Origin of the sequence: Xanthomonas sp. A1809 (assembly GCF_017746015.1) — a bacterium.
Lineage (GTDB): Bacteria > Pseudomonadota > Gammaproteobacteria > Xanthomonadales > Xanthomonadaceae > Xanthomonas > Xanthomonas euvesicatoria.
In genome coordinates this window covers 344643-402016 of record NZ_JAGHWZ010000005.1, presented here as the reverse complement: position 1 = coordinate 402016, position 57374 = coordinate 344643, and the positions used below count along the sequence as shown (strand labels likewise).

Here is a 57374-nt window from a genome sequence, read left to right as displayed (position 1 = left end):
CGATGGCATCGTGGTGTTCGATCCGGCCACGATGCGTCCGAATCTGCGCCGACCGCAGCTGTTGATCGAACGTGTCAGCCTGCGACGCGGCGAGCGCGAACTGGATGTCACCGGCAAGGCGCCGCTGCAGGTGCAGGACGGCGATCGCGACCTGCATATCGTGGCGCGGATGCCCACGTTCACCAATCCCGAATCCACCAGTTACCGCTTCCGCCTCAGTGGCTACGATCCGGACTGGGTCGACGTGGGCTCCACCGGCGAACGCCTGTTTTCGCGCCTGCCTTCCGGGCATTACACGCTGGAAGTGCAGGGGCGCACGGCAGATGGCATCTGGTCGGCCAGCCAGATCGTCCGTTTCCAGGTATTGCCGCCGTGGTGGCTGTCACCGTGGGGTCTGGGCCTGTTGGCGGTGCTGAGCGTGTGCGTGATCGCCGCGGCCATCTTGTTGTATCGCCGTCGGCTGCGGCGCCTGAATGCCTGGCAGCTGGCGGTGCACAAACAGGAGCTGGCCGAACAGGCGTCCTTGGCCAAGACCCGGTTTCTGGCGACGCTGGGCCATGAAGTGCGCACGCCGATGACGGGTGTGTTGGGCATGAGCGAATTGCTGCTCAAGACCACGCAGGACGCCACGCAGCGCAGCTACACCGAGTCGATCCGTCGTGCGGGTGCGCATCTGTTGCGGCTGGTCAACGATGCGCTGGATCTGGCGCGCATCGAATCGGGCCGGCTTGAGCTGGATTTCCAGCCATTTTCGGTGCGTCAGCTCGTGGCCGAAGTCGAAGCGCTGATGGCGCCATTGGCGCAAGAGCGCGGGTTGCGTTTCAGCCTGGACATCGGGCTGCTGGGCGACATCACCGCCAGCGGCGATTCAACCCGTATCCGGCAGATCCTGCTCAACCTGCTCAATAACGCGATCAAATTCACCGAGCGCGGCGTGGTCGCGCTGAAGCTGACCACGCTCGGTTCCTATCAAGGCCTGCGCTTCGAAGTGGCCGACACGGGCCCGGGCATCAATGCCGAACAGAAGGCGCGATTGTTCCAGCGCTTCGAGCAGGGCGACGGTGCCAAGACCACCTCACGTTATGGCGGCAGTGGCCTGGGCCTGGCCATCTGTCAGGAGCTGGCGATGGCGATGGGCGGGCATATCGAGGTGATCAGCCGGCTCGGCGCCGGGACGCGCTTTGTGGTGGATCTGCCGCTGCGCTGGGTGGCGTCGGATGCAACGCTGGACGGCGAGGTGGCGCATGCCGCCAGCCCCGTCGAGCCGCAGCGCATCCTGCTGGTGGAAGACGACCCGACCATCGCCGAGGTCATCATCGGCCTGCTGCGCGCGCAGGGGCACTCGGTCGTGCATGCGCCGCATGGGCTAGCGGCGTTGACCGAAGCGGCCGACAACACGTTCGATCTGGCATTGCTGGATCTGGACCTGCCCGGGCTGGATGGTTTTGCGTTGGCGCGGCAGTTGCGCGTCTTCGGCTACGAGATGCCGTTGATCGCGGTGACCGCACGCTCCGATGAAGCCGCTGAACCGAACGCGCAGGAAGCGGGCTTCGACCGTTTCCTGCGCAAGCCGCTCACCGGCGAGATGTTGGCCAATACCATCGCCGAGGCATTGCGGCATGCCCGCGCGCGCGATGGGGCGTAGCCGCGGCGGAAGTGACAGTGCCCCAGCGCAGCACCTACTCGGCAACCGCTTCCACTTCCTTGGGGTGGGGGCGCGTCTCGGCCAGCTGCCAGAAGATCAACGTCGACGACAAGGTGATGCCGCCCACACACAGGAAGGTGGCATGCAAGGCGGCGGTAGCGCCATGCGTATCGCCCAGATGGGTATTGAATGCCGCCAACAGACTGCCCGCTGCCGCAGCGCCGAAACCGGTGGCCAGCATCATCACCATCGACAGCAGACTGTTGCCGGGGCTGGCCTGGTCGCGGTCCAGATCGCGCAGGGTCACGGTGTTCATGACCGTAAACTGCAGTGAGTTCACCGCGCCGAAGCAGGCCAGTTGCACCAGGCGCAGCCACAGCGGCTGGCCGATATCGATGAGCGCAAAGCTGGCCATGGCCACGCCGACCAACACGGTGTTGAGCATCAGCACGCGCCGGTAGCCGAAGCGCCCCACCAGCTTGACCGCCGCGCGTTTGGCGGCCATGCCGGCCAGTGCCACCGGCACCATCATCAGCCCGGCATTCATCGGGCTCATGCCCAGGCCCACCTGCAACAGCAACGGGATCAAGAATGGCATCGAGCCGCTGCCCACGCGCGCGAACAAGTTGCCCAAAATGCCGATGCGGTAGCTCGCCACCTTGAACAGCGCCAGCGGAAACAGCGCGTTGGCGGTGTTGCCCGCATGCAGCCAGTAGCCGGCCAGTGCAGCCAGTCCGCCGATGGCCAGCAACATCACGAACGCATGGCGCAGGCCGAGTTCCGAGATGCCATCCAGCGCCAGCGACAAGGCCACCATGCCGAACGCCAGCATCAGGTAGCCGACCAGATCGAAGCGCCTGCGTGCATCGCCATAGTGGTCGGGCATGATCTTCAGCGCGGCAATAAACCCGAGGACCCCGATCGGCAGGTTGATCAGGAACACCCAATGCCACGAGGCGACTTCGACCAGCCAGCCGCCCAGGGTCGGGCCGATCAGCGGGCCGATCAGGGCGGGAATGGCGATAAAGCTCATCGCGCGCAGGAAGTCTGCGCGTGCCACCGTCTTGAGCACCGCCAGCCGCCCCACCGGCAGCAGCATCGCGCCGCCGATGCCTTGCACCACGCGTGCGGCCACCAACTGCGGCAGGTGCTGGGCTGCCGCGCACAGCAGCGAGCCCAAGGTGAACACGATGATCGCGGCGAGGAAGGTGCGCCGCGTACCGAAGCGGTCAGCGATCCAGCCCGAGGCAGGGATGAACATCGCCACTGCCAGCGCATAACTGAAGACCACTGACTGCATCTGCAGCGGGCTTTCGCGCAGGCTGCGCGCCATCGACGGCAACGCCGTGTTGACGATGGTCGCATCCAGCATCTGCATGAAGATGGCCAGCGACACCAGCCACAGCAGCGGCTTGATGGTGGCGTAGGCGCGCAAGGTGGGGACGGGCTGAGACATGGGGGCTTGGCCGGGGGAACGCTGCATTATCGTCTCCCTGCTGTGCACGGCACGGAACGCTGTGTGCGACGCCCGGGAATGCCTGCGTTGGCAGCCTGCGCCGCGTGCGGGCGCAAGGCCGACGCTGCACGCTCAGGCAGATCGCGTCATCGCATTGGCGGCTTGGGTGCGGTGTGAATCGCGCGACGCGTTTCATGACACAACGCGTCCGGCACATATATATATCTGGCGGCGGGGTGAACGCGCAGAGCCAGTGGGTCGGTTCAGTTGCGAAATAGCTGGCTCGGCAGTGCCTACATGCACGCGGGAACTGGCACTGGCACGGGCCGGGTCCGTGCGACCCGGTCCGCTCGCCGCGGCGGCTTAGCGCTTGCTCAGGCTCTGCACCGCGTCCACCAGCACACCCACGTGCTCGGGATTCATATCCGGCGACATGCCATGGCCGAGGTTGAAGACGTGCCCTTCGCGTGAGCCGCCATTGCCTTGGGCGTAGCTGTCCAGGGTCTTGGCGACTTCGCTACGGATCGCGTCGGGCGAGCCGTACAGCGTGGCCGGGTCGAGATTGCCCTGCAGGGCAACGCGGCCGCCCGCCCGTTGAGCGGCGTCAGCCAGCGAGATGGTCCAGTCCACGCCCACGGCTTCGGCGCCGCTGGCGGCCAGATCCGCCACGTAGGCGCCGTTGCCCTTGCCGAACAGCACCAGCGGGGTGCGCTCGGCCCCGGTGCCGCGCTCCAGTTCACGCGCGATGCGGGTCAGGTAGGGCAGCGAGAATTCGCGGTACATCGCCGGCGAGAGCACGCCGCCCCAGGTGTCGAATACCTGCAGCGCCTGCGCGCCTGCCGCGCGCTGGGCGGCCAGGTAGGCGATCACCGCGTCGGTGACGGTGCCGAGCAGGTTATGCAGCAGCTCTGGCGCGTTGAAGGCCATGGCCTTGATGCGTGCGTATTCCTTGCTGCCGCCGCCTTCGATCATGTAGCAGGCCAGCGTCCACGGGCTGCCGGAGAAACCGATCAAGGGTACCGAACCATCCAGTTCGCGGCGGATCACCCGCACCGCATCCATCACGTAGCGCAGCTCGGTTTCCATGTCCGGCACGCCCAGGCGGTGGATTGCGGCGGCATCGCGCACCGGGTGGCGGAACTTGGGGCCTTCGCCTTCGACAAAGTACAGCTCCAGGCCCATCGCATCGGGGATGGTGAGGATGTCGGAGAACAGGATTGCCGCATCAAGCGGGAAGCGCTGCAGCGGCTGTAGGGTCACTTCGCAGGCGATGTCCGGATTCTTGGCCATGCCCAGGAAACTGCCGGCACGCGCGCGGGTGGCGCGGTACTCCGGCAAATAGCGGCCGGCCTGGCGCATCAACCACACAGGGGTGCGGTCCACGGGCTGACGGTTGAGCGCGCGCAGCAGGCGATCGTTCTTGAGCATGGGAAAGTATGTCCTCAGCGCGGCGCGTCGTCGGCGCCGCCGGTGATGAGTTGGAAACCGCGTTTAAGTTGGGTGTCGCGCGCCTTGTCGAAGGCGCGGTCCGCTTCCTCCTGTTGCAGGTACTGGTCGCGTCGCAGTTGCGTGCGTCCGCCGATCTCCCCGGTTTCGCGCAGCAATTCCCAACCACCGAACAGATCCGGTTGCAGGGTCAGCTGGACGTAGCGGAGCGGCGCGTTACCGCCGGGATCGTGTTGTAGAAGGATGCGCATGCGGCCGATTGTAGCCGGGCGCTGCTGAAGGCTGAGAGCAGTGGCGCGTCCGGGTGTTCTGGTTGCGCCGGGAGCGTCGTTGGGCGTCCACGCTTGCCGGTGCGCTCCTGCGCGAGGTTCCGACCGCCGTGCAGACGGCGGCAGGCAGTGCGTAGGAGCGCACCTGGGCGCGATAGGGATTGTCGGGAAGGCCCCATCGCGCCGGGGACGCTCCTACAAAGAGTGAGCGTCGTGGCGATCGACGGCAGCTGGGTGCCGGCGTCCAGCGTTCCGTGCCTTCGGCCGGCTGGCCTTATCCCGCCAGGATCTCCAGCACCGCTGCCTCTTCCACATCCGGCACGATCTCGGCCTTGCCGATGCCGCGCCACAACACCAGGCGCAGGCGGCCGGCGATGTTTTTCTTGTCCAGGCGCATGCGTGCGAGCAGGGCCTGAGGGGTCAGGCCGGGCGGGATCTCGGTGGGCAGATCGAAGTCGTGCAGCAGCGTGCGCAAGGCCTCGGTGTCCTGTGTATCGCTCATGCCCAGCGCGGCCGACAGGCGCGCCGCCAGCACCATGCCCACTGCGACGGCCTCGCCATGGTTGAGGTTGTCGTTGCCGGGCGCGCCGTAGCCTTGCTCGGTTTCGATGGCGTGACCAAAGGTGTGGCCCAGGTTGAGCAGGGCGCGCTCGCCTTTTTCCAGCGGGTCGCGCGCCACGATCTCGGCCTTGTGCTCGCAGCTGCGGGCGATGGCCTGCGCCAGCGCCGCTGCATCGCCATCGAGCAGGGCGCGGCGCTCGGCGTGCAGCCACTGGAAGAACAGCGGGTCGCGGATGGCGCCGTACTTGATCACCTCGGCCAGGCCGGCGCGCAGTTCGCGCGGCGGTAGCGTGCGCAAGGTGTCGGTGTCGGCGATCACCGCACGCGGCGGATGGAAGGCGCCGACCAGGTTCTTGCCCTGCGGGATGTCCACTGCGGTCTTGCCGCCGACCGATGAATCCACCATCGCCAGCAGGCTGGTGGGCAGCTGCACGCAGTCCACGCCGCGCATCCAGCACGCTGCCGCAAAGCCGGCCAGGTCGCCGACCACGCCGCCGCCCAGCGCGAACACGCAGGCGTCGCGGGTGGCGCCGAGTTCGGCCAGCGCGGTGATTGCAGAGCCAAAGGTCTCCAAGGTTTTGGAGGCTTCGCCGGCGGCAATGACCAACTCGCCGACCTGCAGGTCCGGCCGCGCGTTCAACAAGGCGGTGCGTACGCCGGCCGCGTAATGCGGAGCCACCTGCGAGTCGCTGAGCAGCAGCGCGTGGCGGCCACGCACGTGGCCGGCCAGGCGCGCGCCGTCGGCCAGCAGGCCCGGGGCGATGGTGATGGTGTAAGGCTGCACACCGTCGACATCGACGCTGCGCGAGGAACGGGGAAGTGTCATGCGGGGTTACTCGACATGCGCCATTGCGCGGCCAGGCGCAGCACCAGCTGCGCGGTGGCCTCGGCGGGGGAAAGATGATCGGTTTCCAGGCTGAGATCGGCGACCTGGCGGTAGAGCGGCGTGCGGTGCGCGGCCATCGCATGCAGCACCTGCTCGCGGTCGGCGCGTTGCAGCAGCGGGCGATTGCGATCGCGCGCCAGCCGCGTCAGTTGCGCCGGCACGCTGACATGCAGGTACACCACGAAGCCACGCGCGCAGATGCGCTCGCGGTTGCGCGGATCCAGCACGGCGCCGCCGCCGGTGGAAATCAGTTTGTTGTCCTGTTCCAGCAGCGCCTGCAGGGTCTGGGCCTCGTACTGCCGAAACCTGGCTTCGCCATGCTGCTCGAAGATGGCCGGGATGCTGCTGCCCACCTGGTCGACGATGGCCTGGTCCACATCGACGAATTCCAGCCCGAAGCGCTCGGCCAGGCGACGGCCGATGCAGCTTTTTCCGGCGCCCATCGGGCCGACCATCACGAGATTGGGTGCGGGGTTCATGCGCAGGGATCGTAGCATTCACGCCATCGGGCCGGGCCGATGGCACGGCGCAATTGCCGTCTCCAATCCCGCCAACCCCGCGTCGTTTCGGCGATTGGATCGCGGTGCATAGGCGAAGCGCGGGCGATGCGCCCACAATAGGCGTCCATCTGGCTGCCACGCACCGTCATGACCGATCTGTACGCAGAAGCTCTTGCCACCTTCGCCGCGCTGTATGCCGAGGCGCAGAACAGCGCCGAACCCGAAGCCAGCGCGATGACCGTGGCCACCGCCAACGTGGATGGCCGGCCGAGCGCGCGCACCGTGTTGCTCAAGGCCTTCGACGCGCGCGGGTTCGTGTTCTACACCCATCTGGACAGCGCAAAGGGCCGCGACCTGCAGACCCACCCGCAGGCGGCGCTGCTGTTCCTGTGGCGCAGCCTGCGCGAGGCCGGCATCCAGGTGCGCATCGAAGGCGGCGTGCAGCTGGTGAGCGCGGACGAATCCGATGCGTACTTCGCCTCGCGCCCGCGCATGAGCCAGATCGGCGCGTGGGCCTCGCGGCAGTCGCAGACGCTGGGTTCGCGCGAAGAGTTCGATGCGGCCATTGCCAAGGTCGAAGCGACGTTCGAAGGGCGCGAGGTGCCGCGCCCGGATGGTTGGGGCGGGTTCCGGGTGGTGCCGCAGGCGTTCGAGTTTTGGTACGGCGCCAAGTTCCGCCTGCACGAGCGCTGGCGCTACGAGGCCGACGCGGCCAGCCATTGGAGCAAGCGGATGCTGTATCCGTGAGGCAGCCGCCCGGCAGGGGGCGACAAGCCAGCTGAACGGGCGGTTTGCTCGCCTGCCGCGCGCCTGACCAGCTGACTTCCGGCCCTTTCTGCCGGTCACGGGCAGTCTGTAGTATGTCCGGTCGCTGCAGGACATTCGCTGCATCACCACCACGGCATGACCAAAGGACAGGACATCGTATGACGCAGTACACCACCGTCGAATTGCACGGCCTGCTGGCCGAGCGCTACCGTGGCCAGCCAATCCAGGTCGAACTGATCGACGGCCTGGAGCCGGCCATCAATCTCACCCTGGCCGACCACGGCGACATGCAGATCCAGGTTGCCGCTTCCGGCTCGCAGGTTTTCGTGTCCACGCTGCTGGCCCATGCCGAGCACGTCAACGACCGCGCCGCCTTCAACGACGCCTGCCTGCGCCTGAATCCGCTCAACCCCTTGTCCAACCTGGGCCTGGTCCAGGTCGACGGCAAGGACCGTTACGTGGTGTTTGGCGAACTGTCGGCCTCCTCGACGCTCGACCAGATCGACGAAGAAATCCAGACCCTGGCGGCCAATACGTTGGATGCCGCCGAATCTCTCAAGCCGTTCTTTTCCTAAAGGCGTGTTGTCATGAGTATCTTTTCCAAGCTGATCACGCTGCTGCGTGGTACCGCACACGAAACCGGCCAGAAGGCCGTCGACGCCAATGCGCTGCGCATCCTGGATCAGGAAATGCGCGATGCCGGCGCCCAGCTCACGCGCTCGCGCGAAGAGCTCACCAAGCTGATGGCGCAGAGCAAGCTGGCCCAGCAGAAGATCGACGCACGCGCCGGCAAGATGGCCGAATACACGCGCTACATCGAAGGCGCGCTGGCCAAGAACGATGAAGCGCTGGCACACGATGTGGCGGTCAAGCTGGCCGCCCTGGAAAGCGAGGATGCCGGCGACAAGGCCTCCAAGACCGCGCTGGACCAGTCGGTGGTGACGCTCAAGGCCACCATCCAGAAGACCGAGAACCAGCTGCGCGGCATGCGCCAGCAGATCGATACGGTCAAGGCCACCGACGCGGTGCAGAAGGCGCAGGCCGCCATTGCCGCGCGCCACTCCGGCGCCAGCAGCAAGATGGGCTCGGCGCTGGAATCGCTGGAGCGCATCAAGGCGCGCCAGGCCGAAACCTCGGCGCGCATCGAATCGGCCGAAGAACTCGAAGCGTCCACCGGCGATGGCGATCTCAATCGGCGCCTGGCGGCGGCCGGCCTGATGGAAGGCGAATCCAACGCCGCTGCGGTGCTGGCACGCTTCAAGAAGCCGGCCGCGCAGTTGGGTCACGAGAACGCCGGCGGCACCGCGCCGCTGATTGGCCAGGTGCGCGACGTGCAGCAGGTTCCGCGCAGCGACAGCTGATCCATCGCACGGCACAGGATGCGCCATGATCATCGTTGGACGGCTGTTGCGGGTCCTGCGGCGCCACGTGCGCCGCGTCAGCTGGGGCATGGTGGCGCTGGCACTGCTGGCGCACATGGGGCTGAGCTGGTTGCTGCTGCTGTGGGCCGGCGAGCACAAGCTCGTCGGCCTGGACGCATTTCCGTACTACTACATGACCACTGCCACCACCATCGGCTACGGCGACCTGTCGCCGGGTTCGGTGGCCGGGCGCTATATCGCCGCGTTCGTGTTGATGCCGGGCGCGGTGGCGTTGTTCGCCACGGTGCTGGCCAAGACCAGCGGCGTGCTCATCACTTTCTGGAGGCGCCACCACATGGGCAAGATGGCCTATGCAGACCTGCGCGGGCACACCATTCTGATCGGCTGGCAGGGCGCCGCCTCCACGCGCCTGCTGGAATTGCTGCTGTCCGACACCGCCACCGATGACGAAGGCGTGGTGCTGATCGCCGAGGGCGTGGTGGAAAATCCGATGCCCGACCACATGCGCTTCATCGCCGCCGAGTCGTACACGCACACCGAGGTGTACCTGCGTGCCGGCATTGCCGGCGCGGCGCGGGTGATCGTCAACCCGCCCTCCGACGACCAGACCCTGGCGGCGGTGTTCGCGTTGATGGCGCATGCGCCGGCCGCGCATGTCGTGGCGCACTTCGATTCGGCCAGCGCGGCCCGATTGGTCAACTGCCATTACCCGGCCATCGAGTGCACGCGGCCGATGACCGCCGAGATCCTGGCACGTGCGGCGCAGGATCCGGGCAGTGCGGCGCTCACCGCCGAGCTGCTGTCGGTGGACGATGGTCCCACCCAGTTCAGTCTTGTTGTGCCTGCGAATGTGCAACCGCTGGATTACAGCCGGCTTGCGGCCGATTTTGGCCAGCGTGGCGCATTGCTGCTGGGCCTGCGCGCGCCCGACGGCGCGTTGCGCTTGAACCCGCCAGCACGCACCGCCGTCGCCGCCGGTGCCATGCTGTATTACCTGTCCGAGCAGCGCGTGCCGGCGCACGCCATCGCCTGGCAGGCCATGCGCAGCGAGGCAGCTTCCCTTCCCCCATCGCCACAAGGTGTCTGACGATGAGTTTTTTCAGCAAGTTGTTCGGTCAACCGCAACCGCCGCCGCTGCCCACTTCCGGAAGTGGCGCGATCGGTCACGCGCTGCCCCTGGGGCTGCGTGTCGGTGGTCAGGTGGAGATCGACACCACCCTGTACCGCATGGCGCCGGAGGCCATGACCGCCGAGTTGCCGGGCGGGCACCAGGGCATTCCCTGCTACGGTCACGTCAATCTGGGCGATGGCTATGCGCTGCATCGCTTCTACCTGGACGACGATGCGTTCCTGCAGGTCACCACCGTGGGGGGCGATCTGGAAGCGATGAAGGCCTTCGTGTATTGCGAAACGGTGAACCCGCCCAGCAAGCAGGCGTTTCAGGAGTTCGTGATGCAGCACCCGCACCTGGGCGCGGCGCAGATCGAGTACGCCGGCAGACAGTGGCAGCGCGCAACGCAATCCACCGATGACGCGTCACGGATTCCGCCGATCGCCTACGACGAAGTGCTGTACCGCTACCAGCCGCCGCGCCGCGATGGCGATCTGACCCATTACGCCATGCTCTACAGCCGCGATGTGCCGGAGCTGCAGCGCGAAGAATTCCTGCTGGTGACCGGCGAAGATTCCGGCCCCAACGAATTCTGCGTCACCTATGCGGTCGGTATCGATGTCACCGTTGCCGATCTGGATATCACCTGAGCGCGCCCGCGCGTCTTCCACCCACCTTGGTCCTGTCATGAATCCGATCAATCTGCAGAGTTTTCTCGCGTTTCTTTCCTATTTCGGTACCGGCCTGGGTGTGCTGATCGTCTCGGTGGTGCTGGTGACCCTGGTCACCCCGCATAAGGATTTCACCTTGCTGCGGCAGGGCAATGTGGCAGCGGCCACCGCGCTGGCCGGCAACCTGATCGGCGTGGCGCTGCCGCTGCATTCGGCCATCACCCACTCGGTGAGCCTGATCGACGCCCTGATCTGGGGCCTGGTGGCCTGCGGCATCCAGGTGGTGGCCTACCTGCTGGCCAATCTGGTGGCTGGGCGCATCTCGCGGCAGATCACCGACAACATCACCGCCGCCGGTATCTTTTCGGCCGGCGTGTCGATCGCGGTGGGGCTGATCAATGCCGCCGCGATCACGCCGTAACGGAGCGCGGGCATGAAGCGATCACGCAATCTCAAACTCACCCTGATGGCTGCGCTGCCGGCCGCCTTCGTCACCGGCTGCGGCTCGGAGCCGGAGACCGGTGTGGTGCTGCAATCGGCGTCGGACTGTTACCAGATCAAGCAGGAACAGTCCGATATCCAGCAATGCCTCAAGGCCTACGACGAGGCGGTGGCCAAGCATCAGCAGGCCGCGCCGCGCTTCACCACGCGCTACGAGTGCGATGAACAGTTCGGCAGCTGCACGGCGATCACCAATCCGCAGGGGCAGCAGAGCTGGATCCCGCCGATGGGCGGTTTTTTGCTGGGTTATGCGCTGGGCAACATGAGCGGCGGCGGTTACCGCTATGGCGGCTCGATTCCGCTGTACCGCGATTACCGCAGCGGCGGTTACTACAAGCCCAACGGCGATCTGGCCAGCAACCGCATTGGCACGGTGCGTGGGCGCAGCGGCGCCATCGACATGCCCACGCGCGCCATCACCGTGTCGCGTTCGGGCTTCGGTTCCAGCGCGGCGGCGCGCAGTTCGTTCGGCAGCGGCGGGCGCAGCTCGGGCTTCGGCGGCTGACATGCAACGCATCCTGATCCCCGAACGCGCGGACTGGCGCACGCAGGCCGAATCGCTGGGCTTTCACTTCCACACCATCGACGGCGAACCGTATTGGGACGAAAGCGCCTACTACGCGTTTTCGCTGCGTCAGATCGAAGATGACATCGAAGCGCCCACGCAAGAGTTGCACGACATGGCGATGCAGCTGGTGGACGAGGTGGTGGGCTCGGAAGCGCTGATGACCCAGCTGGCCATCCCGCCGTTCTACTGGGACTGGATCGCCAACTCCTGGAAAGGGCGCGACCCGCATCTGTATGGCCGCATGGACCTGGCGTATTCGGGCGATGGCCCGGCCAAGCTGTACGAACTCAATTACGACACGCCAACATCGCTTTACGAATCGGCCTACTTCCAGTGGCTGTGGCTGGAACAGCAGATCGCCAGCGGTGCGCTGCCCAAGGGAACCGATCAGTACAACCTGATCCAGGACCTGCTGTGCGAAACCCTAGGCGCGCTGGCCGTGGATGGCGCGATCGGCGCGCAGATGCATTTTGCGGCGGTGCGCGATTCGCTGGAGGATCGCGCCACCGTGCGTTACCTGCGCGACTGTGCGCACCAGGTGGGCATCAGCACCGAGGAAGTGGCCATCGAAGACATCGGCCTGAGTGCCGAGGGCTGGTTCACCGACGAACAGGACCGGGTGATCCACACGCTGTTCAAGCTGTATCCGCTGGAATTCATGATGGAAGAACGCTTCGGGCCGGCATTGATCGCCGACCGGGTGCGCCTGATCGAGCCGGCATGGAAGTCGGTGTTGAGCAACAAGGGCATCCTGCCGCTGCTGTGGGACCGCCATCGGGGTCATCCGAATCTGCTGCCTGCCCGCTTTGCGCAGGCCGGTGAGGCACCAACCGCAGGCTGGGTGCGCAAGCCGCTGCTGTCGCGCGAGGGCGCCAACATCGCGCTGGTGACGGCGCAAGGCGAGGCCGCGCACACCGATGGCCCGTACGTGGACGGCCCGGCGATTCTGCAGGCGCATCACCCGCTGCCGGTGTTCGACGGGCGCCATGCGTTGGTGGGCAGCTGGGTTGTGGCGGATCGTCCTGCCGGATTGGGCATGCGCGACGACGCTGGCCCGATCACCCGCGACACCTCGCACTTCGTGCCGCACGTCATCACCGATTGATGTGTATCGGCGGGTGCATCGCCAGTGCGAAGTAGCGGTGCCGCTAATTGGAGCAGGCCGTCCTTTGCGGCACACCTGCAGACGGGTGTGGGGAGCCATGCCCAGGGGGGCGGCGGCGACAACGCCACCGCGCCGGCTCCGCCGGTCGCGCATGACAGATGCGCCAGCGCCGCGCAAGGCCTCAGGCGCATGCAAGGCGACGCATCTTTTCCACATCCCCTGTGGATGGAAGTTGCACAAGGCTGTGGACAAGTGCGTGCAGGCCCCGGCCTGCAACGCTGTCAAGATGGGTGGCGAAAAAATGACCAGCGGTTCGAGGGGGGCTTTTTTCGTGTGCGGGTCCATGCGATCCCGGCAGGATCGGCAAAGTGGTCGGCGCTGGTAACGCTGTGGTCTCGGGCCGGCATCGAGCGACCCTCTCCATGTGGTGAACCTGGAGATCACGTCGGTCGTTGCGACCCGCCAAGCCTTGGGGCTCATTCGCGTGCTGCCATCGACCGGCCACGTTGCCTCGGCAATGTGGTATGGCGTCACGTCGATGCCGCGTAGTCGCCGCGGACGCCATTACACCCGCCGCGCCACAAGAAAACTCGCCACCGCCAGCAACCACGCCAATGCGAACACGCTCAGGTAGGCGGCGCGCGTGGCCGATGTCAGCAGCGCGGCGAACACTGCGCCCGCCAGCGCCAGCATGGCCGCCACCGCGATGGCTTCGCTCAGTTGCAAGGCAGAGCTGTTGGCGCCTTGCTGGGCCGGTGGCGACAGCGACAGCATCACCACCGACAGGCTGGGATACAGCAGGCCCATGCCCAGGCCGGTCAGCGCCCAGCCGGCAATTGCCAACGGCACAGGAATCGGCGGCCACACCGCACCCGCGCTGATCGCAATGCCCAGCGTCATCAACAGCGCGCCGCTCTTGAGCAGGCGAGGGCGCGACCAACCGGCGCGGCTGTGGCCCTGGTACCACGAACCACCAAACCAGCCCAACGCACCCACGCTCAGTGCCACGCCGGCCAGCAGCGGCGAAAGTCCGCGTTCGCGCGACAGCAGCAGCGGCAAAAAGGCTTCAAAGCCGAAGAAGGCGGCCGCCGCAATGCCACGCAGCGCGATCACGCTCGGCAAGCCGCGCGCAAGCCGCAACGTGCCAGCCGGCAGCAGGCGCCAGGCGCAATACGCGGTGAGCAACACGGCCGGCAGCATTGCGCCCGGCGCCAGCATGCCGTGCAGTTGTCCGCCCAGATACACGCCAAGCACGCCCATCGCCGCTCCGATAGCCCACCCCATCGAGGCGGTTGGCGCCTCGGACCCGTCGCGTGTCCAGGCCTGTCCGCGCAGCGCCGGCCACAGCAGTAATCCAGCCGGAATCGCCAACAGCGGCACCGACAAAAATACCCAGCGCCAGCCCAGGTGCTGCACGATCAATCCGCTGATGCCCGGCCCGATCAACGAGGGCACCACCCACCCGGCCGAAAACGCGGCAAACACGCGTGGGCGCAAGACCTCCGGGTACAGCCGCCCGACGACGACGTACAGCGCCACCGAATACGCGCCGGCACCCAGCCCCTGCAGCAATCGCCCGGCGATCAGCAGCGGCATGCTCGGCGCCAGCCCGGCCACCAGCAGGCCGACCACAAAGCACAACAGGCCGGCAGCCAATGCACCGCCAGGACCGGCACGGTCGCTCCAGCGTCCGGCGGCCGTCATCCCGATCACGCTGGTGGCCAGCGCGCCGCCGAACGCCAACGCATACAGCGGCAGCCCGTTCAACTCGCGCGCCACCGTCGGCATGGCGGCGGCAACCGCCAGCGACTCGAACGCGTTGAGCGACACCAGCGCGACCATGCCCAGCGTCGCCGCGCGGTAAGGCGCGGCCAGGATGGAGGTGGGCTGCGTTTGGATGGACAGCACTGCGGCAGGGATCGGTCTTTCGGTAGGCATCGAACATCCAGGAAGGAAACGTGTATCGAGCCTTCGCCGGTACTTGCACCGGTGAAGGCCGCGCAGCATCCTGCCTCAACCTAAGTTGAGGTCAAGGCAATGCAACGTGAGTTGTCCGTGGGCGAGGTCGCCAAGCGCAGTGGTGTTGCGGTGTCGGCGCTGCACTTCTACGAGCGCAAAGGCTTGATCAGCAGCCTGCGCACCGCCGGCAATCAGCGTCGTTATGCGCGCGATGTGCTGCGGCGTATCGCGGTGATTCGCGTGGCCCAGCGACTGGGCGTGCCGTTGCAGCAGGTGCTCGATGCCTTCTCGGTGTTGCCGGATCAACGCACACCGACGCGTGCGGAGTGGGCGCGCATGTCGGCGCGTTGGCGGAGCCAGCTGGACGCGCGCATCAATGAACTGCAGGCCTTGCGCGACCAGCTCACCGACTGCATCGGCTGCGGCTGCCTGTCGCTGCGCCGCTGCCGCCTGAGCAATCCGGACGATGCCATGGGCCGCAGTGGTGAGGGGGCGTTGCGATTGGGTGGCCTGATGGCGGAGTAAGTCGGCCTGGCCAGCCGGCCCGTCGCACCGGGCCGAGCGGGGAGGGCCGGCGTCGCGCGGGCGCTCTGCGCGTGCGGTGCGTGACTGGGCCTCCACCAGAGCAGCCATCGGCGGCCACCTCCCAAACCTCAGGCAGCCGCAACCGGGACCAATGGCATTCCCGCGCGCGGCAAACTGCGCCGTAGGATGGGAATTCCCTCCGCCGCAGGATTTCGCATGACCCCCACCGTGCGCCGATCACTCACCGTTGCATTGTCGCTGGCCTGCGTCGCTGCGCCGGCGCTTGCCGCTGCCGCGCCAGCCCGCGCCGCTCTCGCTGCCACGCCTGCGCCGGCAAGCGTGTTCGATCCGCTGGCCCTGTTCGCGCCCCTGCAATTGCCCGACGCTCCGAATAGCTACCGCAGCGGCAGCGGCGTACCTGGCCCGGCGTTCTGGCAGAACCGCGCCGATTACGACCTCAACGCGAGCATCGACCCGGCAACGCATTCCCTCAGCGGCGAGGCCGCCATCACCTACACCAACCACAGCCCCGACACGCTGGACGTGCTGTGGCTGCAACTGGACCAGAACATCTACCGCGCCGATGCGCGCGCTGCCGCCAGCCGGCCGCTCAAGCGCAAGGAGTTCACCGATGGCATGCAGATCGCCAGCGTCGAGATCGATCAAGGCGGGCGCCGCCAGCCGGCGCGCTTCATCGTCGACGACACCCGCATGCGGGTGGATCTGCCGCAACCGCTGGCCGGGCAGGGCAAGGCGCTCACCGTGCACATCCGTTACCGCTACACGATTCCCGGCACCTGGGGCGGACGCACGGCGGTCAGTGCCAGCAAGCAAGGCGAGATCTACGAGATTGCGCAGTGGTATCCGCGCATGGCGGTGTACGACGATCTGCGTGGCTGGGACACGCAACCGTATCTGGGATCGGAGTTCTACCTGGAGTACGGCAATTTCGACTATGCCGTGACCGTGCCGGTGGGCTTTCTGGTCGCCGGCTCCGGCGCGCTGACCAATCCGCAGGACGTACTCAGCCGCACCGAACAGCAACGCCTGGAACACGCCCGCAGCAGCGACCGCACCGTGCTGATCCGCACGCCTGCCGAGGTGACCGCAGGTACGGCCAAGCCGGCGGGCAAGGGCACGCAAACCTGGCGCTTCCACATGGATCACACCCGCGACGTCGCATTTGCCGCATCGCCGGCGTTCGTCTGGGATGCGGCGCGCATCAATTTGCCGGGCGGCAAGCACGCGCTTGCGATGTCGGTGTACCCGCTGGAAGGCGTGGGCGCAGACAAGTGGAACCGCTCTACCGAATACGTCAAAGGCGCGATCGAGCATTTTTCGCAGTGGTATCCGTATCCGTGGCCGGCAGCCATCAACCTGGGCGGCTATGGGGCCGGCATGGAATATCCGGGCATCGTCTTCGATGGTTTCGAAGACGGCGGCAAGGACCTGTTCTGGATCACCGCACACGAAATCGGCCACACCTGGTTCCCGATGATCGTCGGCTCCAACGAGCGCCGGCATGCGTTCATGGATGAAGGTTTCAATACCTTCATCGACGTGTATGCATCGGATGCGTTCAACAAGGGCGAATACGCGCCCAAGCGCGATTCGGAATATGCGCCCAAAGGCGGCAACCCGGTCGACGAAATCCTGCCGTTACTGGCCGACACCCACGCGCCGACCTTGATGGACAACGCAGATTCCACCAGCGAGACCTATCGCCATCCGCTGACCTACTTCAAGGGTGCTCTCGGCCTGGTGCTGTTGCGCGAGCAGATCCTGGGACCGGCGCGTTTCGATCCTGCATTTCGCAAATACATCGCCACCTGGGCGTACAAGCATCCCACGCCCTCGGACTTCTTCCGGCTGATGGAAAGCGAAAGCGGTGAGGACCTGTCCTGGTGGTGGCGCGGCTGGTATCTCAACAATTGGCAGCTGGACATGGGCATCGCCGACGCGCATTACGTCGACCACGACCCGGCCAAGGGAGTGCAAGTCACATTGCGCAGCCGGCAGAAGTTGGTGATGCCGGCGACCCTGCGTGCGGACCTGGCCGATGGCAGCCACCTTGACCGACGCATTCCGGTGGAAACATGGCTGCAGACCACTACCCCCACAGTCACCGTGCCGACCACCCAGAGGGTGCTGCACGTCACCTTGGACCCGGACCATGTGCTGCCAGATGCCGACCGCAGCGACGCGCGTGTGGACATCACCGGCTGAGCATTACGCGAGCGGGGGTGCCGACGTGGCCGCAGCGCGGTCGCGTCGGTGGCTGCGTGCGGCAACCGCCGACGAAAACGGAAACAAGCGCCTGCGTTGATCACCGGGCGAGCGCAGCAGTTGCCCGGCATCGCTCGGCAGCAGACGACGTGGCTCCTGTGCGATGAGGATGGGTTCGCCCGACGACAAATTAGTGCGCCCGTTGTCTGCCCGGACGCGGCGCAATCGATTGCGAAGCGTGCACCGTCTTCTTCGCGCGCAATGCGTGTCGCTGCACTGACACACAGGCGACGTGCAATCGGCAGGCGCATGCAATGCGTTGCCGCGTCCTGTGCAGCGCCGACTTCGACATGCGCAATCCAGACGCGCGGCACTGGTCGTGAACCCAGGTTTGCGCAATCGCCGCATTCGACTCCATTGCGACACGTTCATTGTGCAAATTTCGCCGTTCGACCCGACGGTTTTTGCGTAATGCCGTGATAACGCTTACAGCCCCGCCAGCATTGAAAACCGCATGCGGGCTCAAGCGACTGCGGTATCGGCTGTAACAGTGCACAGCCATCACTATGCTGCAACGCACGGTGACAAGCCCTTTATGCCCTGACTAGGCTGCGCGGCATGTTAGCGCTATCACTGGCTGACACGTCGTGCAAAGAACCTGCAACAAACGCAACAATGGCGTGGCAACGCCTTTGCTGCGGCGGGTAGACGTGCACGCACATCGCAGGTCGACGGTCGAAGGGGCGATCGGCAGCCTGCGTGCTAGGGGACAGATCGAGGGCAACTGAGACAACGTCAAGCGGTTGTTGCGTGGTGCGTGGTGCGTGTGGCGCGGTGCAAGGATGGAGATGCCATCAGGACATGTCCGATCCAGGCGCCGGCTGCGCCCGCACGACAAATGCATGGCGTTGGATTGGTGGCTCCAGCAGTTGCAGCAGCGTTGGCCACGGCCTGTCGGGCAGTGGCCACGATTCCGCCGTATCGCATGCCGCGATACCGGCCGTTGGCGGTTGGACTCCACTCCCGAGGACACATCGATGCGTCGTACGTTGAACAGCTTCAAGTCGAAGGCCATGTTCACCTTCGTTGGTGGCCTGTTGGTCATCAATCCCGCTTTTGCGCAGGATGTCGCTCCGCCGCCTGCACCGGCGCCGCAATCCAGCAGTGATTCCGCCACCACCCTGGATGCCGTCAACGTGACCGGTATCCGCAACAGTCTCAACCAATCGATGGGCATCAAGCGCGATGCCGCCGGCGTGGTGGATGCGATCAGCGCCGAAGACATCGGCAAGTTTCCGGACACCAACCTGGCCGAATCGCTCCAGCGCATCACTGGCATTTCCATCGAGCGCCGTGATGGCGAGGGCGCGCAGGTCACCGCACGCGGCTTCGGCCCGCAGTTCAACACCGTCACCCTCAACGGCCGCCTGATCCCCGGTGCCGATGCGTTCGGTGCGCCCGGCCAGACGCCGATCGGCGGCGTGGATGTCGGCACGCGCGCGTTCAACTTCGCCCAGCTCGCCTCCGAAGCCATTACCGGCATCGAGGTGTTCAAGACCAGCCGCGCAACGGCGCCCAGCGGCGGTATCGGTGCGACGATCAATATTCAGACCGACAAGCCGTTCAATCACGATGGCGTGGTGGCCAACGCCGGTGCCAAGATGGTGTCCGACCGCTCCGAGCCCTTCGGCGATTCGCTCACCCCGGAAGTGTCGGGCATCTTCAGCTATACCAACCCGGACAAGACCTTCGGTATCGGCTTGAGCGCCAGCTACCAGAAGCGCCATGGCGGTTCGGTCCAAGCCACCGAAAACACCTGGAACATCCAGCGTTGGACCGGTACCGACCCGGCACTGCGCCCGGACGCGGTGGTGACCAATGCCCCGGCGATCGGCCAGTTGTATGGCATGCCCAACGATCTGCGCTACGCATTCGCCGATTTCCAGCGCGAACGCATGAACGGCCAGGCGGTGATGCAGTTCGCACCGACCGACAGCCTGACCCTGACCCTGGATTACACCTACTCGGCCAACGAAATTCGCGAAGAGCGCGGCGAGCAGGGCATCTGGCTGCAGCGCGCCAACAGCTTTACCGATCTGACCTTCGATACCGGCCAGGCCGTGGCCACGCCGGTCTATCTGCGCGATGTGCCCAATGGCGCGAAGGACTTCGGCATGGAACAACAGCGCAACGAGCAGAAGTACACGCTCGGCTCGCTGGGCTTCAATGCCGACTGGCAAGTGAGCGACCGCTTCCAGTTGAGCTTCGATGCGCATAACTCCAAGACGCAAAGCTTGCCCAACGACCCGACCACCGGCGGCAGCGCGACCTACTTCAGTTTCGCCGGCACCAACAACTGCACCAATGGGCCGTACTGCGGCGGCCAATGGGGGCAGGAATTGTGGTTCAACAATTCCTTGCCGATCGGCGCACGCACCTGGTATCCCACTGCGGCCGATTCGCTGGCAAACACCAATGGCGTGGTCAATCCCGCATTCACGCCCGCCGAGCTCGGCTCGCAGGTGCTGCGCATTTTCTATCAGAAGCAGGTGACCGAAACCAAGGAAGGACGCCTGGACGGCAAGTTCGACTTCGACGACGGGCGCTTCCAGTTTGGCGTGAGTTCGACCAACACCACCATGCAACGCCGGGTCAGCGAGACCAACTCGCCGCTGGGCGATTGGGGCGTGGCCAATGCAGGCAACGAGCCGGGCATGGTCGCATTGCTGCAACCGGTGAGCATCACCGGCATGTTCAAGGACTTCAATCCCAGCGGCGCGGCGTCCAGTGCATGGCGTGGCGATGCCGATCAGCTGGCGCTGTGGGGCGGAAGCCAGTACGGCGCAACCACGCGCTACAACCCGCAATACACCGCAGACAACCGGGTGGAAGAAAAGACCCGTGCGGCCTACGTGCAGTTGGAAATTGCCGGTGCCATCGCCGGGATGACCACCAATACGCGGCTGGGTCTGCGCTACGAGCGCACCGACGTGGAGTCCACCTCGCAGGTGGCCACGCCCACCGCGCTGCTGTGGCTGTCCAACAACGACTTCCAGTTGATCCGGTCTACCGACCAGCAGCCTTTCAGCGAGAAGACCAGCTACAACTACGTCCTCCCCAACATGGACTTCAGCATCGATTTCACCGATTCGCTGAAAGGCCGTGCCTCGTTCGGCCAGACCATCGCGCGCGCACCGTACAACAATCTCATCGCCGGACCCACGCCCAACACGCCCAACGGCTCGATCCTGATCAACCCGTCCAACCGCGCCGGCGGCGACTCGCAGACGCCCACGCTCGATCCGTTGGAATCGGACAACCTCGATCTGGCATTGGAGTGGTATTTCGCCGACGCCAGCTATGTGTCGGCGACGTTCTGGAACAAGCGCGTGAGCAATTTCATCGGTAATACCGTCACGCGTGAATCGCTGTACGGACTGACCGACCCCACTTCGGGGCCGGATGCCCAGGCCGCGCTGGCGTTCCTGCAAAGCGGTGCCTGCGCCGCACAGGTGGGCGCGGCCGGCAACGATGTCGCGGGCGCGTGTTCGGCCAACGACACCTCGCTGTTTGCGGCCATGGCACTGCTGCGCAATGCTGCTGCCACCGGCGGGCTGAGCGCCTACAACGGCAGTTCGGCGCAAAGCCTTGCGTTGGAGAATGCCTACGATATCGCCGGCAATGCCTCCGACCCGCTGTATCAGTTCGATGTGTCGCGGCCGATCAACCAGAACAAGGCCAACATCCACGGCTGGGAACTCGGCGGCCAGTACTTCTTCGGCAGCACCGGCTTCGGCATCTACGCCAACTACACCATCGTGGAAGGGGATGTGGCGTTCGATAACACCGTGATCGATCGCGATCAGTTTGCCTTGCTCGGTTTGAGCGACACCGCCAACGTCATGCTGATGTACGAGAAGTATGGCTGGAGCGCACGCCTGGCCTGGAACTGGCGTGACGAATACCTGATCGCTGCCAACCAGGACAATGCCAACCGCAACCCGTACTACGTCGAGCCGTATCAGCAGTTCGACCTCAGCGTCAGCTACGCCTTCAACAAGCAGCTGTCGGTGGGCTTCGAGGCGATCAACCTGACCGGTGAAGACGTACGTTGGCACGGCCGCTCGGAGAAGCAGATCATCCGCCTGATCGACCAGCAACCGCGTTACACGCTGGGCGTGCGGTACGCGTTCTGATCCACCACGCGTTGTTAGCCGTCAATCCTGCGGCCGCCATCGTGTGATGGCGGCCGCAACCGGTTATTGCGCCGTTGCGCGCGTACGGTCTGCAGCCGCGTTTGCCGCAGTGCTCGCGCCGTCGGTGTGTGGGCGAACAGCCTTGCAATGCGCACGCATGCGCCACGCGCCGGTCTTCGGCGCCATGCAGTGCGTTGCTGCCCTGCGGCTTGCCGGCGCACGCATTTTTGGCAATGCTCAGCATCGATAAGCACGCGGGGAATGCGTGCGCCCGAATTCCCTCATGACTGCAGCGCTCCGCGATGGACGGCTGCTGGAGTTTCAGATGACGCGATACGCAGTGCTCAACAACGTGGCGCATCACGACCTGCGCGTGATCCTGCGCTTTGGTGCGCAATTCGGCGACGCGGTCGGCGTGGTGCCGGCCTTCGTCACCGAATATGCCGAGCTGCAGCGCGAGTACCCGCTGTTCTTCCGCAAGGATCCGGCCGGGAGTGGTTACCAGCCGGTGGCGCTGCTGGGCTTCGCACAGGATGAAAACCTGTTCCTGCAGGACGGGCGCTGGAATGCCAGCTATCTGCCGGGCATCGTTGCCAAGGGGCCGTTCCTGATCGGCTTCCAGGAGCAACACGTCGATGGGGCCCTGGTGCAGGAGCCGGTGATCCATGTCGACCTGGAACATCCGCGTATCAGCCGCAGCGAGGGCGAGGCGGTGTTCCTGCCGCAAGGCGGCCATAGCCCGTATCTGGAACACATCATCGGCGTGTTGCGCGGCATCCGCGATGGCGTGGACGCGGGACAGGCGATGGCGGCCGCCTTCGACGCGCTCGGCCTGATCCAGCCGGTGCGGCTGGACGTTGCGCTGGATGCCAGCCATGCCACGCAGTTGCAGGGCTTGTTCGCGATCGACCGCGAGCGGCTGGCCGCCCTGGATGCACAAGCGCTGCAGCAGTTGCATCAGGCCGGCTATCTGGAAGGTGCCTTCCTGATGCTGGCATCGCTGCACAACGTGCGCCGGCTGATGGCCGAGAAGCAGCGCCGCCTGCAGCAGTCGCACAGCGCCCCTGTTGCCGCGTACGCCTGAGCGTATGGCCGCACGTGCTACCGATCTGTCCGTCGCTGCAGGCGCCGCCATCGCCGAGCGTAGCGACTGTGATCCTGAGGTATTGTCGCTGCCCGCACTTTGCCAGGCCGCCGAGCCGGTGGTGCTGCGTGGCGTTGCGCGGCACTGGTCGCTGGTGCAGGCCGGGCTGCGCGGCGCCGATGAGGCCATGGCGCTGTTGCGCGCGCACGATACCGGCCGCCCCCTGCAGTATTCCTATGGCGGCCCGGAGATCGGCAGCCGCCCGTTTTATCGCGACGATTGCAGCGCGCTCAACTTCCAGGTGCAGCGCGGCAGCGTGAGTACCTTGCTGGATGCCATTGCGGCACATCGTGACGACCCGCAGCCGCCCACCTATTACCTGGCCTCGTTGCCGGTGGACGCCAATCTGCCAGGGTTGCGCGCCCACAACGATCTGGATGTGGCTGCCAACGGCAGCCCCGTGCAGCCCAGCATCTGGATCGGTAACCGGGTGATCGCTTCGTGCCACTACGATGCGCTGGACAACCTGGCGTGCTGCGCGGTCGGGCAACGGCGCTTTACGCTGTTTCCGCCGGAGCAGGTCGCCAATCTGTATCCGGGTCCGCTCGATCCTACGCCGGGCGGGCAGGTGGTGAGCATGGTCGATTTCGCCGATCCGGACCTGCAACGCTTTCCGCGTTTTGCCGATGCCTTGCCGCATGCGCGCAGCGTGGTGCTGGAGCCGGGCGATGCGTTGTTCATTCCCAGCATGTGGTGGCACCACGTCCAATCGCTGCAGCCGTTCAACGTGCTGATCAATTACTGGTGGAGCAGTGCGCCAGCGCACTTGCCCGCCGCGATGCCGGCGCTGTATCACGCGCTGTGGGCAATTCGCGACCGTCCGGCAGCCGAAAAACAGGCATGGCGCGCGTTGTTCGATCACTACGTGTTCGGCCCTGCCGAGCAGGCCGGCGAGCATCTGCCCGAACCGGCGCGCCATGCGCTCGGCCCCATCGACCCCATGCTGTCGCGGCAGCTGCGCGCCATGCTGATCGGCAAGTTGAACCGCTGATGTGCAGCACCGCCCTCAACCCATGCCACAGGAGTGCGCAGTGACTCAGGCTCAGATTCGCAAGGTGGTGATCGCCGGTGGTGGAACGGCCGGCTGGATCGCTGCCTGTGCGCTTTCGCATCAATTCCGCAATTTGCTTGACATCACCCTGGTCGAGTCCGAGCAGATCGGCACCGTCGGTGTGGGCGAATCCACGGTGCCGCCCATCCGCACCTTCCACCGGTTCCTGCAGATCGACGAGCAGGAATTCCTGCGTGCGGTGGCAGGTACCTTCAAGCTGTCGATCTCGTTCGAGCATTGGCGCCGCCAGGGCGAGCGCTACATCCATCCATTCGGCATCACCGGGCAGAGCACCCTGGTGTGCGCGTTTCATCACCTGTGGCTGGAAAGCCAGCGCCGCGGCATGCCGGGCAGCTTCGGCGATTACTGCCTGGAAACGGTGGCCTCGCGCGTGGACCGCTTTGCGCTGCATGGCGAGCCGGCGGTCAATTACGCCTATCACCTGGATGCGGCGCTGTATGCCAAGTTCCTGCGCGCGCGCAGCGAGGGCTGCGGCGTCAAGCGTGTCGAAGGCAGGATTCAGCAGGTGACCGTGCAGCCGCACAGCGGCGATGTCGCCAGCCTGGTGCTGGAAGACGGGCACGTGATCGAAGGCGATTTGTTCATCGATTGCAGTGGCTTCCGCGGTCTGCTGATCGAGCAGACCCTGCACACCGGCTACGAAGACTGGAGCCATTGGTTGCCGTGCGACCGTGCGGTGGCGGTGCAGACCGAAGCCCTCGGCCCACCGGTGCCCTACACCCGCGCCATCGCGCACGAAGCCGGCTGGCGCTGGCATATTCCGTTGCAGCATCGCGTCGGCAACGGCCTGGTGTTTTCGAGCAAGCACCTGTCCGATGACGAAGCGCACGCCAAGCTGCTGCGCGATGTGGCTGCGCCTGCCGTCAAGGAGCCGTGGATGGTGCCGTTTCGCACCGGCCGCCGGCTCAAGGCCTGGAACAAGAATGTGGTCTCGCTCGGTCTGGCCAGCGGCTTTATCGAGCCGCTGGAATCCACCAGCATCCATCTCACCATCTCTGCAGTGGTGCGGCTGCTGGCGCTGTTTCCGGCCGACGGCATTGCGCCCTCGCAGGTGCAACTGTTCAACGACGTCAGCCGCGCTGAAATGGAGCACGTGCGCGACTTCGTCACCTTGCACTACCACGCCACCCAGCGCGACGAACCGCTATGGCAGCAGTGCCGGCAGATGGAACTGCCCGAGTCGCTCGCGCTGCGCCTGCGTGCCTGGCGCGAACGCGCGCACGCCTGGCAGGGTGCCGATGAACTGTTTCGTGTCGATTCCTGGACGCACGTGCTGATGGGGCAGGGCATTGCGCCCGAGCAGCATCACCCGTTGACGCGCGCATTTTCCGACCACGACCTGCGCCGCCTGCTCGACGGTATCGCCCAGCCGATCCAGCACGCCGTGCAGCAGATGCCCTCGCAGCAGGACTTCATCGAGCGCTACTGCAAGGCAGGCGAACAGGTGTGGGGGATGCGTAGCCCGGTGCCTGCCTAGAGCGGGTCATGCACCTTGAGATGAGGTGCATTGCCCATCAGCGGAGGCGTGCGGCGTCGCGGTGCTTGGCGGCTTGGCTGTGGCGTCAAGGCAAGCCGCGCGGCGCGCACTCCGTGCTGCTGGCGGCCAATCCTCCGGGAAGCGCCCTGTGGCGCACCGAGACCGCGTTGCACGCCTTGCCCAGGCGGCCAGCCTGGACAAGGCGCACGCCTTACTCGACGCGCTACACGACGCCTCGCACTCCCTCAACGTACATAACACGCTCTGGGGCCGGCATTGGATCGCGGCGGGCGGGCGCAGTGCTACAGCCGCATCAGATCCTTGCCCACCACGATCGGCCCGGTGTAATGCTTGCGCGCGCCTTCGCTCCACATCGCATCGGTGATGGACGCATCGCCGCCGGGGACGAAGTGATTGAGCACGAGCATCTTCGCGTTGGCCGCAGCCGCAATCATGCCGACCTCTTCGCTGGTGGAGTGGCTCTTGAGCAGATGGTCGAGCAATGTGGGTGCGTTGTCGTTGGCCTTCAGCATCGTCTGCAACGCCGGCAGATACATCACCTCGTGCACCAGGACGTCGGTGTTCTTGGCGAACTCGGCCAGCGCGGGCAGGTAGCGCGTATCGCCGGAAAACACCACGCTGCGGTCGGGCGCCTCGAACCGATAGGCGAAGGCCGGCTTGAGCGTGTAATGGTCCACCAAGGTGGCGGTGACGGTGACCTGATCGTTCTTCAGAACGGTGCCGGGCTGGTCGAACTCATGCACATGGATGAGTGCTTCGAACGGCGGGCGGCCTTCCTCACGGATGCGTGCCTGGATGTCGATGGCATTCATGGCGACAAACGCGTCCACCATCCTGGCGATGCCGGGTGGGCCATACAGATGCACCGGCGTCTGCAGGCCGCTGGCCCAGGCCAGCCACACCACGTTGAGCAGATCGGCGTTGTGGTCGGAATGGTGGTGGGTCAGAAAGATATCGCGCAGCATGGGCAGTCGCATGCCGGCCTTGACCAGTTGCTGCGCCACGCCGTTGCCGCAATCGATGAGATACGGTTGCCCGTCGATGACCAGGGCATTTGCGGCCGCGGCCCGCAATGGCGAAGGTGTCGGGCCACCCTTGGTGCCCAGCAGCACCAGCACGCTGCCCTTGGCCGGAAAGGGTGCAGGCGGCGCGGAGGCGGGCTTGGCGGATGTTCGTCGTGCCGGCGGACGCACAGCAGCACCGAGCTGCCCCACCGCAGTCAGCGAACTCGCAGCTAATGCAGTGCGTAGCAGCGTGCGGCGGGAGCGGGAGGGATGGGATGCGGTCATTGCGGCTCGTGTCGATGTGCGTGGGTTGGGTGTCGATGCAAGTCTGCGTGCTGTACACACCATACGGCAGGCGTCGCTGGCAGCGATCCGCAACAGCGGTTGGGGCGCTATTTTTTCGCTGCGCCTGCTGCCACGCTCAAAATTCGTGTGCAATGAATTCATCCAAGGCCGGCGAACGATAGAACGCCATGCATTGGGCGAAGATGCGATTGAACGGGCCGCGGCGCGCTTCGTCCTTCATCGGGATTTCGCGCTTGTCAAAACCCGCCGTGTTGGCGTCGACAAAGCGATGCAGGCGGTCGGTCGCGCCGACCTTGGCGTTGTCCATCGCATAGGTGGTCAGCAGATACGAGCGGTCGCGTAGCTGATCGGGTGCGTACTTGCCGCTACGCGTGTAGTTGTTATCCAGGCACCGCTGCAGCGCATAGGCCTTGATGTCCTCGCGATCAGCCGGCTTGCCGGCCGCCAGGGCGGGGGCTTGCAGCGCCAAGGCAACAAGGGTGATGACCAGCAGTGGGGCACGTGCGCGAACCATGGGCGACCGTTGTGAAGGAACAGGCCCCATCAGTCTGCATCATTGCGACGCTCGCCGCCGCTCGCCGCCGCTAGTGCGCCGTTGGTGCAGTCGACGTCAATCAGGCATTGCCCGATTGGCCGAAGTGGATCTGGTACACCCATCGCGCCGGCAACCGCACACCGATCAATGTGTTGAGCGAGGCTGCAAAAAAACAGCCCTGGAGCGATGTCTCGCGCTAGCACGTCACGCTGTTGCCGTCAGTGCGTGGCAAGAAGATGGTGGTGGCATTGGACAGCCTGCGGACACTTCAGTGCACGGATCAACGCATGCACGGTCGCTGAGTCGAAGACGCATCGCCCGGCAAACGGATTGCCCGGCGATGCGCGATCAAGCGTGGCAGGCACAAGGTCGCCTGCCACGCGGCTTACCGCTTACTGGCCGAAGTAGGTGGAAATGGTGGAATACACGTCCGATAAACGCGAGTAGTAATCCGGATCGGTCTGCGCGCTACAGAACGAATAGCCGCCATACAGGCCGCCACGCAGCTGGTAGGCGCCACCGCTGGCAACGGTGAACAGGCCCGAGCCGGACGAGCCGCCTTCGGTCACACCGTCGCTCCACACCACGCGATAGAGCGGGCTCTTGCCATCGATGGAGCTGCTCAGTGCATTCACCGTGCCCAGCGAATACTTCTTGACGTCGCCCGATGGGTGATGGATGCCGACAATCGAGGTGCCGGTGGAACCGATCGCCGCGCTATTCCACGCTGCATAGAACGCGCCGCTTGGCGGTGCGGTCTTCAGCTCCAGCAATGCGGTGTCGCGCGTGGTGTTGGCATGCCGCAGGAACGCGCCGCCCGTCAATGTGGTTGCCTGCGAGCTGACCGTACTGCCATTGCAGCTGGCCGCATCGTAGAACCAGTAGGTCTGCAGCGTGTTGGCCACCGTCTGCGTGCTGATGCAATGCGCCGCGGTCCAGAACAGGTTGCGCTTGGGCGAATTGGTATTGTTGAGCAGCGTGCCGGTGCACAGGAACGAGCCCTGGCTGGTGGTGAACACCATGCGTGCCACCGCCTTTGCGGCGCTGGTGAAGCCGGTCGTGGGGTTGGCACGGCAGACGATGTCGTTCTGACAGGAATCGCTTTCGCCGATGGCAATGGTCATCATGTCGCGCGGGCTGGCAGTGGGGCTGATATCCAGATGCGACAGCTGCGGAATGCTGAGGCTGAAGTTTTCCGGATACAACCCGGCCGGCAGCGACAGCTCGACCAGCAGATCCTCGCCACTCACCGTCGGCGACCAACCGATATCGTTGCCGCTGGCAGCAAAGCTGGCGCCGGATTGCTCGAACACGCGACCATCGTTGCCGGCAAAGCGCAGCGTCACCTTGGATGGGTCGCCAGGCGTTGCACCGGCGCCACGCAGTACCAGCGATGCACGCAGCGACGCCGCCTGTGCGGAGCTGACTTTGAGACTGGCCACGCGCGAGCCATCGGGAGCCATCTGCCAATCCAGCTTGGACAGGTTCACCGTCGGCTGTGTCACCGCACGCGAAAAACCGATCTGCAACGGCTGCCCATGCTTGACCTGTGCAATACGACGTTCGCGCACACGACCCATTTCGGCGCTGGTAGGTGCGGTGAGCTGCACCACGCGCGTGGGCAGAACGCCGCCGCGTAAACTTGCCGACTGCAATGTGGCCGCACCAAGCTTGGCCGCCTGCGGCGCGGTGGCGACCGGCGCTGCATCCATCTCGGTCGGCGGGGCGGCCGCTGCGGTGCCGGAAACAGCGGAAAACAACGCCAGATACATCGCGTTCTTGCGATTCATGGGTAGTCCTTCTCGTCAGGGATCGTCAGGCTGCAGCGGGGGCTGCAACAAGCGGGCGCCATCGTTGGCGCCGAACGAGCCTAGCGAAACTTCAAAGCTGAATATGTGCTGAAAATCTCGTTCGGGAATGAAAGGTCGTGATCGATACAGTACCCGCGCGCGTCTGTCATCCACTGGGCCGTCATGCCGTCGGCCCCGGGGCTCCCAGGGCGGCCATGTTGGTTCTAGTCAGCAGGTGCAAGTCCAGCATCCAGCTGCGCAGTGGCAGCTTGGTGTGTTCAATCCACGTCATGGTCGTGGTAGCGATCAGCGCTCCTAGGGCCTCGGGCGACCTCACCCCGGCCTTGAGGGATGCACAGCGATGGTGGAGCCAGTGAATCCTTCGTTCGTTTTTACGGCGGTGGACGACATCTCTGGCTGCGTGCCAGGTGGGGATATAAACAGAATCTCTGCGCACTCACCTGAAACATGTCGCATGCGACCCACCTCAACTTCTTTTCCAAGTCTGCCGCACGCGCAATCGCGCGACGGCGATAGCGACATGCCTGCCTCCGCGACCGCTTTCCCCTGGCACGCGCGCGACAGCGCCAGTGCGTTTCCCGGTCTCAGTGCTGCGCCGGTCAAACGCGGACGTAACGCGACACGATCAATCACGGCAGGTGCCTGGCGGTCATCTGGCATGTGTCTGCCGCAGGTAGATACCCAGGCATGCGATCTCGTCAGCGCGATTTCCCAAGTGGATCGTGCATCGGCGCAGCCGCACGGACAGGATCCGCAATGGGAAATGCGCTGCCGCACTGTGCTCGAAAGCATGCGCGCATGCGCAGGCGAATCCTACAAGGGCGATCCGGCGACGGTGGCTGACATCGATGGGTTGCATCTGAATGTGCCGATGTCCACGCGGCGGTTGAAACTCTGGGAGCGAGAGACCGACGATGTGATTGTGGCGGTGCTGGGTTTTTCCGGCACATGCCTGAATGCGACCGACGATCTGTTATGCGATATGAAAAGCCAGATCGCACAGGTACACGTCAACGTATTTGACGAGCGCCTTCCGACCTTGGGCAGGGTTGGAGCAGGCTGGCAGGAATGGTGGCAGTCCGAAGCTCAGTTGCCGCGCGCCGACGGAACCGTCATGAAGGACGTGTTGAAACGCTACACGAATCGCGCGCGGGAGAGCGGCAAGGCGTTGTCGATGTCGTTGACGGGACACAGTCTGGGCGCAGCAGCGGCCACGCTCGCCGGCTTCGACATCACGCACTTTCTGCGCGCGGCCGGAGCCCCGGGCAAGATCAGCATTTATTCATTCAATCCACCGCGCCTCGGGCCAGCGGGCGCCGACACACACTATATGCAAAGCTTAAGATCGAACGACAGCGAACTGCGATTCACGCTGCGCCAGTTTACGCGCGCCCTGGATCCGATCCAGTCGGTGCCCTTTTTCATGCATCACCCGCACTGGGATCACCCCGGGGCTGCTGACGAGCGCGCCGGCAGCACCAGCGGTGATTGCTTCGCTCAGTTCATCACCGTGACGGACGGCCCGGCCAGCACTGTCAACCTGGCGGACAATCACGAATTGACGTTGTGGCGCTCTTATTTCCTGTGCAAGATCGAGCCGGGCGATCTGCAGCGCATCTTTTCTCCCATGGAAGTGTCGCAGGGAACATCCGAAGACCGGCGTCTTTCCCGCAGGCAATTGTTCACCTCGTGGCTGCCGTACCGCCAGCCGCCGGCCACTCGCCGGCCGGATTAGATAGCCGGCAATAAATTGCAAATGAGTTTTCCAGGCCAAGAGAGAGTTTCTAAATTTTTGATTGATCCTGACTCCTGGCCACGAAGATCGCTCGCTGCACGTCAAACCGGCTCCAGGCACTGCTTGGACTGCAACATGCCCGTGGCAAGTCGTGGCAGCGCATCGTGAAGCGGATCGACGGTGAGCGATCGTCCATCTCTGCAAGTCAAGCCTTGTGTATTTGCGCTGATGGCGTGATGCACCACCTTGATGACGTGTTTGAGGTTGCCCAGCACGAGATTGATCCGTCGCACACCGCAGCACGGGTGGGCCAGGAGCACGCCGGCACAACAGACGGTGCTGCTGTTGAGGCTATTCCAGCGCGTCGCTAGCGCGCAATTCGGTGGAGCGTCCGCTGAGTTTCAGAAACGCCAGGACCGTCAGCCCCACCGCCATCCACGCAGCGCCGCCCAGTTGTGCATGCAGGTCGGCATTGAGCAGGACGTAGGCCAGGATGACGATCCCGATCAGGGGCACCACGCCATGCAGCACACGCCGGCCGTGGGTGCGGAAGTGCCACAGCACTGCGATATGCAGCAACACGAAGGCGGTCAGTGCGCCGACGTTGCACAAGGACGACAGCAGCGCGATCTGCCCGACGAAGACTTCGCCCAGTACCAGGCTCAGGCCCGCCACCAGCAGGATCGCACGCTGCGGTACGCCGGTGCGCGGGTGGATGTAACGCAGAAAGCCCGGCAATTGCCGGTCGCGCGCCATGGCGAACAACAGTCGCGACGTGGCCGCCTGTGCAACCAATGAATTGGCGATTGCCGCGCTGATCGCCACCGTGAGCGCAATGACAATTTGCAGCCATGGCCCGGCGATCAACCGCCCGATCTCGAAGAACGCATCGTTGGATGCCTGCGGGCTTGGGTAGCGCTGCAGGGTAGGCTGCAGCAATGCCGCCAGCCAGGTTTGCAGGATGAACAGCCCTGCCACGATCAGCAAGGCCAGCAAGGTTGCGCGCCCCACCACGCGGTTGCCGCCGCGCGCTTCCTCGGACATGGTGGAGATCGCATCGAAGCCGAGGAACGACACCACCGCCACCGACAACGCGCTGAAGATCAGCTGCGGAGAAAACGCCTGCGGGTTATACAGGGGGCGCCAGCTCCAGTGCGCGCCATTGACGCCGCGCTGGATCGCCAGCGTCGCCAGCACCACGAACATCGCCAGGACCAGCAACTGCGCAAGCAGGAAAAAGCGATTGGCGCGTGCGGTGGTTTCGATGCCACGCAGGTTCACCACCGTGTTGAGCACCACGAAGAACCCAATCCACGCCGGCTGCGGTATCGCCGGCAATACGGTCTGCATCGCATTGGCGCCGACCACGTACAACAGCGTCGGCACCAGCAGGTAGTCGAGCAGAATCGCCCAGCCAGCCAGAAATCCCATGCCGCTGCTCAGCCCGCGCCCGACATAGGCATATACCGAACCGGCCACCGGAAATGCCTGCGACATCTGCTGGTAGCTCAGTGCGGTGAACAGCATTGCCACGAAGCCGACCAGGTAGGTCAGCGGCACCATTCCGGCACTGATGTCGAAGACGCTGCCGAAGATCGAGAACGGCGCCGTGGGCACCATGCACACCAGCCCGTAGATCAACAGATCCTTCAGCGTGAGCTGCCGCTTGAGCTCCTGTGCGTAGCCGAAGCGTTGCAGCGTGGCCGCATCGTCGCGGCGGGGCGTGTCGGTCATGCAGGTGTCCGTTGCAAGGAATGCCGGCACGCAGCGCAAGCGCCCGGACGACCTGAACGCCCGTCGCGTGCTGCCGCCATGTGACCGGCATTGTGACGATAATGTGGCCGACAAGCCCATCCATTGGTAAAAGTGCTAGGTTTTCCATGCTGGATGTCATCTGCTGGCAACCACCGGTACCGAAGGAGCACCATGTTCGACATTCTGGCCAGCCTGGGCTGCGATCTGCAGGCACTGCAGACGCTCGATAGCTGCCTGGACCGGGTATTTCGCGATGTCTGCGCGCTCGGTTTCCAGTCGCTGGTGTACGACTATGCGCCGGTGCCCCTGAGTCTGGAGGGAGCGCTGATCACGCCAACGGTGTTCATGCAGCGCAATGCGCCGGGCGATATGCAGCATGTGTGGTGCGAGCATGGCTACTACCAACATGACCCTGTTCAGCAGCGTGCAACGCGGCGTACCACGCCATTCGTATGGTCGTACCGCACCGACGGCCATTGCGCGGGCGTGGAATATGTGGGGGGCCAGCACCGGCAAGTGACGCGCTATCTCTGCGATAGCGGCATGGGCACCGGTGTCACCGTGCCGCTGCATTTGCCTGGTGGCGCATTTGCCACCTTCAGCGGCGCGATCGATGCCGCCGCTGCACAAGCGCCGCGGTTGGCCGAAGCGCAGGTGCTGCCGTTCCTGTTGCTGGCGCACGCCTTCCAGGCGCGCGCGCAGGAGTTGCTGGAACCGCAGGAACGCCGCTGCCACCACATCGCGCTGACCCGTCGCGAGCGCGAATGCCTGCAGTATTCGGCAAAAGGCCTGACGTCCAAACGGATTGCCGCGGCACTCAACCGTTCAACCGCCACGGTGAACCTGCATCTGAATTCAGCCGCGCGCAAGCTGGGCGCCCGCAACCGCGTGGAAGCGGTGGTGCGTGGTATGCACTATCGGTTGCTGGAGCCATAATTTTTTTCGAGCGTGCCTGCGCGCTGCGGTACGCGCGGCTTCGCGGGTTTCGGAGCGGCAGAGCGCACATGCCATGTCGTTTCCTTGGCGCGACCCACCTGTGTTCTGAACGCTGATCTGTTGTTGGTCCGAATGGAGTCCAGTGGCGCTGACAGATGCGATAGATGTGCTGATTCGAACTAGCTATTTCGATCCAGGAGCGATGTAGAGTCGCGCGATACCCGACGCATTCGGCGATGCGAGGCGTTCGATCGAACCGGCTATCGGCCAGCGCCAACCGCGCATCCGGGCGCGCCCAAACCTGTGAAATTTGCCAGTTAACGCCGCTCGGCGTGCTCGCTAGGCTCGGGGCTCATCATTGCCGTAGGCAGGCGCAGGTCATGCAGTGCACCGAGGGTTACGTCGAATTCCGCGGCTACCGTACCTGGTACCGCATTACCGGCGACCTGTGCGCAGATGCCTGCCCGCTGTTGGTGCTGCACGGCGGCCCCGGATGCACGCACGACTACGTGGACAGCTTCAAGGACCTGGCGGCCAACGGCCGCGCGGTGATCCACTACGACCAGCTGGGCAACGGAAACTCCACCCATCTGCGCAATGCCGAGCCAGGCTTCTGGACAGTGGGGCTGTTTCTGGACGAGCTGCAGACGTTGATCGCGCATCTGGGGCTGTCGCAGTATGCATTGCTGGGCCAGTCCTGGGGCGGAATGCTGGCCGCCGAGCACGCCGTGCGCCGGCCGGCCGGCCTGCGAGCGCTGGTCATCGCCAATTCGCCCGCCTCGATGGGGTTGTGGCGCGCGGCTGCGCTGCGTCTGCGCGCGCGCCTGCCTGACGATATCCAGGCCGCATTGGACGAGCACGAAGCCGCCGGTACGCTGGACCATCCGGCCTACCGCGCAGCCAGTCAGGTGTTCTATGCGCAGCACGTATGTCGCGTGCTGCCGTGGCCTGCCGAGGTCGCGCGGACGTTTGCCGCCATCGACGCCGACCCCACCGTGTATCACGCCATGAACGGCCCGACCGAATTCCACGTGGTGGGCAGCTTGCGCAACTGGAGCATCATCGAGCGCCTGCACCGCATCACCGCACCCACGCTGGTGCTCTCTGGCAAGTACGACGAAGCCACGCCGGAAACCGTCGAGCCCTATGCGCGGTTGATCCCGGATGCGCGCTGGCACGTGTTCGCCAACTCCAGCCACATGCCGCACGTGGAAGAACGCGCGGCGTGCATGCGCCTGGTCGGCAATTTCCTGGACGATCAGACACCGTGGCCCGGTGGACAAATGCTGCGCTCCTCAGCACTGGCCAATCGCGCTGTCTGAGCGTGCAGTGTGGTGTGGCGGTGGCCAGCGGGCCGATCAACTGCACTGCGTTTGGCTGCCTGCCTGCCGCGATGATGTCGCTGTGGGTGGACACCATCAATCCGTGCCTGCGATAGCGGCCCTGCAGCGCTTGCGTGCTCGCATCGCTGCACGCGTGGCGCTGCGCGCGTTGTTCCGGGCAGCTGTGTCGATGGAGGTTCGCGCTTTGACGCAAGCCCGTTTCGGGCCGCCGGCGCACGATGATGCGCGAGCGTCGCAGTGCACATGCCGCAGCGTGGGAGATAACCCAGCTATCGGCAGGCAGGCACGTCAGCGCTCTGATGCGCCGCGACGGCGCTGGCGCGCGACAGCTTGCGTTTGCATCTTCGTGCCGATGTAGATGCAGTGCTGCAATGCATGACTGCATTGCAGTTGGCCAGCTGCCATCGCCAGGCATGCACTGAGTGCGCCCATGCCTGTCGCTGCGTCGGCACGTGGATCGTCACGGTTGCAGGCGCAATCGCTCTGCACGCCCGAACGCCTGCGCATCGCCGGCGTCTGCAGCACATGCACACATGCGTCGATCAACACAGGGCTATCGCATGGCATTGGCGTGTCCTGTCCCGGCTGTCCTTGGCTGTCCCTTTTGCATGTCCCGGAAAGAGAACACCGCGGTGTGTCTAAGTTTCGAAGATGAATAATTGTTTTATGTTTTAAATCGCGCGAAGAATGCAGCCCCCCACGCATCGCCTTGCCGTTGTCGTCGCCACTGCGCAGGCGGCCGGCATTGCTTGTCGACTTCATTGGGAGAGGCTCCATGATCATCAAGACGCTACACGGCGCACTCGCGCTTGCACTGTCCGCTTGCGCCGGGGGCGCGATTGCCGGCCCGGTCGGTTACGGTGCGGCCACTACCGGCGGCGGCAACAAGACGCCAGTCAACGTGGCGACGTTCGAAGCAGTGCAGGCCGCCATCGACAACTATTCCGGTAGCGGCGGACTGGTGCTCAACTACACCGGCCAGTTCGACTTCGGCACCATCAAGGACGTGTGCGCGCAATGGAAGCTGCCGGCCAAGACCGTGCAGATCAAGAACAAGAGCGATGTCACCATCAAGGGCGCCAATGGTTCGTCGGCGAACTTCGGCGTGCGTGTGGTAGGCAACGTGCACAACGTGATCATCCAGAACATGACCATCGGCTTGCTGCAAGGCGGCGAAGATGCCGATTCGATTTCGCTGGAAGGCAACTCCAGCGGCGAGCCGTCCAAGATCTGGATCGACCACAACACCATCTTCGCCTCGCTCACCAAGTGCTCCGGTGCAGGCGATGCCTCCTTCGATGGCGGCATCGACATGAAGAAGGGCGTGCACCACGTCACCGTGTCCTACAACTATGTCTACAACTATCAAAAGGTCGCGCTCAATGGCTACAGCGACAGCGACACCAAGAACTCGGCTGCGCGCACCACGTATCACCACAACCGCTTCGAGAACGTGGAATCGCGCTTGCCATTGCAGCGCCGCGGCTTGAGCCACATCTACAACAACTACTTCAACAATGTGTTTACCTCGGGCATCAACGTGCGCATGGGTGGGGTGGCCAAGATCGAGTCCAACTACTTCGAGAACATCAAGAACCCGGTGACTTCGCGCGACAGCAGCGAGATCGGCTACTGGGACCTGATCAACAACTACGTTGGCAGCGGCATCACCTGGAGCACGCCGGACGGCAGCAAGCCCTACGCCAATGCCACCAACTGGGTGAGCTCCAAGGTGTTCCCGGAGTCGCTGGGCTACATCTACACCGTGACGCCGGCAGCACAGGTCAAGGCCAAGGTGATCGCCACCGCGGGTGCGGGCAAGAACCTGGCGGAGTGACCGGTAGCGCCCGGAGTCGCCAATGAGCTGTAGAAAGCGCTGGTCAGGAGGGCCTGGGCGGCGCACAGCAAGCGCAGCGTTTCCGGGGGACAAGCCGATGACGAGTAGCGGCCGTCCATCCGGAAGCTGCGCACATGATGGCTCTTGGCTCTTGGCGGCATCGAGGCACGTCCCCGGCTTGTTCGGGGATGTGCTTTGCCCGACAGGTGACAGGCGCGCGCTGCATCGGCCGTCAGGTGACGGCGCGCACCGGCAGGTTGCCGGGCGTGGCTGCTGCACACCCGCGCGCAAGGCGCGATCGCGAGACATCGCCACTCCTTCCCCGGGCTGGCGTCAAGAGGCGCGGCAGGCGCTGCGACGCGGTATCGTGTCGCGATTCCATCCATGCAAGCCTGTCCATGCCGCTTCCGACCGATTCCGTTGCTGAGACCGCTGCGCCCGCCGCGCCTGCATTGCGCCATGCGCTGAAGCCGCGGCAATTGATGATGATGGGCCTGGGCACGGCGATCGGCGCCGGGCTGTTTCTGGGTTCTGGTGTGGGCATCCACGCGGCCGGGCCGGCGGTACTGATCTCGTATCTGATTGCCGGGGCGTTGGTCATCATCGTGATGAACGCGCTGGGCGAAATGGCCGCCGCCAAGCCGGCCAGCGGGGCATTCTCGGTGTACGCCGCCGATGCGATGGGCCCGACGGCCGGCGCCACCGTGGGCTGGCTGTGGTGGTTTCAGGTGGTGGTGGTGATTGCGGCCGAAGCGGTAGGTGCCGCCGGGCTGCTGGCCACGGTCTGGCCGGCGTTGCCGGTGCCGTTGCTGGCGTTGCTGTTCATGGCCACGTTCACTGCGATCAATCTGCTCGGCGTGCGCAACTTTGGCGAGTTCGAATTCTGGTTCGCCATTCTGAAAGTGCTGGCGATCGTGGTGTTCCTGCTGATCGGCGTGGCGTTGCTGGCGGGCTGGTTGCCCGGAGTGGCATCGCCCGGGCTGTCCAACTTCACCCAGAACGGCGGCTTTGCGCCCAAGGGCCTGGCCGGTATCGGCTCGGCGTTGCTGGTGGTGGTGTTTGCCTTCGGCGGCACCGAAATCGTGGCGGTGGCCGCCGCGGAAACCGCCGACCCCGGACGTAGCCTGGCGCGCACCATTCGCACTGTCGCCTGGCGCATCCTGGTGTTCTATATCGGGTCGATCAGCGTGATCGTGGCGGTGGTGCCGTGGACCAGCGCCGCGCTCAGCTCGCCGTTCGCGGCCGTGCTGGAAGTGGCACGCATTCCCGGTGCCGCCACGGCGATCACCCTGGTGGCGGTGGTCGCGCTGCTGTCGGCGCTCAACGCCAATCTGTACGGCGCCTCGCGGATGATCTTCTCGCTGGCCCAGCGCGGCGAAGCGCCGCGGCTGCTGGCCAGGACCAGCGGCGAGCAAGTGCCGCTGGTGGCGGTGATCGCCAGCGTGTTGTTCGGCTTCGCCGCCGCAGCGCTGGAGTTGCTGTATCCGAACAAGGTGTTGCCAATGCTGCTCAACATCGTCGGCGCCACTTGCCTGCTGGTGTGGACGATCTCGCTGGTATCGCAACTGATCTTGCGCGCCCGCGCGGACCGTGCCGGCCTTGCATTGCCGTTCCGCATGCGCGGCTATCCGTTTCTGACCGTGCTGGCGCTGGTCATCCTGTGCGTGATCTTCGTGTTGTTGGCCTCTTCGGCCGATACGCGCGCGCAATTCCTCTCGATGGTCGCGCTGACCGCAGTCATCGCAGCGGTCAGCGAAGTTGCGAGGCGCCTGCGTGCGCGGATGTGAGGGATTGGAAGCGTGGCAGTACGCGGTGCGTTGTGTGCGCTGGCGGGCGTGTCAGCTGTAACCGGCGGCCAGCGCTCATGACGCGAGTGCAACCGGCAATTGCCCCCGTCGTTGCTGGCGACATTGATGTGTTCAGGCGTCGGCCTGGCCACGGACCACGGCATCAGCGCAGTGCGTCCGCAATCTCGCACGCACACTAACCCACCTGTCCAGGAGCCGCTGCGGTTGCGCAGCAGTTCTGTCAGCTGCTCTTAGCCGATATCGGCGGGCTCCCCATCCCGGCATGCGGCATCGTCGCCAAAAGCCTCCGGGCCCCGTCGATTCCTGGTGAGACAACGGCCGGTCCAATAACGAAAAAACCCCCGCACCGACGCGGTGCGCTGCGAAACGAGAAACGCGTCAGCAGTCCTGCGTTTTTCTCTCGGGCCGGGCACTCGCCCCGGGGATCTGACGGTCCAGTTCGGTTATTCTCCTTTGGACGCACATGCTCCACCCACCAGGGCGCTCGAAGAATAGCGACCGGATCTTCAACGCGGAACACGCGCTTTTATTGGCGACGTCGTCAGACGTCATTGCCGGGGTTCGCCCATGCATGCAGTTTCCTCCGACAATCTGGCCGACGTGGCCCCGCCGCTCACGCTGGAAGCAGTGCATGCGTTGGCGTGTCCGGTCGATACGCATCTGGATTCGCTGTATCTGTCGCGGCTAGGCGGCTTCGATTTCTGGAAGGGCGATTGGAAAGCACATCGGCGTTCTCCGATCCTCTGGTTGATGTCCAAGACCTCGCCGCGAGGTCGCAACCAACCGCTGATGTACCACGTGAGCGGCCCGGACTTTCTCGCGGGCGGCTATGGCGGTGCGTGTTTCAGCGCCCATGCACTCTGGGAAAACCTCATCGGCGTGCCTTTTCTCGACCCCTGGAAACACTGGGTGGAGCATCGGCGCTATGTCCAGGAGATGGTGGCGGCCAGCGGCGGGCGAATGCGGCTGGCACGCAGCGCCGCCGAGCTCCGCGCGATTCGCGCAGCGGGTCTGTGCAGCGCCATCCTGTCGTTGGAGGGGGCGCACATGCTGGGACCACGCGGGCACCGCAGCCAGGCGCTGCGGCTGGCGCGTCTGGACAGTGCGGCCAAGGACGGCGCCGCCTATCTGACGCTCAATCATTTCAGCCATACCGACATCTCCCAGGCCGGCTATGCATCGCTCAATCCGTGGCGCGAGAAGAAGGGCGCGGGGCTGACGGCGTTTGGCCGGCAGGTGGTGGAGCGCTGCATCGATGCCGGGCTTCTGGTGGATCTTTCGCATACCTCGAGCCAGGGGATCCTTGACGCTTGCGGCATCTGCATCCGTCGCGACGTGCCGGCCTTCGTCTCGCATGGCGCATCGCGCAGCGTCACGCGTGGTGTGGAAACGCGGCCCTCACGTCACTTGGACCGGGCGCTCGACGATGCGGCGATCCGTGCCATCGTGCAGACCGGTGGCTGCATCAGCGTCATCCTGGCGCCGTACTTCTTGCAACACGCCTATCTGGCCGATGGCACGCCGGACATGGATGCCGATCTTGCCTTTGTCGTTGGGTATTACGAAGCGTTTGCCCGGCAGATTGCCGCCATGGGGATCGTCGAAGATCCATGGAAACACCTGAGTTTTGGCAGCGATTTCGATGGCGGCATTTCCAGCCTGCCGACCGGGATGCGCAGCGGGGCGGATCTGCCCAAGCTCACGCAGGCGATGCTGGATGCCGGCTGGCCCACGCAACGCATCGTGGATGTGTATAGCGGTAATTTTCTGCGGATCTGGGAGCGGGTGCGGCCATAGCGTTGCCGCGGCCTGGCTCTGGGACGCTCGGCATGGCCGGTCTTGCACCGCCTGTCGACGCGCACTGCCCAGCAGAGGCGGGCGGTGTGGCGTACCGCAGTACAAGGGCGGCAATTTGTCGCAGATGCGACGCCGTGTCGCATCGGGAACGGGCGCGACCGTCCCTATCATGATCGCGTAGCGCAGCAGCGCGCGCGCGATCGCTCGATGCAATGCATTCCGGCGATCGCGCTGCGACCTGCACGCCGACGATCACTTTTTTCCTGGAGGGTTCTCCATGGACGCACTGCTGTTATCGCGGATCCAGTTCGGATTCGTCATTGCGTTCCACGTGTTGTTTCCGGCATTCACCATCGGGCTTTCCAGCCTGCTGGCGTTTCTGGAATGGCGCTGGTTGCGCACGCGTCTGCCGGTCTGGCGCGAGCTGTATTTTTTCTGGCAGAAGATCTTTGCCGTGTCCTTCGGCATGGGCGTGGTCAGCGGCATCGTGATGGCCTTCCAGTTCGGGGCCAACTGGCCGGAATTGAGCCGCGTGGCCGGTGGCGTGATCGGGCCACTGCTGAGCTATGAAGTGCTCACCGCGTTCTTTCTGGAAGCCAGTTTCCTGGGCGTGATGATGTTCGGCTGGGGTCGAATTTCCGAGCGCCTGCATTTCCTGGCCACCTGCATGGTGGCGCTGGGCACGCTGTTTTCCACGTTCTGGATTCTTTCGTCCAATAGCTGGTTGCAGACCCCAGCCGGCTATGAGGTCATCGGCGGCGTCGTGCATCCGGTGGACTGGTTGCAGATCATCTTCAATCCCTCGTTCCCGTACCGGCTTGCGCACATGGCGCTTGGCTCGTTCATCACCACCTGCTTCGTGGTGGGTGCAGTGGGCGCGTGGTATCTGCATCGTGGCGTACATCGCCAGGCAGGGCTGCGCATGCTGAAGCTGGCCGTGGTGTTTGCCGCGATCGCCGTACCGCTGCAGATCGTCGTCGGCGACATGCATGGCTTGAACACGCTCAAGCATCAGCCGATGAAGATCGCCGCGATGGAAGCGCACTGGCATGCCGAACAGCCGGGCGAGGGATTCCCGCTGGTGGTGTTTGCCTTGCCCAACGCACAGGCTGAGCGCAACGACTATGAGGTGGCGATTCCGCGCCTGGGTAGCCTGATCCTGACCCATCGCCCGGATGGCAGCATCGCGCCACTGACGTCGGTGCCGGCAAGCGAGCGCCCGCCGGTGACGCCGGTGTTCTTCGCCTTCCGCATCATGGTGGGGATCGGCTCATTGATGCTGCTGGTGGCCTGGGTGTCTGCCTTCGCGTTATGGCGCGGCAAGCTGGTGCAATGGCGCTGGTTGCTGGCGGTCTGGCGCTGGATGTTGCCGAGCGGCTTCATCGCGCTGATTTCCGGCTGGTTCGTCACCGAAATCGGCCGGCAGCCCTATGTGGTCTACGGCTTGTTGCGCACCGCCGATGCGGTGGGCCCGCAGTCTGCGCTGATGACCGCCATCTCGCTGGCGGTGTATGTGGCCGGCTACGCGTTCGTGTTCGGCTGGGGCATCTGGTACCTGGTCAAGATCGGCAAGCAAGGCCCCACCCCACATGCCGACGCGCCGCATCTGGACCATGGCGAACACACGCCCGCACGCCCGCTGTCGGCAGCGGATGCACCGATCGACGGAGCTGCATGATGGAGATGAACAGCGTATTGCCGGTGGCGTGGTTTGCGGTGATCGGCTTCGGGGTGCTGATGTACGTGGTGCTGGACGGCTTCGTGCTCGGCATCGGCATCCTGGCGCCGTTCCGCAAGGACGAAGCGCAGCTGGATCTGATGATGAACACCGCCGCGCCGATCTGGGACGGCAACGAAACCTGGCTGGTGCTTGGCGGGGCAGGGCTGCTGGCCGCATTTCCCAAGGCATATGCGGTGATCTTGTCGGCGCTGTATCTGCCGGTGCTGTTGATGGTGATGGCCTTGGTGTTCCGCGGCGTTGCATTCGAATTCCGTTTCAAGGCGCATCGCTCGCGGCGCTTGTGGAGTAATGCGTTTGCTGCGGGTTCGATCCTGGCCACCTTCGCGCAGGGCGTGATCCTGGGGGCGCTGGTGCAGGGCCTGCCGATCGACAACGACCGCTATGTCGGCGGCATCTGGGGCTGGTTCAGCCCGTTCGCGATGCTGACGGGCGCCGCCTTGGTGTTCGGCTATGCGCTGCTCGGCAGTACTTGGCTGATTCTCAAGACAGAAGGCCACGTGCAGCAGTTGGCGCGGCAGTTGAGCCGACCGTTGACCATCAGCGTGTTGATCTTCATCGGCCTGGTCAGCGCCTGGTTGCCCTCGCTGCAGTCGCATGTGATGGAGCGCTGGTTCAGTGGCACGCACTATCTGTGGCTGATGCCGGTGCCGCTGCTGGTCGCCATCGTGGGAGGGGCGCTATGGCGTGCGAGCGAGGCCGCGCGCTTGGATGCGCTGCCATTCCTGCTGGCGATGGGCCTGTTCGTGCTGGGCTTCTTGGGTCTGGTGCTGGGCATGTGGCCGTATCTGGTGCCGCCGGTCTACACCATCTGGCAGGCTGCCGCGCCGCCGTCTTCGCAACTGTTCGCGATGGTGGGACTGGTCATGCTGCTGCCGCTGATCCTGGGCTACACGGTATGGTCGTACCGCGTATTCCGCGGCAAGATCACCGCTGACACCGGGTATCACCACTGAGGCGCACCGGCCATGTCATGCCGCCATGCCGGCGCAGGGCCGGCGTGGCGCTGCACAACATCAGCGCAGGCGCTGCTTGAACATCCATTCCCACATCGCCGGGTCCGCATAGGTTGCGTCCCAGGCGTTGTGGTTGCCTTGCGGATATTCGCTGTAGCGCACATTGGCCCCGACGCCCTTGGCGGCGCGGTACAGCGCGCGGTCGTCGTGCGGCGGCACCGAATCGTCCTTGGCGCCATGGAACATCCAGATCGGCACGTGCTTGAGTTGCGTCACTGCCGCGGTGTACGGGTCCGCTTCCTTCGCCACCAGGCTCACGTACAAGGTGCGGCGCTCATCGCGCGGTGCCTTGAGTGCGCCGCAGATCGGCACGATCGCCGCAAATCGTTGCGGCTGCATCAGCCCGATTTCCCAGGCGCCATAGCCGCCCATCGAAATGCCGGTGAGGTAGGTGCGCTGCGGGTCGGCAGCGAACTCGGCGCTGGCCGCATCCAGCGCCGCGATTGCCATGCGCGCATTGACGCCCATCCACTCTTCGTCATTGGGCACTTGCGGCAATACGACAAGCGCGGGGAAATCGGCAGTGTGTTCGCTCAAGTAAGGGCCCAGGCCGACTTCGGCCTGATCGCGCCCGTTATCGCCGCGCTCGCCCGAGCCATGCAGGAACAGCACGATGGGCCGCGGCTGCGGCACCTTGGACGCGGGCACGAACACTTGATAGCGGTACAGGCGCCCTTCCAGTTTCAGCGTGCGGGTGACGAAGTGGCCGCGGCGTTCGTCGTGGCGGCGCTCAGCCATGCTGGAACAGCCGGCCAGCAGTAGCGCAAAGGCAATGACAACAAGACAACGACGAATCACGCAGCTCTCCCGACCGATCACATGGGTGCAGTATTACCGCATGCCGGTGCGCTGGCGTGTCGAGGCGAGGCGATTCCTGTCGAATATTCATCTGCTTGTCGTCATCGCATGCATGACACGCTCCAGGCCAGACACCGAAGGTCAGGGCAGCAGGATCAACGTGGCCAGGCCCAGGAAGCTCAAAAAGCCCATCACGTCGGTCAAGGTGGTCAGGATCACGCCACCGGCCAACGCCGGATCGAAGCCCAACCGTTTCAGCGTCACCGGCACCAGCACTCCGCCGAAGGCGGCAGTGAGCATGTTCACCGTCAATGCGGTGCCGATCACCAGCGATAGCATCGGTTGCCGGAACCAGGCCAGCACGATCAAGCCAAGCCCGATGCCCAGGCACAGCCCGTTGATCAGCGCGACGGTGAGCTCTTTCTTGAGCAAGGTCATCACGTTGGACGAGCCGATCTGGCCCAGCGCCAGGCCGCGCACCATCAGGGCCAGCACCTGGGTGCCGGCATTGCCGCCCATGCCGGCAACGATCGGCATCAGCGCCGCAAGCGCCACCAGTTTCTCGATGGTGCCCTCGAACCTGCTGACCACGCTGGACGCCAGAAACGCGGTGCACAGATTGATGCTCAGCCAGATCAGGCGGCGCCGGAATGCGCGCCGTGCCGGGCTGAACATGTCTTCGTCTTCGTCCAGACCGGCCGCGCTCATGGCCTGGTGCTCGGCCTGCTCGCGGATGATGTCGACCACGTCGTCGATGGTGATGCGGCCCAGCAGGATGTTGTTGTCGTCCACCACCGGCGCGGAGATCCAGTCGTGGTCGGAGAAGCGCCGCGCCACTTCGTCCGAACCGTCGCCGACATCGATGGCCGGTTGCTCGTCGTCGATCAGCCGGTTGACCGGCGTGCTGTCTTCGTGGGTGACCAGCGCCGCCAGCGGCACGCGGCCCAGGTATTGGTGGCGCCGGCTCACCACGTACAGATGATCGGTGTGGTCGGGCAGTTCGCCGCGCAGGCGCAGATAGCGCAGCACCACGTCCACATTGACGTCGGCGCGCACGGTGACCACGTCCGGGTTCATCAGACGCCCGGCGGTGTCTTCCGGATACGACAGCACCTGCTCGAGCCGCTCGCGGTTTTCGCGGTCCATCGACTTGAGCACTTCATCGATGACGGTGTCGGGCAGGTCTTCGACCAGGTTGGCCAGATCGTCGATGTCCAGGTCTTCGACCGCCGCCACGATCTCGTCCGGGTCCATGTCGGCCAGCAGGCTTTCGCGCACTTCGTCGCCGACATGCAGCAGCACCTCGCCATCGTCTTCCGGATCCACCAGCCCCCACACCACTTCGCGCTTGCCCGGTGGCAGCGATTCGAGCAGGTTGCCGATTTCCGCCGGCGCCAGCGTATTGACCAACCGGCGTACCGGCCCCAGGCGTCCGCTATCCAGCGCGTCGGACAGCAGGCGTAGCTGGCGCGCGGTTTTGTCGTGGCGAACGGCTTCGGCCATGCGCGGCTTCCCGGAAGAGTGGACGCGCCATCAGTAAAGGACGCGGTGCTGGGTCAGCAAGGCATTATCGCTTGCGCATGGTGACGAAACATACAGGGCCGCTGCGGCGCGCTTGCGCAGGGCGTGCGCGGTGGACGCAGCCAAGCCGCGCGAGCTGCTCAAGGTGCATGGAGCGGGATGCGATTGACGATGCAGGCGGCATCTTCGGCGCTTTTCGACAAGGAGGCGATCAACGCGGTGCGAGCGGGCGTGACTGGTGCGCGCAGCAATCGCACTGCCCAAGCGGTACATGCCGATTCGCGCCACCGTCTGGGCCTGCCTCAGGACTGCGAGCGTGTCGAACGCCGTGCTGAAGGAAACCCAGGTCTTCAAGCATCGGCCGCGCGGCCGGGCGCTGCGTGCCGCAATTACCGCAGCAGCCCCTGCGCATGGCCAGCCAGCCATTTTTCGATGCCCTTGCGATCGCGGGCGCGCAGCAATTTTTCGCCATGCACGCGCAACTCGCCCAGATGGGTGTCGCGCACCGCGCGGCGCACTTCCAGCAACGTGGCCGGATGCAGGCTGAACTCGGTGAGCCCCAATGCCAGCAGCATCGGTACGAAACGCGGATCGCCGGCGATTTCACCGCACACCGCGACCGGCTTGCCGTAGGTGCGCCCGGTGGCGATGACCTGCGCGATCAGCCGAAGGACGGCCGGATGCAGGGGCGAGTACAGCTCGCCCAATGCCTCGTTGTTGCGATCCACCGCCAGCAGGTATTGCACCAGGTCGTTGGTGCCGATGGACAGGAAATCGATATCGTCGATGAAGCAGTCCAGCGCCAATGCCGCAGCCGGCACTTCGATCATCGCACCCAGCGGGATGTGCTCGGCGATCTCGTGGCCTTCGGCGCGCAGCTGTGCGGTGAGCTTCTTCAACTGCTTGCGCAGCTGCAGGATTTCTTCGCGGCCGCTGACCATCGGCACCAGGATGCGCACCGGCCCGTAGCCGGACGCACGCAGGATCGCGCGCAATTGCGCCTGCGCCACCGCCGGCCGCGCCAGCGACAGGCGCACGCCCCGCAGACCCAGCGCCGGGTTGTCCTCATCGCTGAGTGTCAGGCCGGTGCGGTCGGCCTTGTCGGCGCCAAGATCCAGGGTGCGGATGGTGACCGGTCGGCCGCTCATGCCCAGCACGGTGTCGCGGTAGGTGTGGAACTGTTCGTCTTCGTCCGGCAGTTCGTTGCGCTGCAGGAACAGGAATTCGGTGCGGTACAAGCCCAGGCCGCTGGCCCCGAGCGCATGCGCGTTGGCCACGTCTTCCAGCGATTCGGCGTTGGCCAGCAGAGTGATATCGACGTTGTCGCGCGTACGCGTGGGCTTGGAGCGTAGCCGGCCCAGCTCGCGCTGTTCCTTGGCAAGCGCACGCAGGCGCTCGCGATAGTCGCGCAGATGTTCGGGCTTGGGGTCGACGATGACCTGGCCCGAGCCGGCATCGACAATCAGCACATCGCCATCTTCGATGCGCTGCAGCGCGTCGCTGACGCCCACCACCAACGGCAGGTGCAGGCTGCGCGCCAGGATCGCGCTGTGCGACAGCGTGCTGCCGGCGGTGGTGACGATGCCGACCACGCCTTGCGCCTGCAGCTGCGCCAGCTCGGAAGGTGCCACGTTGTCGCACACCAGGATTTCGCCGGCCACACCCTTGAGGTCGGGAGCGCGCTTGTGCAAGAACGCATGGATGCGGCCGATCACGTGATCCAGATCGTCCATGCGGCTCTTGAGATACGCATCCTCCATCCCGTCGAACACCGCCGCCAGGCGGTCGCGCTGTACGCGCAAGGCATAGTCGGCGCTGTAACGGTGGGTGCGGATCAGTTCATCCAGGCCTTGCAGCAGCTCGGGGTCATCGAGCAGCAATGCATGCAGCTCGAGAAATTCGCCGACTTCGCGCGCCAGTGCGCCGTGCAGGCGGTCGCGCAGCTGCTGCATCTCGACCCGTGCCGACGCGATGGCGGCATGCAGGCGCTGCAGCTGCGTTTCCACCTGATTGGCGGGCACGCGTTGTTCGGCCACTTCGAGGGTATGGCTCTGGCGCACGCGTGCGCGGCCAAGCGCGTTGCCGCGTGCAGCGCCATGTCCGCGCAGGCGCAGGCTCATGCGCGGCCCTGGCGCAGCGGCGCCGTGTCGGTCGCAACGGCACCGACGCCGCACATGCTCAGCTGTCCTCGTCGAAACGACGCTCGAACAGGTCCACCAGCGCCTGTAAGGCCTCGGCTTCGTCTTCGCCATCCAGCCGCACCACCACGCTGGTGCCCTGGCCTGCGGCCAGCAGCATCACGCCCATGATGCTCTTGGCATTCACCTCGCGCCCCTTGGCCGCCAGGGTGGCGTTGCTGCGATACGACGACAGCGTCTGCACCAGCTTGGCGGTGGCCCGCGCATGCAGTCCGAGTCGGTTGGAAACTATGAGTTCGCGTTCAAGCATCGTCGATGATCGCTCCGTTGCGGGTACCGGCCGCCGCAGTGGCGGGCAGTTCCTGCAATCCTTGTTCGGGGTAGTTCATCACGCGCAGCAGCATCGGCAGGCTCAGTGCGGACACCCGGCGAACCGGGGTGCCCAGCTTGGCCAGACGGTTGGCCAGATTGCTGGGGCTGGCGCCGTACAGGTCGGTCATGACCAGCACGCCGTCGCCGCTGTCGACCCGGCGCATCGCCGACGACGCCTGGGGCAGCAATGCGTCCAGGTCTGCATCGAACGGCACGTCGAATGCTTCGGTCTTCAACGGCAATTGCCGCAACAGCCCCGTCGCCACGTTCAACAACGCTGCGCCGATGCCGGGATGAGTAATGAGGAGAATGCCACAGGCCATGCCGAAACGTTAACAGGTCGGCATGACTGCGCGATAGCGTCTGCCTGCACAGATGTGTTGCGAACTGAATAGCCGTTTAGGACCGCTGCGGCGACGTGGCGGCAGCATGGGTCGCCATCGTGCGCTGCCGACGTGGCGCGATCCGTGGCTTGCGCAGCGTCAGCAGTGCGGCCTGCATGGCAAGCGGGCGCTGCCGTTTCCCTGCAGCGCGCAGGGGCATGTCGCCATGCGTGGCGGAATACCACCGACGCATTGGTGGTGACGGCGCCAACGTGTTGGTGGTGCAGCGTTGCATGGCGCATCGAACGAGAACGCCACGCGATTTTCGGGACGTCGGCGAGCCAGTCGCATCAGCGACAGCGTCGTCGGCCTGTGTAGCGTCCGCCCACGCCAGCCACCGCGCAAGCACTCCAACCTAAGAATAAGGCCAGCGAGCGTGTCGCCCTCAACGTAGGTACAGCACGCTCACCTCGCGGATGCCGCTGCAACGATTCCCGAATCCCGAATCCCAGCCCCTCAGTCCTGCTCGCGATGAAACGTTGCCACTTCCGGCCAGCCCTGTTCGCGCGCATGGCGGGCCATGCGCTCGGCCATGTAGACCGAGCGGTGTTTGCCGCCCGTGCAACCGAAGGCGATGGTCACGTAGCTGCGGGTGTCGTTTCGCAGTCGCGGCAGCCAGGTATCGAGCAGGTCCACGATCTGCGCGCTGTAGCGCTGCACGTCCGCCTCGTTGTCCAGATAGTCGCGCACGCCGGCATCGCGGCCGGTGAGTGGGCGCAGTTCCGGATCCCAATGCGGATTGGGCAGCACGCGCGCGTCGAACACGAAATCGGCTTCGGCCGGCACGCCGCGCTTGTAGGCAAACGATTCGAACAGCAGCGACAGCCGGTCATGGGAACCAAGCGCGAACTCGGTGACCACGCGGCGGCGCAATTGATGCACGTTGAGCGTACTGGTGTCGATGACGGCATCGGCCTGCGTACGCAACGGTTCGGTCAACTGGCGCTCGCGGGTGATCGCTTCCGGCAATGCCAGGCCGAGATGGCTGAGCGGGTGGCGGCGGCGGGTATCGGCATACCGCTTGATCAACGCCTCGTCGCTGGCCTCGAAAAACAGCAATCGCGCTTCGATGCCGTATTCCTGCGCGGCCTGGCGCCACTGCGCCAGCTGGGTCAGGTCGCTGCGGCTGCGCACATCGATGCCCACCGCCAGGCGCTGGTCGCCGATCGGGTTGCCACGCAGACGGCTTTTGACGAAGTCCGGCAGCAGCTCGACCGGCAGATTGTCCGAGCAGTAGTAGTCCAGGTCTTCGAAGGTCTTCAACGCGACCGATTTGCCCGAGCCGGACAGCCCGCTCACGATCATCAGCGTGGAGGGCGCGACACTCATGGCGTACGTCGCTCCAGCAGGTTGCTGTGGCGAGCGATGAACATCGCTGCCGGGTCGATGCCTTTGGTGCGCAGGATGTGCAGCCGGGTCGCCGCTTCGGTCAGCACGGCCAGATTGCGGCCGGGCATCACCGGCAGGGTGATCAGCGGCACGTCCAGGTCCAGCACATGGCGGCTGCCCGAATCGCCGGTCAGACGCTCGTAGCCGGACGGCGTGGGCTCGGTCATCGGCCGGGTCAGGTGCACGATCAGGCGCAGGTACTTGTTCTTCTTCACCGCGGTGTCGCCGAACATGTCGCGCACGTTCAAGACGCCCAGGCCGCGTACTTCCAGCAAATCCTGGAGCAGTTCGGGGCAGGTGCCGTCGAGCACATCGGGCGCGATCTGGGTGAACTCGGGCGCATCGTCGGCCACCAGCCGGTGGCCGCGGCTGAGCAGTTCCAGCGCCAGTTCGCTCTTGCCCGAGCCGGCTTCGCCGGTGATCAGCACGCCGATCGAGTAGATCTCCATGAACACGCCATGCAGCGTGACCCGCGGCGCCAGCGTGCGTGCCAGATGGTAGGAGAGATGGTTGAGCAGCTCGTGGCCGCGCTTGGACGAGATCCACAGCGGCGTATTGGATTCGTCCGCCGCCGCACGCAGATCTTCCGGGCATGACTGGTTCTTGCTGATCGCCAGCGCCAGCGGTTGCACCTGGATGATCTTTTCGATGGTTTCCCAGCGCTGCCGCGCATCCAGCGAGTCCAGCCAGGCCAGTTCCTCGGTGCCCAGGATCTGCACCTTGTTGGGATAGATCACATTGAGGTAGCCAGCCAGCGACGGGCGCCGTGCGTTGTTGCTGCCGGCCTGGATCTCGCGGTGCTCGCCCTTGGGGCCGGCGACCCAGCGCAGGGCCAGCTTGTCGCGCTGCTGGTCGAACAGTTCGCGTGCGGTGATGCTGGTATTCATGCCGCGCTCGCCTGCGCGGGCGGCACGTCGGCGAGCAGCGCCATCAGGGCATCGGCGTTGGGTGCGGCGCGCAAGTTCCGACGGAAGTCGGCATCGGAAAACCGTTCGGCCAGCTCGGACAGCAGCATCAGGTGCTGGTGGGTGTAGTGCGCCGGCACGGCCATGGCGAAGACCAGGTCCACCGGCTCGTCACCACCGAAGGACACCGGCGTGTCCAGCCGCAGCAAGGCCCCGCGTGGCTCGGTGAGGTTGGGGCAGCGCCCATGCGGAATGGCGATGCCATGGCCGATGGCGGTACTGCCCAGGGCCTCGCGCTCGCACAGGTTGGCGTAGAGCTCGTCGGCGCCGGCCTGACGACAGGAGAGCAGGTCGGCGGCGGCATGCAGGACGGTGTCGCGATCGGCGGCCGGCGACACCACGGTGCGCACGGCCGCCATCAGATCGGTTAAGGGCATGAGGGCATCAAGCGGGAAGCGTCATGCGGGATTGTCGCGCACCTCGCGGGCGTGGTGGTTACATTTCTTCTCTTTGTGCTTGAGCACCAGGCGGTCGAGCTTGTCGACCAGCAGGTCGATGGCCGCATACATGGTGGAGCCGCTGGCATCTGCGTGCAGGGTGCGACCGGGAAGGTTGACGGTGGCGACCACGTGGTGGTCCGGCTTGCGGACGGCCAGCTGCGTTCGGACTTCGCAGTGCTGGTCGAAATGGCGCTGCAGTCGCTGCAGCTTGCTTGCCACGTACTCCCTCAGGGCGGGGGTCACTTCAAGCTGGTGGCCATACGTCTCGATACGCATCGGATACCTCCATTGGTCGGTGGGCCAATGAACCGTTCCGGTGATCCGACAAGCCCGGCGCATGCCGGCGTTGCGGTGGTTGCAACGTCAGGCGATGCGCACGCGTTCGTGGGAGGCGGAAATGTTCATGGCCTCACTATACTTCGCAACGGTGCGCCGCGCCACTGGTACGCCGGATGTTTTCAGCAGATCGGCCAGCTTGGCGTCGGAGAGCGGTTTGCGAGGGTTTTCCGCATCGATCAGGCGCCGGATCATGGCCTGGATGGCGGTGCTGGAGGCCTCGCCGCCGCTGTCGGTGTCGATGCCGGAGGCGAAGAACGCGCGCAGCGCGATGGTGCCGCGCGGGGTGCGCACGTACTTGCGGGCGATCGCACGGGAAATGGTGGATTCGTGCAGGCCGAGCTCGCCTGCGATCTCGCGCAGCGTCAACGGGCGCAAGGCCTGCGCACCGAACTCCAGGAACCCGGCCTGGTGTTCCAGCAGGCAGCGCACCACCCGCAACAGGGTCTCGCCGCGCGCCTCCAGGCTCTTGAGCAGCCAGCGCGCCTCCTGCAACTGGCCGCGCAGATAGCCGGCATCGGATTCGCCGCAGCTGCGGATCAGGTTTTCGTAGCCGCGGTGGATGGTGACCTTGGGCTGCGCGCGGCCGGCCAGTGCGGCCCGCCAGACCCCGCGCTGGCGCCAGATCACGCAGTCCGGCACGACATAGGTGTCCTGCGACAGGTCGCCGATCTGTTTGCCCGGGCGCGGGTCCAGCGAACGCACCAGCTGCACCGCCTGTTCCACGTCGGCAGTGGAACGCTTGAGCTCGTGCGCCAGCCCGGCCACACCGCTGCGCGGCAGCCGTTCCAGCGGGCCGGCAACGATCTGCAGCGCCAGCTCGCGGCCGGGGGTGTCCGCATCGAGCACCCCCAGCTGCAGCGCCAGGCATTCGCCCAGCGTGCGCGCGCCCACGCCCACCGGGTCGAAGCGCTGGATCTGATGCAGGACGGTGAGCACGTCGGCCTCGTCGACCGCGGCGCCCAGCGACAGGGTCTCGAGAATGGCCGACAGCGGTTCGCGCAGGTAGCCGTCTTCGTCGAGCGCGTCGATCAGCATCGCGCCGATCTGGCGGTCGCGCGGCGACAGCGGTGATAGATGCAGCTGCCACAAGAGGTGGTCGGCCAGTGTTTCGGATTCGGCCACGCGCTCTGCCGCGTCGCCGGACTCGTCGTCGTCGAAGCTGCCGCCGCTGCCCGAGCCGGTCCACTGCAGTTCGTCCTGGGACCAATCCTCGTCGCGCTCGGCAGGCGCGACTTCTTCGCGCTGGGGCTGTTCGGTGGACGCGGACGGCGAGGAGTCCACCGCGATGTCGTTGGCCGCATGCGCAGCTTCGTCGGCCCATTCCAGCAGCGGATTGGTTTCCACTGCCTCGGCGATTTCCACTTCCAGCTCGGTGGTGGACATCTGCAATAGCTTGATCGCCTGACGCAATTGCGGCGTCATGACCAACTGCTGTCCTAGCGATGTCTGGAGCCGGGCTTTCATGCGGGCACTGACTGGAAAAAGCGTTGGCGCGGCGACGCGCTCAAAGGCGGAAAGTTTCCCCCAGATACACGCGACGGACGTCGGGATTGGCTAGCAACGTGTCTGGTGCCCCCTGCGCCAGCACGCCTCCCTCGGCGAGGATATACGCGCGGTCGCAGATTCCCAAGGTTTCGCGCACGTTGTGGTCGGTGATCAGCACACCGATGCCGCGCTCCTTGAGGTGGATGATGATGCGCTGGATCTCGCCGACCGAAATCGGGTCCACGCCGGCGAAGGGTTCGTCCAGCAGCATCATGCGCGGCTTGGCCGCCAGCGCGCGTGCGATCTCGCAACGGCGCCGCTCGCCGCCGGAGAGGCTGGCGCCGAGCTGATCGGCCACATGGGTGATCTGCAGTTCTTCCAGCAGCGAGACCAGTTCCTTCTCACGGCCGGCGTTGTCCAGTTCCTCGCGCAGCTCCAGCACCAGGCGGATGTTGTCGGCCACGGTGAGCTTGCGGAAGATCGAGGGCTCCTGCGGCAGGTAGCCGACGCCCAGCTTGGCGCGTGCGTACATCGGCTCGGCAGTGAGGTCGCGGCCATCCAATTCGATACGGCCGGCATCGGCTTCGACCAGGCCCACGATCATGTAGAAGCAGGTGGTCTTGCCGGCGCCGTTGGGGCCGAGCAGGCCCACCACCTCGCCGGCCTCCAGCGTGAGGCCGAACTCCTTGACCACTTCGCGTTGCTTGTACTTCTTGCGCAGACCGGTGGCGACCAGCATTACTTCTTCCCCTGCGGCTTGGCAGCGGGCTTGGCGGCCGGTGTCGGAGCGGGCGTTGCCGCGGCAGGCGCCGGGGTCTTCGGCTGGATGATGGTGCGCACGCGGCTGCCATCGCCGCCGCTCTGCATGTTGCCGGTCTTGGTGTTGTAGACCATGCGCTGGCCGGCGTTGGTGCCCTTGGGCGAATCCACCTTGTAATTGCCGGTCAGGATGATGATCTCATCGGCGACCTTGTATTCGATGTTGTCGGCCTGGCCGTGCATCATGGCGCCGTCGTCCATCTCCTGCTTGAGCGTGGCCTGCTTGCCGTTGAGCACCACGCGATCGGTCTGGCCGTTCTTCTGGAAGATATCGGCGGTGTCGGCGTGGATTTCCAGCGTACCCTGCGTGATCACCACATTGCCGCTGAAACGGCACTTGCCGCTGTCGTCGAGCATGTTGCAATCGTTGGCATTGGAGTCGATCGCCATCGGCTGGTTGCGATCGCTGGTCTTGGCCATTGCCAACGCAGGCAGCAGCAGTGCGGCAAACGCCAGTTTAGCGGGCAGCATTCGGTTCATAGCGGGTCTTGACCTGAGAGAGGAGCTTGTACTGGCGTGATTTGAGGTCGGCTTCGAAGCCGACGCCGCTCTGCATGATACCCGGGCGGGTCATGGTCACTGGCGCGTCGGTCTTGGCGATATTCTGTTGCGGGAACACGTCCAGGCTTTGGGTGCGGAACGTGGTGGGCGGCGTGGCGCCGCCAGTCGGGCTGTCGCCCTCGACATCGCCGCGCAGGCGCAGCTGGGTGCCGTCCGGATTGACCCAGCCGGTCTTGGCGCGCAGGGTCCACGGCAGATTGGCGTTGTCGGGCATCAGGAACACCGGTGTGGTGATGTCAGCGGTCTGGTCGGCCCGGTTGCGATGCATCTCCGGCGCGCGCAGCGTCATCGACTCCTTGCCGCTCTGCTTGTCCAGGGCAATCAGCTCGAAGTCGCGCAGGATGTAGTCGGCGCCGGACTCCTGCACGGCCGCGGCGGCTGGGCGCGCGCGCTGTTTCCAGGCCGACCAGCCGGAAATCACGGCTGCGACGAACAGCACCACGCCCAGGGTGGTGCGCCAGTTCCAATTCATGCCGAAAACCCTTCGATGATGCGTTCGACCTGGCCTTGTGCGGCCAGCACCACATCGCAGACTTCGCGCGCGGCGCCTTCGCCGCCACGGGCGCGGGTCTGCCACTGCACGCGCTCGGCAATCCATGGATGCGCGTTGGCCGGCGCCACCGGCAGGCCGACCGCGAGCAGGGCGGGCAGGTCGGGCAGGTCATCGCCCATGAACAGCACCTGGTCCAGCGACAGGCCGTGCTCCTGGCACAGCGCCAGCACTGCCAGGCGCTTGTTCTTCACCCCAATCTGCACATGCAGGCCCAGATCCTGGCCGCGCTTTTCCGCCGACAGGCTGGCGCGCGCGGTGATCAGCGCGACCTGGATGCCGGCGTGGTCGAGCTGCTTCAGACCCTGGCCGTCGAGCACGTTGAAGGCTTTGCTCTCGTTGCCGGCATGGTCGTAGTACAGGCGACCGTCGGTCAGGGTGCCGTCGACGTCGAAACAGGCCAGGCGGACGCGCGCGGCGCGCTCGATCAGCTCGGCGGGAAGGTGCTGCAAAGGGGAATAGGGCATCGGCACGAATCGGTGAGAACGGGGTCCGGCGGTTGAAAACTGAACCTGTTAAACCACCTTGGCGCGCAACAGGTCGTGAATGTTCAATGCGCCCACCGCGCGGTGCTGCGCATCGACCACGATCAGGCCGTTGATCTTGTAGTCCTCCATCAGCCGCGCGGCCTCGGCGGCCAGCTGGTCGGCGCCGATGGTGCGCGGGTTGCGCGTCATCACCTGCGCGATGCCGGCGCTGCGCACGTCGATGTCGCTGTCCAGCGCGCGGCGCAGGTCGCCGTCGGTGAACAGGCCGATCAGACGGTCGTCGGCGTCCACCACGGCAGTCATGCCCAGCCGCTTGCGGCTCATTTCCATCAACGCCTCGCTCAGGCTGGCGTCTTCGCGCACACGCGGCAGGTCCTCGCCGGCGTGCATCACATCGGTAATGTGCAGCAGCAGGCGCCGTCCCAGGCTGCCGGCAGGATGCGAGCGCGCGAAGTCGTCGGCGGTGAAGCCGCGCGCATCCAGCAGCGCGACTGCCAGCGCATCGCCCATCGCCAACGAGGCGGTGGTGCTGGAGGTGGGGGCCAGATGCAGCGGGCAGGCTTCGGCCGACACGCTGACGTCCAGGTGCACGTCGGCGGCCTGGGCCAGGGTGGAACCGGTGCGGCCGGTCATGGCGATGATCGGGTTGCCCTGGCGCTTGAGCACCGGCAGCAGCATGCGCACCTCGTCCGATTCCCCGGAGTACGACAGCGCCAGCACGATGTCGGCCTCGGTGATCATGCCCAGGTCGCCGTGTCCGGCTTCGCCCGGGTGCACGAAGAATGCCGGCGTGCCGGTCGAGGCGAGGGTGGCGGCGATCTTGCGCGCCACATGGCCGGACTTGCCCATTCCGGTGGCGACCACCCGTCCGCGCGAGGCCAGCACCAGCCGGCAGGCCGCGGCGAACTCGCTGCCGATGCGTGCGCCCACGCTGGCCAGCGCCTCGCGCTCGATCTGCAGCACGCGCTGGCCGCTGGCGACCAGGCTGGCGTCGCTGACGGTGGCGGAGGGCAGGGGCGAGACAGCCATGCAGGACTCGGGTGAAGAGTAGAATGTGCGCTCATTTTATGAGGAAACGCCCTTTGGACGCCGAAACCATCCGTAAACTCATCGAATCCGGCTTGCCCGAAGCCCGCGTCGACGTGCACGGCGACGACGGCGTGCACTTCGAGGCCACCGTGGTCAGCCCTGCATTTGTCGGCAAGCCACCACTGGCGCGGCACCGCATGGTCTATGCGACCCTGGGCGAGCTGATGGGCGGGGCGATCCACGCGCTGCAGCTGAAGACGCTGACGCCCGAAGAAGGCTGAACGCAGCCGCCGAGCGGGCTGGGCCGGAGCGGTGCGCAGCATGGGGTCAGGAAGCAGGATGCACCTGCATCGCCTCGGCTGGCGTCGTCCACGCCCACGCAATGATTGCGTCCAGCGCGTCCCGGTCCCCATCCGGCGCGGCTCGATCCCCCGGTTCCACCGCGCGCCGCGTGCACCACGATCGATACGCGCCTTATTTCATTCCCGACATCCCTTCTACTTTCGGATTTCTCAGATTCCCATGGCAAAAATCGTAGTGACCGGCGGCCAAGCGCTGCATGGCGAAGTCAATATTTCCGGCGCCAAGAATGCAGTGCTGCCGATCCTGTGCGCGACCCTGCTGGCCGACGCGCCGGTGGAAATCAGCAATGTGCCGCACCTGCACGACGTGATCACCACGGTGAAGCTGCTCAGCGAGCTGGGCGCGGAGGTCACCATCGACGAAGGCACGCTGGCCAAGGGCCGTTCGATCCTGGTCGACCCGCGCTCGGTCACCCATCAGGTTGCGCCGTATGAGCTGGTCAAGACCATGCGTGCCTCGATCCTGGTGTTGGGCCCACTGCTGGCGCGCTACGGCACTGCCGAAGTGTCGCTGCCCGGCGGTTGCGCGATCGGTTCGCGCCCGGTGGACCAGCACATCAAGGGCCTGCAGGCACTGGGTGCCGACATCAGCGTGGAAAATGGCTACATCAAGGCCACCAGCCAC

General features: G+C 65.2%; 53 protein-coding genes (2 of these 53 cut by a window edge). 25 read left to right on the top strand and 28 right to left on the bottom strand.

From position 1 onward, the window contains the following. Positions 1-1645, top strand: the 3' end of a protein-coding gene (locus J7396_RS08180) for an ATP-binding protein (RefSeq protein WP_209261280.1). It extends 1901 nt beyond the left edge of the window; only the last 1645 of its 3546 coding nucleotides appear in the window; the start codon falls outside the window, past its left edge; the stop codon is at positions 1643-1645. Positions 1646-1679: 34 nt separating this feature from the next. Here the strand turns inward: J7396_RS08180 and mdtD are convergent, their stop codons facing one another. The 5 genes from mdtD to J7396_RS08155 all read right to left on the bottom strand — a co-directional run bounded on the left by mdtD (position 1680) and on the right by J7396_RS08155 (position 6742). After that, positions 1680-3101, bottom strand: a complete 1422-nt coding sequence (gene mdtD, locus J7396_RS08175) for a multidrug transporter subunit MdtD (RefSeq protein WP_014090726.1) — start codon at positions 3099-3101, stop codon at positions 1680-1682. 363 nt (positions 3102-3464) lie between these two features. After that, positions 3465-4529, bottom strand: coding sequence for a uroporphyrinogen decarboxylase (hemE, locus tag J7396_RS08170; RefSeq protein ID WP_209261279.1), 1065 nt, complete (start codon positions 4527-4529; stop codon positions 3465-3467). Positions 4530-4543: 14 nt separating this feature from the next. Further along, positions 4544-4798, bottom strand: coding sequence for a WGR domain-containing protein (locus tag J7396_RS08165; protein WP_014090725.1), 255 nt, complete (start codon positions 4796-4798; stop codon positions 4544-4546). A 292-nt stretch (positions 4799-5090) separates the two neighbouring features. After that, positions 5091-6203, bottom strand: coding sequence for a 3-dehydroquinate synthase (gene aroB / locus J7396_RS08160; protein WP_209261278.1), 1113 nt, complete (start codon positions 6201-6203; stop codon positions 5091-5093). Next, on the bottom strand, positions 6200-6742 hold the full coding sequence (locus J7396_RS08155) for a shikimate kinase (RefSeq protein WP_014090723.1): 543 nt from the start codon (positions 6740-6742) through the stop codon (positions 6200-6202). The genes aroB and J7396_RS08155 overlap by 4 nt, the downstream gene beginning before the upstream one ends. Before the next feature lie 168 nt (positions 6743-6910). On the opposite strand from J7396_RS08155, the gene pdxH reads away from it, so the two are divergent. The 8 genes from pdxH to J7396_RS08115 all read left to right on the top strand — a co-directional run bounded on the left by pdxH (position 6911) and on the right by J7396_RS08115 (position 12869). After that, entirely contained in the window at positions 6911-7510 is a 600-nt protein-coding gene (gene pdxH, locus J7396_RS08150) for a pyridoxamine 5'-phosphate oxidase (RefSeq protein WP_008571714.1), read from the top strand. Positions 7511-7689: 179 nt separating this feature from the next. Next, the gene (locus J7396_RS08145) at positions 7690-8106 is read left to right on the top strand and encodes a YjfI family protein (RefSeq protein WP_007965635.1); all 417 of its coding nucleotides are present in this window, start codon (positions 7690-7692) and stop codon (positions 8104-8106) included. Positions 8107-8118: 12 nt separating this feature from the next. Next, positions 8119-8892 carry a PspA/IM30 family protein gene (locus J7396_RS08140; RefSeq protein WP_011348181.1) on the top strand — a complete coding sequence of 258 codons (774 nt, stop codon included), beginning with the start codon at positions 8119-8121 and terminating at the stop codon, positions 8890-8892. Between the two features lie 25 nt (positions 8893-8917). After that, positions 8918-10000, top strand: coding sequence for a potassium channel family protein (locus J7396_RS08135; protein ID WP_209261277.1), 1083 nt, complete (start codon positions 8918-8920; stop codon positions 9998-10000). Further along, positions 9997-10674, top strand: a complete 678-nt coding sequence (locus J7396_RS08130) for a YjfK family protein (protein ID WP_171309888.1) — start codon at positions 9997-9999, stop codon at positions 10672-10674. The genes J7396_RS08135 and J7396_RS08130 overlap by 4 nt, the downstream gene beginning before the upstream one ends. Before the next feature lie 37 nt (positions 10675-10711). After that, a complete protein-coding gene (locus J7396_RS08125) occupies positions 10712-11116 on the top strand; it encodes a DUF350 domain-containing protein (RefSeq protein ID WP_003489536.1) in 405 nt (134 codons plus the stop codon). Positions 11117-11128: 12 nt separating this feature from the next. After that, positions 11129-11701, top strand: a complete 573-nt coding sequence (locus J7396_RS08120; RefSeq protein WP_008573065.1) for a DUF1190 domain-containing protein — start codon at positions 11129-11131, stop codon at positions 11699-11701. Between the two features lies 1 nt (position 11702). Continuing rightward, a complete protein-coding gene (locus J7396_RS08115; RefSeq protein WP_209261276.1) occupies positions 11703-12869 on the top strand; it encodes a glutathionylspermidine synthase family protein in 1167 nt (388 codons plus the stop codon). A 564-nt stretch (positions 12870-13433) separates the two neighbouring features. On the opposite strand, the gene J7396_RS08110 is transcribed toward J7396_RS08115, so the two are convergent. Continuing rightward, the gene (locus J7396_RS08110) at positions 13434-14807 is read right to left on the bottom strand and encodes an MFS transporter (protein ID WP_209261275.1); all 1374 of its coding nucleotides are present in this window, start codon (positions 14805-14807) and stop codon (positions 13434-13436) included. A gap of 99 nt (positions 14808-14906) precedes the next feature. Between J7396_RS08110 and soxR the strand changes: the two genes are divergently transcribed. The 6 genes from soxR to J7396_RS08080 all read left to right on the top strand — a co-directional run bounded on the left by soxR (position 14907) and on the right by J7396_RS08080 (position 25468). After that, a complete protein-coding gene (gene soxR / locus J7396_RS08105) occupies positions 14907-15353 on the top strand; it encodes a redox-sensitive transcriptional activator SoxR (RefSeq protein ID WP_031423642.1) in 447 nt (148 codons plus the stop codon). A 216-nt stretch (positions 15354-15569) separates the two neighbouring features. Next, positions 15570-17579, top strand: coding sequence for a M1 family metallopeptidase (locus J7396_RS08100; RefSeq protein ID WP_209261274.1), 2010 nt, complete (start codon positions 15570-15572; stop codon positions 17577-17579). A gap of 1037 nt (positions 17580-18616) precedes the next feature. Further along, complete coding sequence (locus J7396_RS08095; protein WP_039417391.1) at positions 18617-21775, top strand: TonB-dependent receptor; 3159 nt, start codon at positions 18617-18619, stop codon at positions 21773-21775. Positions 21776-22100: 325 nt separating this feature from the next. After that, positions 22101-22859, top strand: a complete 759-nt coding sequence (locus tag J7396_RS08090; protein WP_011348172.1) for a SapC family protein — start codon at positions 22101-22103, stop codon at positions 22857-22859. Between the two features lie 4 nt (positions 22860-22863). Further along, positions 22864-23910, top strand: a complete 1047-nt coding sequence (locus J7396_RS08085; RefSeq protein WP_209261273.1) for a cupin-like domain-containing protein — start codon at positions 22864-22866, stop codon at positions 23908-23910. A gap of 40 nt (positions 23911-23950) precedes the next feature. After that, positions 23951-25468 (top strand): tryptophan halogenase family protein, encoded by a 1518-nt coding sequence (locus J7396_RS08080; protein WP_033478687.1) that lies wholly within the window; start codon positions 23951-23953, stop codon positions 25466-25468. A gap of 302 nt (positions 25469-25770) precedes the next feature. On the opposite strand, the gene J7396_RS08075 is transcribed toward J7396_RS08080, so the two are convergent. The 3 genes from J7396_RS08075 to J7396_RS08065 all read right to left on the bottom strand — a co-directional run bounded on the left by J7396_RS08075 (position 25771) and on the right by J7396_RS08065 (position 29124). Next, positions 25771-26778 (bottom strand): MBL fold metallo-hydrolase, encoded by a 1008-nt coding sequence (locus tag J7396_RS08075; RefSeq protein WP_209261272.1) that lies wholly within the window; start codon positions 26776-26778, stop codon positions 25771-25773. A 136-nt stretch (positions 26779-26914) separates the two neighbouring features. After that, complete coding sequence (locus J7396_RS08070) at positions 26915-27313, bottom strand: hypothetical protein (protein WP_209261271.1); 399 nt, start codon at positions 27311-27313, stop codon at positions 26915-26917. Positions 27314-27726: 413 nt separating this feature from the next. Then, positions 27727-29124 carry a trypsin-like peptidase domain-containing protein gene (locus tag J7396_RS08065; RefSeq protein WP_209261270.1) on the bottom strand — a complete coding sequence of 466 codons (1398 nt, stop codon included), beginning with the start codon at positions 29122-29124 and terminating at the stop codon, positions 27727-27729. A gap of 541 nt (positions 29125-29665) precedes the next feature. On the opposite strand from J7396_RS08065, the gene xopAP reads away from it, so the two are divergent. Next, on the top strand, positions 29666-30880 hold the full coding sequence (xopAP, locus tag J7396_RS08055) for a XopAP family type III secretion system effector (RefSeq protein ID WP_244669594.1): 1215 nt from the start codon (positions 29666-29668) through the stop codon (positions 30878-30880). Between the two features lie 101 nt (positions 30881-30981). Here xopAP and J7396_RS08050 read toward each other — a convergent pair whose 3' ends face one another. After that, complete coding sequence (locus J7396_RS08050; protein WP_223866282.1) at positions 30982-31155, bottom strand: hypothetical protein; 174 nt, start codon at positions 31153-31155, stop codon at positions 30982-30984. A gap of 76 nt (positions 31156-31231) precedes the next feature. Beyond that, positions 31232-32614 carry an APC family permease gene (locus J7396_RS08045; RefSeq protein ID WP_209261269.1) on the bottom strand — a complete coding sequence of 461 codons (1383 nt, stop codon included), beginning with the start codon at positions 32612-32614 and terminating at the stop codon, positions 31232-31234. 192 nt (positions 32615-32806) lie between these two features. Between J7396_RS08045 and J7396_RS08040 the strand changes: the two genes are divergently transcribed. Then, the gene (locus J7396_RS08040; RefSeq protein WP_008573033.1) at positions 32807-33571 is read left to right on the top strand and encodes a LuxR family transcriptional regulator; all 765 of its coding nucleotides are present in this window, start codon (positions 32807-32809) and stop codon (positions 33569-33571) included. Positions 33572-33951: 380 nt separating this feature from the next. Then, the gene (locus J7396_RS08035; RefSeq protein WP_008573030.1) at positions 33952-34893 is read left to right on the top strand and encodes a proline iminopeptidase-family hydrolase; all 942 of its coding nucleotides are present in this window, start codon (positions 33952-33954) and stop codon (positions 34891-34893) included. Positions 34894-35202: 309 nt separating this feature from the next. Here J7396_RS08035 and J7396_RS22515 read toward each other — a convergent pair whose 3' ends face one another. Beyond that, positions 35203-35676, bottom strand: a complete 474-nt coding sequence (locus J7396_RS22515; protein ID WP_014090705.1) for a hypothetical protein — start codon at positions 35674-35676, stop codon at positions 35203-35205. 13 nt (positions 35677-35689) lie between these two features. On the opposite strand from J7396_RS22515, the gene J7396_RS08025 reads away from it, so the two are divergent. The 5 genes from J7396_RS08025 (at position 35690) to cydB (ending at position 43050) form a co-directional block, all read left to right on the top strand. Then, positions 35690-36751 carry a pectate lyase gene (locus J7396_RS08025; RefSeq protein WP_209261268.1) on the top strand — a complete coding sequence of 354 codons (1062 nt, stop codon included), beginning with the start codon at positions 35690-35692 and terminating at the stop codon, positions 36749-36751. 398 nt (positions 36752-37149) lie between these two features. Further along, on the top strand, positions 37150-38538 hold the full coding sequence (locus tag J7396_RS08020) for an amino acid permease (protein WP_057680702.1): 1389 nt from the start codon (positions 37150-37152) through the stop codon (positions 38536-38538). Positions 38539-39126: 588 nt separating this feature from the next. Then, on the top strand, positions 39127-40356 hold the full coding sequence (locus J7396_RS08015) for a dipeptidase (RefSeq protein WP_122272504.1): 1230 nt from the start codon (positions 39127-39129) through the stop codon (positions 40354-40356). A gap of 277 nt (positions 40357-40633) precedes the next feature. Next, positions 40634-42034, top strand: a complete 1401-nt coding sequence (locus J7396_RS08010) for a cytochrome ubiquinol oxidase subunit I (RefSeq protein WP_122272505.1) — start codon at positions 40634-40636, stop codon at positions 42032-42034. Beyond that, the gene (gene cydB / locus J7396_RS08005; protein ID WP_209261411.1) at positions 42034-43050 is read left to right on the top strand and encodes a cytochrome d ubiquinol oxidase subunit II; all 1017 of its coding nucleotides are present in this window, start codon (positions 42034-42036) and stop codon (positions 43048-43050) included. The genes J7396_RS08010 and cydB overlap by 1 nt, the downstream gene beginning before the upstream one ends. Positions 43051-43110: 60 nt before the next feature. Here the strand turns inward: cydB and J7396_RS08000 are convergent, their stop codons facing one another. The 16 genes from J7396_RS08000 to J7396_RS07925 form a co-directional block, all read right to left on the bottom strand. After that, complete coding sequence (locus J7396_RS08000; RefSeq protein ID WP_228729624.1) at positions 43111-43848, bottom strand: prolyl oligopeptidase family serine peptidase; 738 nt, start codon at positions 43846-43848, stop codon at positions 43111-43113. A gap of 201 nt (positions 43849-44049) precedes the next feature. Further along, positions 44050-45411 (bottom strand): magnesium transporter, encoded by a 1362-nt coding sequence (gene mgtE / locus J7396_RS07995; protein ID WP_003487859.1) that lies wholly within the window; start codon positions 45409-45411, stop codon positions 44050-44052. Positions 45412-45441: 30 nt separating this feature from the next. After that, complete coding sequence (locus J7396_RS07990; protein WP_173427036.1) at positions 45442-45783, bottom strand: hypothetical protein; 342 nt, start codon at positions 45781-45783, stop codon at positions 45442-45444. Between the two features lie 35 nt (positions 45784-45818). Continuing rightward, on the bottom strand, positions 45819-47549 hold the full coding sequence (gene ptsP / locus J7396_RS07985; RefSeq protein WP_014090700.1) for a phosphoenolpyruvate--protein phosphotransferase: 1731 nt from the start codon (positions 47547-47549) through the stop codon (positions 45819-45821). A 58-nt stretch (positions 47550-47607) separates the two neighbouring features. Beyond that, positions 47608-47877, bottom strand: coding sequence for an HPr family phosphocarrier protein (locus J7396_RS07980; RefSeq protein WP_005913389.1), 270 nt, complete (start codon positions 47875-47877; stop codon positions 47608-47610). Further along, positions 47870-48262 (bottom strand): PTS fructose IIA component family protein, encoded by a 393-nt coding sequence (locus tag J7396_RS07975; RefSeq protein WP_003487850.1) that lies wholly within the window; start codon positions 48260-48262, stop codon positions 47870-47872. Before J7396_RS07975 ends, J7396_RS07980 begins: the two co-directional genes overlap by 8 nt. Positions 48263-48778: 516 nt before the next feature. After that, positions 48779-49651, bottom strand: coding sequence for an RNase adapter RapZ (rapZ, locus tag J7396_RS07970; protein WP_008572674.1), 873 nt, complete (start codon positions 49649-49651; stop codon positions 48779-48781). Next, entirely contained in the window at positions 49648-50598 is a 951-nt protein-coding gene (gene hprK, locus J7396_RS07965) for an HPr(Ser) kinase/phosphatase (protein ID WP_003487845.1), read from the bottom strand. Before hprK ends, rapZ begins: the two co-directional genes overlap by 4 nt. Continuing rightward, positions 50595-51053 carry a PTS sugar transporter subunit IIA gene (locus J7396_RS07960; protein ID WP_008572672.1) on the bottom strand — a complete coding sequence of 153 codons (459 nt, stop codon included), beginning with the start codon at positions 51051-51053 and terminating at the stop codon, positions 50595-50597. Before J7396_RS07960 ends, hprK begins: the two co-directional genes overlap by 4 nt. A gap of 21 nt (positions 51054-51074) precedes the next feature. Continuing rightward, on the bottom strand, positions 51075-51392 hold the full coding sequence (gene raiA / locus J7396_RS07955; protein ID WP_005913379.1) for a ribosome-associated translation inhibitor RaiA: 318 nt from the start codon (positions 51390-51392) through the stop codon (positions 51075-51077). Positions 51393-51479: 87 nt separating this feature from the next. Then, on the bottom strand, positions 51480-52919 hold the full coding sequence (locus tag J7396_RS07950; protein WP_209261267.1) for an RNA polymerase factor sigma-54: 1440 nt from the start codon (positions 52917-52919) through the stop codon (positions 51480-51482). A 40-nt stretch (positions 52920-52959) separates the two neighbouring features. Next, positions 52960-53679, bottom strand: a complete 720-nt coding sequence (gene lptB, locus J7396_RS07945; protein WP_008572666.1) for an LPS export ABC transporter ATP-binding protein — start codon at positions 53677-53679, stop codon at positions 52960-52962. Continuing rightward, positions 53679-54239 (bottom strand): lipopolysaccharide transport periplasmic protein LptA, encoded by a 561-nt coding sequence (gene lptA, locus J7396_RS07940; protein WP_083348053.1) that lies wholly within the window; start codon positions 54237-54239, stop codon positions 53679-53681. Before lptA ends, lptB begins: the two co-directional genes overlap by 1 nt. Next, entirely contained in the window at positions 54217-54792 is a 576-nt protein-coding gene (lptC, locus tag J7396_RS07935; RefSeq protein ID WP_008572662.1) for an LPS export ABC transporter periplasmic protein LptC, read from the bottom strand. The genes lptA and lptC overlap by 23 nt, the downstream gene beginning before the upstream one ends. Beyond that, entirely contained in the window at positions 54789-55337 is a 549-nt protein-coding gene (locus J7396_RS07930) for an HAD family hydrolase (protein ID WP_008572659.1), read from the bottom strand. Before J7396_RS07930 ends, lptC begins: the two co-directional genes overlap by 4 nt. A gap of 48 nt (positions 55338-55385) precedes the next feature. Further along, positions 55386-56387 (bottom strand): KpsF/GutQ family sugar-phosphate isomerase, encoded by a 1002-nt coding sequence (locus J7396_RS07925; RefSeq protein WP_008572656.1) that lies wholly within the window; start codon positions 56385-56387, stop codon positions 55386-55388. Between the two features lie 53 nt (positions 56388-56440). Here J7396_RS07925 and J7396_RS07920 point away from each other — a divergent pair, with 53 nt between their 5' ends. Together J7396_RS07920 and murA are read left to right on the top strand one after the other, a co-directional pair. Beyond that, on the top strand, positions 56441-56668 hold the full coding sequence (locus J7396_RS07920) for a BolA/IbaG family iron-sulfur metabolism protein (protein WP_014090695.1): 228 nt from the start codon (positions 56441-56443) through the stop codon (positions 56666-56668). A gap of 241 nt (positions 56669-56909) precedes the next feature. Further along, positions 56910-57374 carry the 5' end (the start) of a UDP-N-acetylglucosamine 1-carboxyvinyltransferase gene (murA, locus tag J7396_RS07915; RefSeq protein ID WP_029819917.1) on the top strand. The gene runs 810 nt beyond the window's last position, so only the first 465 of its 1275 coding nucleotides appear in the window; its start codon is at positions 56910-56912; the stop codon falls past the right edge of the window.

Coding starts and splice junctions, on each gene's coding strand:
- J7396_RS08135 (WP_209261277.1), top strand. CDS start 8,918: ATGATCATCGTTGGACGGCTGTTGCGGGTCCTGCGGCGCCACGTGCGC.
- J7396_RS08155 (WP_014090723.1), bottom strand. CDS start 6,742: ATGAACCCCGCACCCAATCTCGTGATGGTCGGCCCGATGGGCGCCGGA.
- cydB (WP_209261411.1), top strand. CDS start 42,034: ATGGAGATGAACAGCGTATTGCCGGTGGCGTGGTTTGCGGTGATCGGC.
- rapZ (WP_008572674.1), bottom strand. CDS start 49,651: ATGAGTGTCGCGCCCTCCACGCTGATGATCGTGAGCGGGCTGTCCGGC.
- J7396_RS07950 (WP_209261267.1), bottom strand. CDS start 52,919: ATGAAAGCCCGGCTCCAGACATCGCTAGGACAGCAGTTGGTCATGACG.
- raiA (WP_005913379.1), bottom strand. CDS start 51,392: ATGCGTATCGAGACGTATGGCCACCAGCTTGAAGTGACCCCCGCCCTG.
- hprK (WP_003487845.1), bottom strand. CDS start 50,598: ATGAATACCAGCATCACCGCACGCGAACTGTTCGACCAGCAGCGCGAC.
- J7396_RS08100 (WP_209261274.1), top strand. CDS start 15,570: ATGACCCCCACCGTGCGCCGATCACTCACCGTTGCATTGTCGCTGGCC.
- pdxH (WP_008571714.1), top strand. CDS start 6,911: ATGACCGATCTGTACGCAGAAGCTCTTGCCACCTTCGCCGCGCTGTAT.
- J7396_RS08040 (WP_008573033.1), top strand. CDS start 32,807: ATGTTCGACATTCTGGCCAGCCTGGGCTGCGATCTGCAGGCACTGCAG.
- xopAP (WP_244669594.1), top strand. CDS start 29,666: ATGCCTGCCTCCGCGACCGCTTTCCCCTGGCACGCGCGCGACAGCGCC.
- lptB (WP_008572666.1), bottom strand. CDS start 53,679: ATGCTGGTCGCCACCGGTCTGCGCAAGAAGTACAAGCAACGCGAAGTG.
- J7396_RS08125 (WP_003489536.1), top strand. CDS start 10,712: ATGAATCCGATCAATCTGCAGAGTTTTCTCGCGTTTCTTTCCTATTTC.
- J7396_RS08020 (WP_057680702.1), top strand. CDS start 37,150: ATGCCGCTTCCGACCGATTCCGTTGCTGAGACCGCTGCGCCCGCCGCG.
- J7396_RS08070 (WP_209261271.1), bottom strand. CDS start 27,313: ATGGTTCGCGCACGTGCCCCACTGCTGGTCATCACCCTTGTTGCCTTG.
- soxR (WP_031423642.1), top strand. CDS start 14,907: ATGCAACGTGAGTTGTCCGTGGGCGAGGTCGCCAAGCGCAGTGGTGTT.
- J7396_RS08120 (WP_008573065.1), top strand. CDS start 11,129: ATGAAGCGATCACGCAATCTCAAACTCACCCTGATGGCTGCGCTGCCG.
- J7396_RS22515 (WP_014090705.1), bottom strand. CDS start 35,676: ATGAAGTCGACAAGCAATGCCGGCCGCCTGCGCAGTGGCGACGACAAC.
- J7396_RS08065 (WP_209261270.1), bottom strand. CDS start 29,124: ATGAATCGCAAGAACGCGATGTATCTGGCGTTGTTTTCCGCTGTTTCC.
- J7396_RS07975 (WP_003487850.1), bottom strand. CDS start 48,262: ATGGCCTGTGGCATTCTCCTCATTACTCATCCCGGCATCGGCGCAGCG.
- lptC (WP_008572662.1), bottom strand. CDS start 54,792: ATGAATTGGAACTGGCGCACCACCCTGGGCGTGGTGCTGTTCGTCGCA.
- J7396_RS08035 (WP_008573030.1), top strand. CDS start 33,952: ATGCAGTGCACCGAGGGTTACGTCGAATTCCGCGGCTACCGTACCTGG.
- J7396_RS08045 (WP_209261269.1), bottom strand. CDS start 32,614: ATGACCGACACGCCCCGCCGCGACGATGCGGCCACGCTGCAACGCTTC.
- aroB (WP_209261278.1), bottom strand. CDS start 6,203: ATGACACTTCCCCGTTCCTCGCGCAGCGTCGATGTCGACGGTGTGCAG.
- J7396_RS08000 (WP_228729624.1), bottom strand. CDS start 43,848: ATGGCTGAGCGCCGCCACGACGAACGCCGCGGCCACTTCGTCACCCGC.
- J7396_RS08140 (WP_011348181.1), top strand. CDS start 8,119: ATGAGTATCTTTTCCAAGCTGATCACGCTGCTGCGTGGTACCGCACAC.
- lptA (WP_083348053.1), bottom strand. CDS start 54,239: ATGAACCGAATGCTGCCCGCTAAACTGGCGTTTGCCGCACTGCTGCTG.
- J7396_RS08075 (WP_209261272.1), bottom strand. CDS start 26,778: ATGACCGCATCCCATCCCTCCCGCTCCCGCCGCACGCTGCTACGCACT.
- J7396_RS08110 (WP_209261275.1), bottom strand. CDS start 14,807: ATGCCTACCGAAAGACCGATCCCTGCCGCAGTGCTGTCCATCCAAACG.
- J7396_RS07960 (WP_008572672.1), bottom strand. CDS start 51,053: ATGCCCTTAACCGATCTGATGGCGGCCGTGCGCACCGTGGTGTCGCCG.
- J7396_RS08095 (WP_039417391.1), top strand. CDS start 18,617: ATGCGTCGTACGTTGAACAGCTTCAAGTCGAAGGCCATGTTCACCTTC.
- J7396_RS08165 (WP_014090725.1), bottom strand. CDS start 4,798: ATGCGCATCCTTCTACAACACGATCCCGGCGGTAACGCGCCGCTCCGC.
- mgtE (WP_003487859.1), bottom strand. CDS start 45,411: ATGGCCGAAGCCGTTCGCCACGACAAAACCGCGCGCCAGCTACGCCTG.
- J7396_RS08015 (WP_122272504.1), top strand. CDS start 39,127: ATGCATGCAGTTTCCTCCGACAATCTGGCCGACGTGGCCCCGCCGCTC.
- mdtD (WP_014090726.1), bottom strand. CDS start 3,101: ATGTCTCAGCCCGTCCCCACCTTGCGCGCCTACGCCACCATCAAGCCG.
- J7396_RS07930 (WP_008572659.1), bottom strand. CDS start 55,337: ATGCCCTATTCCCCTTTGCAGCACCTTCCCGCCGAGCTGATCGAGCGC.
- J7396_RS08115 (WP_209261276.1), top strand. CDS start 11,703: ATGCAACGCATCCTGATCCCCGAACGCGCGGACTGGCGCACGCAGGCC.
- J7396_RS08085 (WP_209261273.1), top strand. CDS start 22,864: ATGGCCGCACGTGCTACCGATCTGTCCGTCGCTGCAGGCGCCGCCATC.
- J7396_RS08090 (WP_011348172.1), top strand. CDS start 22,101: ATGACGCGATACGCAGTGCTCAACAACGTGGCGCATCACGACCTGCGC.
- J7396_RS08145 (WP_007965635.1), top strand. CDS start 7,690: ATGACGCAGTACACCACCGTCGAATTGCACGGCCTGCTGGCCGAGCGC.
- J7396_RS07925 (WP_008572656.1), bottom strand. CDS start 56,387: ATGGCTGTCTCGCCCCTGCCCTCCGCCACCGTCAGCGACGCCAGCCTG.
- ptsP (WP_014090700.1), bottom strand. CDS start 47,549: ATGAGCCTGCGCCTGCGCGGACATGGCGCTGCACGCGGCAACGCGCTT.
- hemE (WP_209261279.1), bottom strand. CDS start 4,529: ATGCTCAAGAACGATCGCCTGCTGCGCGCGCTCAACCGTCAGCCCGTG.
- J7396_RS07980 (WP_005913389.1), bottom strand. CDS start 47,877: ATGCTTGAACGCGAACTCATAGTTTCCAACCGACTCGGACTGCATGCG.
- J7396_RS08010 (WP_122272505.1), top strand. CDS start 40,634: ATGGACGCACTGCTGTTATCGCGGATCCAGTTCGGATTCGTCATTGCG.
- J7396_RS08025 (WP_209261268.1), top strand. CDS start 35,690: ATGATCATCAAGACGCTACACGGCGCACTCGCGCTTGCACTGTCCGCT.